The 57,671-nt window shown below is 72.7% G+C and carries 42 protein-coding genes, 1 tRNA gene and 1 pseudogene (1 of these 44 cut by a window edge); 16 read left to right on the top strand and 28 right to left on the bottom strand.

What is annotated here, in order from left to right:
* Positions 1–184 precede the first annotated feature (184 nt).
* Entirely contained in the window at positions 185–451 is a 267-nt protein-coding gene (locus WME90_RS45865) for a hypothetical protein (RefSeq protein ID WP_437278428.1), read from the top strand.
* Positions 452–469: 18 nt separating this feature from the next.
* Here WME90_RS45865 and WME90_RS45860 read toward each other — a convergent pair whose 3' ends face one another.
* On the bottom strand, positions 470–1,291 hold the full coding sequence (locus WME90_RS45860) for a thioredoxin family protein (protein ID WP_437278427.1): 822 nt from the start codon (positions 1,289–1,291) through the stop codon (positions 470–472).
* Between the two features lie 454 nt (positions 1,292–1,745).
* On the opposite strand from WME90_RS45860, the gene WME90_RS45855 reads away from it, so the two are divergent.
* Positions 1,746–2,012: a hypothetical protein gene (locus tag WME90_RS45855; protein WP_437283771.1), complete on the top strand. Its 267-nt coding sequence runs from the start codon at positions 1,746–1,748 to the stop codon at positions 2,010–2,012.
* Between the two features lie 652 nt (positions 2,013–2,664).
* Here the strand turns inward: WME90_RS45855 and WME90_RS45850 are convergent.
* The 7 genes and pseudogenes from WME90_RS45850 to WME90_RS45820 form a co-directional block, all read right to left on the bottom strand.
* Positions 2,665–2,958, bottom strand: a pseudogene (locus tag WME90_RS45850) (PEGA domain-containing protein); the annotation flags it as partial.
* Positions 2,959–3,920: 962 nt separating this feature from the next.
* Positions 3,921–4,002, bottom strand: a tRNA-Leu gene (locus WME90_RS45845).
* Between the two features lie 250 nt (positions 4,003–4,252).
* Positions 4,253–5,482, bottom strand: coding sequence for an ATP-binding response regulator (locus WME90_RS45840; protein ID WP_437278426.1), 1,230 nt, complete (start codon positions 5,480–5,482; stop codon positions 4,253–4,255).
* Between the two features lie 57 nt (positions 5,483–5,539).
* Positions 5,540–7,312 (bottom strand): carboxypeptidase-like regulatory domain-containing protein, encoded by a 1,773-nt coding sequence (locus WME90_RS45835; RefSeq protein WP_437278425.1) that lies wholly within the window; start codon positions 7,310–7,312, stop codon positions 5,540–5,542.
* A 483-nt stretch (positions 7,313–7,795) separates the two neighbouring features.
* Positions 7,796–15,619: a tetratricopeptide repeat protein gene (locus tag WME90_RS45830; RefSeq protein WP_437278424.1), complete on the bottom strand. Its 7,824-nt coding sequence runs from the start codon at positions 15,617–15,619 to the stop codon at positions 7,796–7,798.
* Between the two features lie 278 nt (positions 15,620–15,897).
* Positions 15,898–17,757, bottom strand: coding sequence for a S49 family peptidase (locus WME90_RS45825; protein ID WP_437278423.1), 1,860 nt, complete (start codon positions 17,755–17,757; stop codon positions 15,898–15,900).
* Positions 17,750–19,918, bottom strand: a complete 2,169-nt coding sequence (locus WME90_RS45820) for a zinc-ribbon domain-containing protein (RefSeq protein WP_437278422.1) — start codon at positions 19,916–19,918, stop codon at positions 17,750–17,752. The genes WME90_RS45825 and WME90_RS45820 overlap by 8 nt, the downstream gene beginning before the upstream one ends.
* Positions 19,919–20,378: 460 nt before the next feature.
* On the opposite strand from WME90_RS45820, the gene WME90_RS45815 reads away from it, so the two are divergent.
* The 3 genes from WME90_RS45815 (at position 20,379) to WME90_RS45805 (ending at position 22,730) form a co-directional block, all read left to right on the top strand.
* Positions 20,379–21,497, top strand: a complete 1,119-nt coding sequence (locus WME90_RS45815) for a hypothetical protein (RefSeq protein ID WP_437278421.1) — start codon at positions 20,379–20,381, stop codon at positions 21,495–21,497.
* Positions 21,498–21,687: 190 nt separating this feature from the next.
* On the top strand, positions 21,688–22,026 hold the full coding sequence (locus WME90_RS45810) for a YtxH domain-containing protein (RefSeq protein WP_437278420.1): 339 nt from the start codon (positions 21,688–21,690) through the stop codon (positions 22,024–22,026).
* Between the two features lie 293 nt (positions 22,027–22,319).
* Positions 22,320–22,730, top strand: a complete 411-nt coding sequence (locus WME90_RS45805; protein ID WP_437278419.1) for a hypothetical protein — start codon at positions 22,320–22,322, stop codon at positions 22,728–22,730.
* A 247-nt stretch (positions 22,731–22,977) separates the two neighbouring features.
* On the opposite strand, the gene WME90_RS45800 is transcribed toward WME90_RS45805, so the two are convergent.
* From WME90_RS45800 to WME90_RS45785, 4 genes are all read right to left on the bottom strand, one after another.
* Positions 22,978–23,289 (bottom strand): hypothetical protein, encoded by a 312-nt coding sequence (locus WME90_RS45800; protein WP_437278418.1) that lies wholly within the window; start codon positions 23,287–23,289, stop codon positions 22,978–22,980.
* A gap of 10 nt (positions 23,290–23,299) precedes the next feature.
* Positions 23,300–23,509, bottom strand: coding sequence for a hypothetical protein (locus WME90_RS45795; protein WP_437278417.1), 210 nt, complete (start codon positions 23,507–23,509; stop codon positions 23,300–23,302).
* A gap of 286 nt (positions 23,510–23,795) precedes the next feature.
* A complete protein-coding gene (locus tag WME90_RS45790) occupies positions 23,796–24,515 on the bottom strand; it encodes an HAD family hydrolase (RefSeq protein ID WP_437278416.1) in 720 nt (239 codons plus the stop codon).
* A gap of 3 nt (positions 24,516–24,518) precedes the next feature.
* Positions 24,519–26,297, bottom strand: a complete 1,779-nt coding sequence (locus WME90_RS45785) for an AMP-dependent synthetase/ligase (protein ID WP_437278415.1) — start codon at positions 26,295–26,297, stop codon at positions 24,519–24,521.
* Positions 26,298–26,663: 366 nt separating this feature from the next.
* Here WME90_RS45785 and WME90_RS45780 point away from each other — a divergent pair, with 366 nt between their 5' ends.
* Positions 26,664–28,631, top strand: coding sequence for a serine/threonine protein kinase (locus WME90_RS45780; protein ID WP_437278414.1), 1,968 nt, complete (start codon positions 26,664–26,666; stop codon positions 28,629–28,631).
* 23 nt (positions 28,632–28,654) lie between these two features.
* Here the strand turns inward: WME90_RS45780 and WME90_RS45775 are convergent, their stop codons facing one another.
* The 4 genes from WME90_RS45775 to WME90_RS45760 all read right to left on the bottom strand — a co-directional run bounded on the left by WME90_RS45775 (position 28,655) and on the right by WME90_RS45760 (position 31,082).
* Positions 28,655–29,350 carry a hypothetical protein gene (locus tag WME90_RS45775; RefSeq protein ID WP_437278413.1) on the bottom strand — a complete coding sequence of 232 codons (696 nt, stop codon included), beginning with the start codon at positions 29,348–29,350 and terminating at the stop codon, positions 28,655–28,657.
* A 115-nt stretch (positions 29,351–29,465) separates the two neighbouring features.
* A complete protein-coding gene (locus WME90_RS45770) occupies positions 29,466–29,825 on the bottom strand; it encodes a YXWGXW repeat-containing protein (protein ID WP_437278412.1) in 360 nt (119 codons plus the stop codon).
* Positions 29,822–30,784: a prepilin peptidase gene (locus WME90_RS45765; RefSeq protein ID WP_437283749.1), complete on the bottom strand. Its 963-nt coding sequence runs from the start codon at positions 30,782–30,784 to the stop codon at positions 29,822–29,824. The genes WME90_RS45770 and WME90_RS45765 overlap by 4 nt, the downstream gene beginning before the upstream one ends.
* Before the next feature lie 10 nt (positions 30,785–30,794).
* Positions 30,795–31,082, bottom strand: coding sequence for a hypothetical protein (locus WME90_RS45760; protein WP_437278411.1), 288 nt, complete (start codon positions 31,080–31,082; stop codon positions 30,795–30,797).
* 63 nt (positions 31,083–31,145) lie between these two features.
* Between WME90_RS45760 and WME90_RS45755 the strand changes: the two genes are divergently transcribed.
* The gene (locus WME90_RS45755; protein ID WP_437278410.1) at positions 31,146–32,432 is read left to right on the top strand and encodes a formylglycine-generating enzyme family protein; all 1,287 of its coding nucleotides are present in this window, start codon (positions 31,146–31,148) and stop codon (positions 32,430–32,432) included.
* A gap of 42 nt (positions 32,433–32,474) precedes the next feature.
* Here WME90_RS45755 and WME90_RS45750 read toward each other — a convergent pair whose 3' ends face one another.
* From WME90_RS45750 to WME90_RS45730, 5 genes are all read right to left on the bottom strand, one after another.
* Positions 32,475–32,924 (bottom strand): YbjN domain-containing protein, encoded by a 450-nt coding sequence (locus WME90_RS45750; RefSeq protein ID WP_437278409.1) that lies wholly within the window; start codon positions 32,922–32,924, stop codon positions 32,475–32,477.
* A 77-nt stretch (positions 32,925–33,001) separates the two neighbouring features.
* Complete coding sequence (locus tag WME90_RS45745; protein ID WP_437278408.1) at positions 33,002–34,276, bottom strand: hypothetical protein; 1,275 nt, start codon at positions 34,274–34,276, stop codon at positions 33,002–33,004.
* Complete coding sequence (locus tag WME90_RS45740) at positions 34,273–35,337, bottom strand: alpha/beta fold hydrolase (protein ID WP_437278407.1); 1,065 nt, start codon at positions 35,335–35,337, stop codon at positions 34,273–34,275. Before WME90_RS45740 ends, WME90_RS45745 begins: the two co-directional genes overlap by 4 nt.
* Before the next feature lie 42 nt (positions 35,338–35,379).
* Positions 35,380–35,610 carry a TIGR04563 family protein gene (locus WME90_RS45735; protein ID WP_012241296.1) on the bottom strand — a complete coding sequence of 77 codons (231 nt, stop codon included), beginning with the start codon at positions 35,608–35,610 and terminating at the stop codon, positions 35,380–35,382.
* Between the two features lie 134 nt (positions 35,611–35,744).
* Positions 35,745–37,727: an aconitase family protein gene (locus WME90_RS45730; RefSeq protein ID WP_437278406.1), complete on the bottom strand. Its 1,983-nt coding sequence runs from the start codon at positions 37,725–37,727 to the stop codon at positions 35,745–35,747.
* A gap of 228 nt (positions 37,728–37,955) precedes the next feature.
* Between WME90_RS45730 and WME90_RS45725 the strand changes: the two genes are divergently transcribed.
* From WME90_RS45725 to WME90_RS45710, 4 genes are all read left to right on the top strand, one after another.
* Positions 37,956–39,305 (top strand): protoporphyrinogen/coproporphyrinogen oxidase, encoded by a 1,350-nt coding sequence (locus WME90_RS45725; RefSeq protein WP_437278405.1) that lies wholly within the window; start codon positions 37,956–37,958, stop codon positions 39,303–39,305.
* Positions 39,302–40,045 carry a glycosyltransferase gene (locus tag WME90_RS45720; RefSeq protein WP_437278404.1) on the top strand — a complete coding sequence of 248 codons (744 nt, stop codon included), beginning with the start codon at positions 39,302–39,304 and terminating at the stop codon, positions 40,043–40,045. Before WME90_RS45725 ends, WME90_RS45720 begins: the two co-directional genes overlap by 4 nt.
* Before the next feature lie 84 nt (positions 40,046–40,129).
* Positions 40,130–41,911, top strand: a complete 1,782-nt coding sequence (locus WME90_RS45715; protein ID WP_437278403.1) for a glycerol-3-phosphate dehydrogenase/oxidase — start codon at positions 40,130–40,132, stop codon at positions 41,909–41,911.
* A complete protein-coding gene (locus WME90_RS45710; RefSeq protein WP_437278402.1) occupies positions 41,890–43,137 on the top strand; it encodes an FAD-binding protein in 1,248 nt (415 codons plus the stop codon). Before WME90_RS45715 ends, WME90_RS45710 begins: the two co-directional genes overlap by 22 nt.
* A 52-nt stretch (positions 43,138–43,189) precedes the next feature.
* Here WME90_RS45710 and WME90_RS45705 read toward each other — a convergent pair whose 3' ends face one another.
* Complete coding sequence (locus WME90_RS45705) at positions 43,190–44,527, bottom strand: S41 family peptidase (RefSeq protein ID WP_437278401.1); 1,338 nt, start codon at positions 44,525–44,527, stop codon at positions 43,190–43,192.
* Positions 44,528–44,908: 381 nt separating this feature from the next.
* On the opposite strand from WME90_RS45705, the gene WME90_RS45700 reads away from it, so the two are divergent.
* The 4 genes from WME90_RS45700 to rpsT all read left to right on the top strand — a co-directional run bounded on the left by WME90_RS45700 (position 44,909) and on the right by rpsT (position 47,596).
* Positions 44,909–45,496 carry an RNA polymerase sigma factor gene (locus WME90_RS45700; protein ID WP_272096404.1) on the top strand — a complete coding sequence of 196 codons (588 nt, stop codon included), beginning with the start codon at positions 44,909–44,911 and terminating at the stop codon, positions 45,494–45,496.
* Complete coding sequence (locus WME90_RS45695; RefSeq protein WP_437278400.1) at positions 45,493–47,025, top strand: hypothetical protein; 1,533 nt, start codon at positions 45,493–45,495, stop codon at positions 47,023–47,025. The genes WME90_RS45700 and WME90_RS45695 overlap by 4 nt, the downstream gene beginning before the upstream one ends.
* An 84-nt stretch (positions 47,026–47,109) precedes the next feature.
* Positions 47,110–47,298, top strand: coding sequence for a hypothetical protein (locus WME90_RS45690; protein ID WP_437278399.1), 189 nt, complete (start codon positions 47,110–47,112; stop codon positions 47,296–47,298).
* A gap of 13 nt (positions 47,299–47,311) precedes the next feature.
* The gene (gene rpsT, locus WME90_RS45685; protein ID WP_437278398.1) at positions 47,312–47,596 is read left to right on the top strand and encodes a 30S ribosomal protein S20; all 285 of its coding nucleotides are present in this window, start codon (positions 47,312–47,314) and stop codon (positions 47,594–47,596) included.
* 280 nt (positions 47,597–47,876) lie between these two features.
* On the opposite strand, the gene polA is transcribed toward rpsT, so the two are convergent.
* The 6 genes from polA to WME90_RS45655 form a co-directional block, all read right to left on the bottom strand.
* A complete protein-coding gene (polA, locus tag WME90_RS45680) occupies positions 47,877–50,579 on the bottom strand; it encodes a DNA polymerase I (protein WP_437278397.1) in 2,703 nt (900 codons plus the stop codon).
* Between the two features lie 33 nt (positions 50,580–50,612).
* Positions 50,613–51,959: a carboxypeptidase regulatory-like domain-containing protein gene (locus WME90_RS45675; protein ID WP_437278396.1), complete on the bottom strand. Its 1,347-nt coding sequence runs from the start codon at positions 51,957–51,959 to the stop codon at positions 50,613–50,615.
* A gap of 16 nt (positions 51,960–51,975) precedes the next feature.
* A complete protein-coding gene (locus WME90_RS45670; protein WP_437278395.1) occupies positions 51,976–52,182 on the bottom strand; it encodes a hypothetical protein in 207 nt (68 codons plus the stop codon).
* A gap of 84 nt (positions 52,183–52,266) precedes the next feature.
* Positions 52,267–54,198, bottom strand: a complete 1,932-nt coding sequence (locus WME90_RS45665; RefSeq protein WP_437278394.1) for a S8 family serine peptidase — start codon at positions 54,196–54,198, stop codon at positions 52,267–52,269.
* 467 nt (positions 54,199–54,665) lie between these two features.
* Entirely contained in the window at positions 54,666–56,204 is a 1,539-nt protein-coding gene (locus tag WME90_RS45660) for an aminopeptidase P family protein (RefSeq protein ID WP_437278393.1), read from the bottom strand.
* Positions 56,205–56,298: 94 nt separating this feature from the next.
* On the bottom strand, positions 56,299–57,039 hold the full coding sequence (locus WME90_RS45655) for an SDR family oxidoreductase (protein WP_437278392.1): 741 nt from the start codon (positions 57,037–57,039) through the stop codon (positions 56,299–56,301).
* Between the two features lie 105 nt (positions 57,040–57,144).
* Here WME90_RS45655 and WME90_RS45650 point away from each other — a divergent pair, with 105 nt between their 5' ends.
* Positions 57,145–57,671, top strand: partial view of a hypothetical protein gene (locus WME90_RS45650; protein WP_437278391.1) — the 5' portion only. The gene runs 322 nt beyond the window's last position; 527 of the gene's 849 nt are visible here — the first part of the coding sequence; the start codon lies at positions 57,145–57,147; the stop codon falls past the right edge of the window.

The following is a 57,671-nucleotide window of genomic DNA, read 5'->3' as shown; positions in this document are numbered from 1 at the left end:
AGCGCTGCATCGCCCCGGTCGCTTCACGCTTCGGCGGCATCGCCGCTTGCTCCGAACCAGCGAGCTCATGTACCATGCGAGTCGGGGGTGTCGCTGGGGACCGCGGGGCACGGGGCCACGGCACATCGAGCGCTGTCAAAAGCAGGCCGACACCGCTTCAGATGCCCAAAGCATGGAGGCTGCCATGAGAAAGCTGCTTGACATCACAACGTTCCTCTGTGCTCTCGCTATCCCTTGGGCAGGCTGCGCCGCACCGTGCCCTCTAGCACCGGAGAAGGGTTGCGACTGGCACGATCCTAACAACGAGTGCCGCTACGTCTGCGAGGACGGAGAGCAGGCAGATGATCACGGCGATGAAGACGGAGCGAAGGAGCCTGATGCGCCGTCAAACGAAGGCGATCAGCCGGGAGGCCTGCCATCCGACGAGGATGTCGATGCGGGCGATGAATGAAGAGCTGACGAGCGCGAATTACTCGTTGTCGGGGGCAGGAACTTGGCCCCCCTGGGTCGGATGCCCGCTCCAGGACGAGCTCTGGTCCGGCAGCGCATCACGAATCCATTTTAGCAGCTCCTGATAGGTGCGATACTTACCGAGCCGCGCCACCTCATTTCCATCCTTCAGAAGGACCAGCGTCGGGAAGGTCGTGAGGTCAAACCTCTCGATCAGCTCCTGGTGCCGATCGGCGGTCAACCTCGCGACCCGGATCGCTCCTCGATGATCACGCGCGAGCTTCTCCAGCTCGGGCGCCATGAGTTTGCAAGGTGCGCACCAGTGGGTCGAGAAATCCACCAGAACGAGCCCGCGACTGGTTTCAGCGTCGAAATTCGACTGCGTGAGGATCGAGACGTGATGCTCCTCTCTCGCCTTGCGGGGTCCTGCGCCGGTCAGACCACGAACACACTCCAGGAGACCTTCAAAATAGTACCTCCGCAAGTAGATCGCCGGAAACAGCTCCTCTGGCGTCCCTGTCTGCAACAGAGCATAGTATTTCCTGTCCGCGGCCTTCTTCTCCTGCTTCCCCACGATGAGCCCAAAGGCCAGCATCCTGGACATCACCTCGCTATCGCCGTCATTGCAACGATCGACCGGATGGCCGGGGGCCGCGGACCGGAAAGGAGCGTAAATCTCGGCCTCAAGCAGATCGAGCCGGTGCAGTTCCGCTTCAAGCTGCACCTCTCCGACCACCTCGGCGCTCGCTGAGGGATCGGGCTGCCCATGCCGAGCACGCGTGCCAGCAGAGCCGCAGCCTGGCACCGCCAGGAGCGAGAGCGCGAGTGCCGCTGCTTTCATGGCGCTCAGCCTACGCCTTGCCCTGCTCAAAAACGAGAGAGAAAGCCTGGTGACGCGTGCCCCCCGGATCGAGCGGTTGCCGGCCGACGGGGAGCAACGGCCGCGATGCCTTGTTGCTCCGCGCCGACGGGCTGTTCCGGGCCGTGGCGCTCGGGGCGGGACGGCGGGCTATGGCCGCTTCGGATCGGGCTCACCGGAGGCAGCGGCGCGTCGACCTTCTTCTTCGCCCGGCGCGCGGACTCGGCCCGGCGCCGCCGGCCATGCGCGCTGGTCACCTCACGCACGATGTCCGACCGGCCCCGGAAGGCGAACCGCACCGCCGATGTGCCGAGGGGGTTGTTCCTGGGCCGCGGCGACGTCCGCGAGCATCTTCGCAGAGGCGGTCGGCTTCGACACACAACCCCTCCTGCCGCACCGGGCAAGCGTTGCGCAACGGCGCAATCCGTTGCGGCTCATGGCACTGCGTTGCGCTTCCCTCGTCTCCGCTTCCTCTCCATCTTGCACGGCCGCGCCGAGACATGGGCTCATCTCACGCCGGCACACCCAGAAGATCGAGAGCCACGCCGATCCGGAGATCCCGGGGAGCGAGGCGCTGGCCGCATTCCTGCTGGCGCCCTACGTCGAGATGGTCGACGACCTCGCGCGGTCCCGTCGAAGGGCCCCCGCCAGGAAGCCCGAAGCCGTCCCGGCGCCCTCGCCCGGGGCGGTCGACACGCCGTGAACCCGTCCGGGTGATCGGCCTCGTCCACGCGGGAGATGGGTGGCACCCGTCTCCCGGTGGACGCGCCTCCACAAAAAGATGGGTAGCACCCGTCTCCTGGTGGACGTGCCCCCAACAAAAGATGGGTGCCACCCGTCTCCCGGTGGACGTGCCTCCACAAAAAGACGGGTGGCACCCGTCTCCGCGGTGGACATGCCTTCACAAAAGGTGGGTTGCACCCGTCTCCTGGTGGACGTGCCATCCAACAAAAGATGGGTGCCACCCGTCTCCCGGTGGACATGCCAACGAGACGGTGGAAGCGTCGGAGGACGGCGCCGCCCGCTACGACCCGCAGCCTGGCGTCGAGAGGCCACTCCTCGACGACGGCGCGGCTCGATGAGCCCGCGCTCCAGGTCGCGGTGGGAGAGTTCGGCCGCGCCGCGGGCGTCGAATCGTTCGGCCATGGCGAGAGCCTCTGTGCGCCAAACAGCCCGACCGCGCTACGGCAGCGTCGTGTCCTCCACGGTAAGGCAATGCCGTCGAACGGTCCGGGCGGAGCCGGTTGGACCAGGGGCTTGGCAGGGGCCTTGACAACGGCCTTCTTGCGGATCGGGGGCCGGGTCGAAGCCCGAGGGGCGGGCGCCGGCGCCTCCTTGGGCTTCTCGACGAACCGGAGCACGACCTGGACCGCCTTCCCCTTCTCCACCTGGACGGTTTGCTCGACATCGAGGAACCCGGGGAGCGTGGCCTTGATCGTGTGGGTGCCGGGCTCGACGTACAGGTAGCCGGTCGTCGATGCGTCCTTGTCCCGAACCTCCCCGCCGACCGTGACCAGCGCGCCCGGATGGCTCAAGTCGATGTCGATCTGGCCCACCTCGCGCCGCGCTCTCTCGAGGCCGTCCGTGTACCGGCGCCGCTGCTCCGCTGTTCCTGCGCCGGGATCGTTGAGGCATCGGTCGATGGCCATGGCGGCGTCGACGTGCCGCCGGAGGGCGAGCAGCGCCATTCCCCACTCGCAACGGGCCCTACCGCCGGCGCCGAGCCTGTACGCGAGGTAATAGGCCTCTTCTGCCCGCGCCCACCTCCCCTGGTCGCGGGCGACGTCTCCCAGGCGGATCAGCTCCTGGAGTTCGATGTCGGGCACGCGCTCGGCCTTCGCTGGAGTCCCGCCATCGTTGAGCCGAGGTGGGTCGGCACGGCCTGGTTGCGCGAAAGCCATGCTTGCAGTGAGAAACGACAGCGCCGTCACGCACGATCGCGTGATCCGCGCTCGCGACAAGCACTCTCGCAAGATGCCAATCCGCACGGTTCATCTCGCGCCATCGAGGGAGAGCTGCCGCCCTGCTGGCTTACCCAGCACGGCGTCGTCTCATTTGTCACCCATAGCACCCTCTCGTGGCACGGCGGTCAAGCGTCCGTCGCCCCATCGCGCGCCGCCTTCTCCGAGAGAGCATTCCGATCGAGCGCCCCCAATTCTCAGTGCGAGTAGCGAAATCGACCGTGGCGACCTCGTCTCCGAGGTCAACCGCCAGGTTGAGGCCTTTGCACGCCGCCCGCGCACTCGCGTCTCATCCGCCCCGAACAGGCGTTCGGCCTTGGCGCGCGCTCCCGGAGCTCCACTCCCCACACGGCGCGCGCTGCCCGCGTGCGTCGCCGTGCCTCTAGCTGGACACAGACGACCGCTCAGCGGTGCGAGACCTGGGCCGACGGCTCGCTGATTCAGGCCGAGGACGCTAGCTGGACACAGACGACCGCTCAGCGGTGCGAGGGCAAGCCGTCGAGATTCAGACGCGATCTCCAGAACCGAGCGGCCTCGTCACGCCACCAAGGACGGCGCCGCTGGTACCACACACGGGCTGACCGAAACTGCGCTCGGCCAGGTGCACACAAGGAGTGGAGAACGATGCGTCGAGAGAGAGAAACAGGGAGTGCGAAGGGGGGGACTTGAACCCCCACGGTGTTACCCGCTAGCACCTCAAGCTAGTGCGTCTGCCAATTCCGCCACCTTCGCGAGCGCGGTTGCGGGACGGAACCTACCCAGCTGGCCGGGGAAGTCAAGCTAATCCTCACAACGTCGTCACACGACGCAGCGCCCGCGCCGCTCAGCCCGGTGTGGCGGCCTCGGCTGATCGCCGGATGCCTCGGCTTCGCCGCGCCAGCGCCGCGCCACCGGAGCGCGTCCGCGCCGGGCGACCAGGAGCGCTCACGACGAGCGCGCCCCACCCGCGGTGCGCCGCAGCACCCCCTCCCCCGAGGGCGCTTCAGCGGACGAGCGCCTCGACGATCTCGCGGATCTCGAACGGCTTGCGCACCCAGGACACGCCGGAGTTCGCGGGGAGAGGGTCGGCGCCGGCGCTGCCAGAGATGACCACGAGCCGCACGTCCGGGTTGGCCCTGCGCACGGCGGAGACGGTGCCGAGAACGTCCTGCTCGATCGGGGAGATGTCGAGCAGCGCAGCCTGGAACGGCCCGGAGGCGAGAGCTCCCGGGAGCTCGACCGCGCTCTGGACGCTGACGATGCTCGCGCCACGAGCGGTGAGCGCCGTATCGAGCAGATCCACCACCGCCTCGTCGTCCTCGACCACCAGGATCCTGACGCCCTCGAGGACCGTCCCGGGCAGCGGCGACGTCATGCTCCGCGGCGCAGGCGGCGCTCCCTCGGCTCCTGCTTCGCCGATCGGGACGTCGGCGGGCGAGGTGTCCTCGATCGGCCAGCGCAGCTCGAAGCGAGCGCCCTCCTCCGAAGGCACGAGCGAGAGCGCGCCGCCGGCAGCGCTGGCGAGCGCTGCGGAGTGCCGGAGACCGATGCCCGCTCCGCCAGGCCGCGTCGAGACGCCGGAGCTCAGCAGCGTCGCTCGGCGCGACGGCGGGACGCCGGGGCCCTGGTCCGCGACACCGACGACGACCGCGGCGCCGTGCAGCCTGGCATCGACGCGGACGGTCGACCCACGGGGCGAAAGCGCCACGGCGTTGAGCAGCAGGTTCGTCAAGATCTGCACGACCGCAGCGCCGTTGCTCACGCAGGTCCGCGCGACCGCGGGATCGATCGCCGCGCGCAGCGCTATCGCCGAGCGGCGCGCCTCGGGCTCGAGCCCGGTCACGGCGTCGTCGATGACGTCGGCGAGCGGGCGCGCCGCCTCCTCCAGCGGCCTCGACGCGACCTCGCTGTCGCCGGCCGGACGCCCCTCGGCCCCGATGGCCCGCCGGATCAGGCGGCGAGCGTCGCGCGCGCGGGAGGCGGCGACGCCGAGCGCACGGCCCAGCTCGGGGCCTTGCTCGCCCTGTGCGCGCTCGATGCAGCCCACGATCACCGTGAGCGCGTTGGAGACCTCGTGCAGCGCGACCGCGAGCTCCTGTGCCGACGGAAGTGAGGCCCCGCTCGCGCGCTCCTCTTCGGCGCGCTGTCCCAGATCGCCGTGCAGAGGAGGCGCGAGGGTCAGGCCATCCTCGGTTGAAGGCTCCGATGTCCCACCGCGCGTCGACTGCGCCACGGGCGTTAGCCTATCTCGCTCCGCGCTGAGCTGGTACCGCCCTTTTTCGCTCCGACTTCACCGAGACGTCGATGGGGGGAGCGGCAGCACATAGGAGCCATCGGCCGCCGACCGGGTCTCGCCGATCTGGATGCCCCTCGTGACCGGCTCCTGCGCGTTCCCGCTCTCGGTCGCGCTCCCGATCGGGAGCCAGGCCACGATCGCGGCGTCGCCGAGCCGGGCGCCGGACGCGTCGCGGACGACGCCTTGGAGGACGGCCGGGTACGACATGGCGAGATCGAGGTCGGCGACCGCGGCATCCATCGCTGAGACCGTAAGGCGCGGCCGGACGAGCCACGGGTAGGCGGAGCCCGGGGTCGGGCGGACCGAGAAGTCGAACTCGCCGGGGTCGACGCCCATCGAGAACGCGCCGTTGCGGAGGACCCCGGACGCCTGCCGGGGCAGCAGCGGCTCGGGCCTCAGCACCTGGCCCAGGTAGGCCGTGACCTGGCTACGGGAAGGGACCGCGAACACGCTCGCGCCATCCATCAACTCGCCCGCGGGCCCCTGGACGCGGCCGCGCAGCGTCCCGGCCTCGGGGATGACGACCGACTGACCGCAGTAGCAGTCGTCGCCCGCGGCGAACTTGAGCGGCTGCTTGGCGGTCGCCTTGGTGGTGTCGTTGATCGGCTGCGCGAAGAGGACGTACTCGCCCGGCGGAAGGTCGACACGGAAGAGGCCGTTCGCGTCCGTCTCGGTGTCCAGCTTGTAGGCGGCGGTCGGCGCCCTGTCGATGTTGGCGCTCTGGATGCGGACGGCGGAGAGCACCGGGTTGCCGTTCGCGTCGTGTGTTTGACCTTCGACGCGGCGCGCCGCCGCGTCGAGCTGGAGGAGCGATAGATCCAGGTTCCCTGTGGAGCCCTGGAGCGCGACCGCTGCGAGATCCCAGAAGACCGTGGGCCGCGGCTCTCCGTCCTTCGGACGCAGCCGGATGAGCGGAATCCTTTTCGCGTCGGTCCAGTAGTACTTCACGCTGAACGCGACCTGCGTCGCGGTCGCCGGCGGGCCCGGCTCGGCTTGTTCGAGGAGGCCGACCTGGGAGAGGGCGCTGCCGGTCTGCCGGTCGACGAGATCGAGCTTCCAGCCGTCGACGCGCATGCCCTCCGGCACCTGCAAGCTGCCCTGGAGCACGGCGGGCGGCTCAGCGTTGATGCCGAGCGTCCACTGCTCGGGGACCGCCTGGTTCGGCAGGAAGATCGGCGGAGGGATGTCGTCCTGGCAGTCGGCGTTCGCCTGCGGCATCAGCGAGATGCGGTAGTCGCCTGCAGGGATCGCGAGCTGGAACCTCTGGCCGTCACCCTTTGGCTCCGAGAGCGTCGAGTAGCTCTGGGTGGGCAGGCCCTGGATGGGCGCGATGCGCCGGAACTCGACCTTCAGGGGGAACTGCCCGCCGGTGAAGCGGTCCTCGCAATAGGAACCGCCGAGGCGCACCGTGGCGTCCACGCGCGCGGGAACGGGGATCGTGAGATCGAGGGAGTGCACCTGCCCGCCAGGGTCGAGCGGGGGGAAGCCCTTCCCTGCGTCGATGGCGAGGAGATGGGAGACCTCCGCACCCAGCTCGGGCGAGGCGTGCGGCCGGATCTCGAGGATGAGCCCATCGAGGTCCGCGCTGGTCGAGACGCACGCGCGTTGGCCGTTGACATCGGCGCAGGTCGCCCCAGGGCCACACTCGACCGACCTGTCGCAGGCGTTCATGGGGGCGGACTCCGCCATCTCGAGGGGAATGCTGCAGGCCACCGAGGCCGGTAGGCAGGCGAGCAGCGCAGCGCACCCGAGGAGTCGCGCGCTCACCGCGCCCTCCTCGCCGAGGGCGCGGCACGCCCGGCGCGGAGGGCGAGCCGCCCGCGTCGCAGTGCGGTGGGAGCGCGCTGGGGCTCCGCAGAGACGCTGGCGACCGACAGCCGCCGAGCTGATGAGAGCGAGGCTCGGTGCCCGAATGGGTCCGCACCCGAGCAGGCGCAGGGGAAAATCACCCCAGGGCGAGAAGGCGATGTTCGTGCCAAAGGCCGGACCGCGTTCCGGGCAGCGCGTGGCGTGCATCCGCTCGGCGGGGCGCCGCGCAACCGGCGGCGACGCTGTGACAGCGCTGTCCTGTCGAGACGAATGCACCGATGCGGCCACCCCGCAATCATCGCGACCCGGAGAAGCACGGGCGTGCCCACGGGAGCCTCCAGGTGGGACAGGGTACGACAGGGCTCCGGTCGGCGCTGCGGGGACGCCAGGTCTTCAGGGAGCATGACGCCACCGACGTCCATGCGGTGGGTGCCGCGACGCCTACGTGCCTGCACGGAAGCGCGAGCCGCCCGTATCGACCCGCCGGAGTGAAGGCACGGTACCAGGCTGCCATCGCGCTTCGGCGTACTCCATCCGCGTCGCGAGGCGTACGAGATCGGCGATCTCGGGGACCGCCGCGCAGGCCGCGGCGAGCCCTTCCGGGTCGGAGAGCGGCACCGCCAGCTCCAGACCCCGCTCCTTGATGGTGGCGCGCACGGCCGTGGCGATGTTGCCCGAGGCGAAGAGGCCAGCGCGGCGCATCGCGGTGCGGGTCGTCTTGATCGCCCCCTCGTAGGTGATCTTGTTGGCGCTGTCGCAGATCTCGCGGAGGCGACGCTCTGCGCGCGGGGGGATGAGCTGCCAGAGGTTCTGCTCGAGCCGCACGACGGCCGGGTTGCCGCGGGCGCTGTGCGCCGTGGCCTCCAGAGGACCGAACGCGGCGACGATGGCGGCGAGCAGCGTCCGCAGCTCATCCTCGGAGCTGGTGTTCACCAGGACGTGGTCGGGCATGGCGCCAGCGAGCTGAGCGCCGAGCAGGTAACGCAGCTCCGGGGTGTCCTCGCGGACGTCGCCGCGCAGCAGCAGGGCCGGCGGGTTGACGCGGATGACCTGCCCCTCCGGCGGCGACGGCGCGGTCGAGGGCGCGCGCTGGTGGAAGAGCGCGGTGCGCAAGAGGCCCAAGTGAGCGGCCATGACGCCGTAGATCTCCCCGAGGAGGGTGGGCGACGTCGGCTGGATCCGCTCGGAGGCGACGAGCCCCGCCTGGCCTGCGTCGCGGCGGTAGAGGCCCGTCTCCCAGACGATCGCGAGCGCCTCGTTGACCGGCGATTCCAGGTCGCGGAAGAGCAGCGCGCTCACGAGCTCCGGCGCGTCGCGCTGCGCGGCGAGGGGCGGGGGCGTGACGACGCCATCGCCGGGCCGGTCGGACGGCTCGTCGCCGTCGAAGGCGCGCAGCACGTGCTCGATGGCGCGGGCGTAGGTCATGTTCTTGTCGGCGATCGCGGCCGCCTGGAGGCGCTCGAGCGTGCCCCGGTCGCCGAGGCGCAGGTGGGCCTGCATCCGTCGGACCGCCAGCGCCTCGCGAGAGCGATCGTCGCGCGGAGCGAAGCTCTTTATGAGCCGCTCGCCAGCGTCGTACGAGCCCGCGGCGAGCTCGCGGAAGAGCGCGGCCTCCTCGAAGCTCTCGGCAGCGGACGGCGACCACGCCGTCACGAGCCGCGTCGCAGAGGAGGGCGGCTGGATCGACACCGGGGCAGAGGCCGGCGGCCCGGCGTGCTGCGCAGCGACGCTGGAGCGGTCCGACGCGGCGCCGCCGCGCGCGGGGCCGCTCCCCGAAGCGCTCGGCGCAGCGCTCGGGGACGGCGCCTGCGGGGCCGCGGTGATCGCCGTTCCATCGAGCAGATCGTCGTCCGACAGCTCGGGAGAGGTGGGCTGAGACGCGTCGCCGGCGATCAGCGACTCGTCGAGCGGGTCGTTGAGCTCGACGAGATCGATGTGCGGGTTGCTCGAGGCCGGAGCGCTCGTGCTGGACGGCGCGCGGCTGCTCGCGGGCCCGACGCCGCTCGACGGCGCTCGGCTGCTCGCTGGCCCGGCGCCGCTCGACGGCGCTCGGCTGCTCGCGGGCCCGACGCCGCTCGACGGCGCGCGGCTGCTGGCGGGCCCGGCGGCGCTCGACGGCGCTCGGCTGCTCGCTGGCCCGGCGCCGCTCGACGGCGCTCGGCTGCTCGCTGGCCCGGCGCCGCTCGACGCCGACGCCGCGCTGGGCGGCGCCTCAGGTGCTGCCTGGGCCAGCTCCGCGGCGGCTCCCCGGAGCGCCGCAGCCTGGGAAACTTCGTCGGGGGGCAGCGTCGCCCGCTCGCTGGCGAGCTCGGCGTTCAGCTCTGCGATCTTCAGCCCGAGCGAGCGATCCGAGCCCGCGAGCACCGTGGCCTGCGAGAGGATCTGCGCTGCGCGATCCGGATCGCTCGGCGCATGCAGACGCGCGAGCTGCATCAGGGCGCGCGCGCGGTCGATCCCCGAGCTCTGGGCGGCGAGCTCTTCGAGCGCCTTCCGGGCGGCCTCGGGCTCGCCTCGAGCCGCCGTGAGCTCCAGCTGGCGACGCAGCGCGAGCGTGCGCGTCTCCGGCTCCGCCGCGGCCTCCTCGAGCAGGCGCGCGGCCGCCTCGAGATCGCCGGCGTTCTGAGCGGTCTCGGCGGCGGCGAGCGCGACCCGACCGCGCGCGCGCATGCCCTGGAGATCGCCGCCGAGCGCGCGATCGAACAGCGGAAGGGCGGCCGAGAAGTTCCGCTTCATGGCCAGGCGCTCCGCCATGCCGAGCGCGACCAGCGTGCTCGGGCCGACCTCGGCGTGGCGCCGGGTCAGCTCCCGCATGCCGGCGCCGTGGCCCTGGATGACATCGAGCGTCTCGGCGAGCAGGAACGCGTGCAGGTCGACGTGCGCCGGGCGAAGGCGCGGCGCGATGCGGCCGAGCTCCTCCACCGCGGCCTGCGCGTCGCGCGGCGTCCCCGTCCCGCGGAGGCGATACTCGATGCGGCGCGCCTCGAGGACGGCGTCGGGAGACTCCGGGGCGAGCTTCACGGCGCGGCGAGCGCGCTCGAGGGCCGTGGCGTCGTCGCCGAGCATCGAGGTGGCGCGCGCCGCCTCGACGAGCAGCTGCGCGCGCCGCTCGGGCGCGTCGCGCGACGCGCTGGCGAGCTGATCGAGCGCCGCGGCGAGCGCGTGGCCATCCCCCTCCCGTCGGGCGATCTCGACGCGGAGCTCGATCACGGCCTCGCGTGGCGCGATGCGAGCGACGCTCTCCAGGGTGTCCTTCGCGGACTCGACATCCCCGCCGCCGAGGTAGCTGCTGCACGCGCGGAGGCTGTACTCGGCCCGCTCGTCGGTGGTCGTGGCGAGATCGCCCAGCCGGCACCAGAGCGGGGCCGCGCGGAGCGGCGTCCCGAGCCGCTCGTGGATGTCCGCGAGGAACCTCAGCGCGCTCACGTCGTCCGGCGACGCCGCGAGCAGGGCCTCCAGCTCGGCGCACGCCTCGTCGAGGAGGCCGAGGCGCTGCTCGAGGAGGGCAGCGCGCCGGAGCCGCAGCGCGCGCCGCGTGTCAGGCAGCGGCGCCGTCTCGATGCGCCGCGCGAGGAGGGCGGCGACCGCGGCGTGATCGCCGCGGTCGCTCGCGTCCTGCTCGACGACCTCGACGGCGTGCATGTCGGTGAGATCCAGCCGGGCGATCGCCTCGTAGAGCGCCACGGCGGCGCCGCGATCGCCGAGCTCCTGGGCGAGCGGCGCGAGCTCGCGAAGCACGAGCAGCCGCTCCTCGTCGCCGGTCAAGATGCCTTGGAGGCGCGTGAGCACGTCGAAGAGCCGCTGGCGATCGTCGGTGCTCCGGGCGAGCCGGATGAGCTCGTCGAGGTGCGCCCTGTCGAACGGAGTCTTCTGGGCCGCCTCCAGGAGGAGCTCCACCGCGCCGTGGACATCGCCGCTGGCGGCGAGGATGCCGGCGAGCTCGCGCGTCAGCCCGAGGCGGACGGCATCCGGCAGGTCGATGCGCGCGAGCTCGGACTGGACGAGCGCCTCGAGATCGCCGCTGCGATGTTCGGCCGCGTACAGCCGGCGGAGCCGGGTGACGACCTCGGTGCGCGCCTCGCTATGGAGCTGGCCGCCGGCGAGCGCCCGTTCCAGGGCGACGGTGGCCTCGGCGCGCTGGCCCTCGCGCTCGTGCTTGTCGGCGAGGTGCAGCAGCGCCTCGAGGCGCCGCGCGACCGGCAAGGCGTCGTCCAGCGAGCGCTTCAGCGCCTCGTCTCCGCTGGCCTCGACCGCGGCCTCCGCCTCGTACGCGAGCGCGTCGTCCTCCGGCGCCCGCCGGGCCGCCTCCACGAGCAGCGCCGCCGCGACCGGCGGCACGCTCAGGGCGTCGGCGAGCTTGCTCGCCCACCTGAGCAGACCGGGACCGACGCTCGAGTGCGGCCTCATCGCGGCGGCGTACACCGCGGCGACGAGGTGCGACGCCGGCTCGGTCTGCCGCGCGAGCTCGCCGACGATGTCGAGGAGCGTCTGGAACTCGTCGACGTCGCCATCGGCGAGCATCGCGCGCTCGATCGCGGCGAGCGCGAGCGCGGGCGAGTCGAGGACCTCGACGGCGATGCGCGCCATCGCGAGCCCCGCGCGGGCGCCCTCGGGGCCGTCGAGCTTCGCGATGCTCGCCTTGACCGCGCGGTCGAAGCGGATGGCCTCGACCTCCGGCTGCCCCGTGCACGCGACGAGATCGCGGATGGCCGCGCCGACGTCCTCGACGAGCGCCGGATCCGGGCGCACGACCATCGCGCGGAGCAGGATGTCGAGGCGCAGCCGGAGGCCCTCCTCCGTGCGGCCCGTGAGGGCCGCGGCGCGCTTCAACCACGCGTTGCGGGACGCCGGATCGGCCATCGCCGCCACCCGCTCGAGCGCGCGCACGGCGTCCGACGGCTCGCCGACGTGCTCGGCGAGCCGGGCGAGCAGCACGTACGAGGTGCCCTCGGTGGGGACCGCCTCGAAGCTGGCCACGGCGTGCGAGAGCGCGAGCTCGAAGGCGCCGCGCCGCTCCAGCTGCCGCGCCGCGCGGTAATGGGCGGCGCGGCGGCCATAGCAGCCGAGGGCCGCGTCGGCGAGCAGCCGGTAGGTCTTGTCGAGGACGACGACGCCGCCGTCCGCATCCGCCGATTTCTCGACGAGCGCGACGGCGTCGGCGCGGAGGGGATCGAGCTCGATCGCGCTCGCCGCCGCGGAGAGCGCGCGCTCGGGCAGGCCGTGCTCGTGCGCGAGGTTGGCGGCCTCGATCAGCAGGTTGGCGCGCCTGCGTCGCTCGGGCCCGACGTCGCCCGACCACCTGTTCTCCTCCGCGGCGGGCTGCGCCCCCGTCTCGCCGCGCGCCTCGGCGGCGCGCGCGACGATCGCGTCGATCGCCGCCTCGACGCCCGCGAACTCGCACATGTCCCGCGCGTAGCGCTCGGTCCCGCCGGTCGGCGCGAGCTCGCTCGCGCGGAAGAACGCCTCCTCGGCGCCCCGGTGATCCTCGGCCAGGTCCCAGCGCAGGCTGCCGAGCTCGCGCCACGCGATCGCGGCCTCCCCCGCCGCGTCGGCGCCCAGCGCGGTGAACGCCCGGGCCTTCGCCGCGGCCAGCGCGATGGCGCCGTCGGAGCTGAGCCCCTTCGCGTCGAGCAGCGACGACTCGAGGCGCTGGATCCGCGCGAGGACCTCGTGAGGGTCCGCCTGCACCGCCGCGGCGCGCGCGAGCTCCTGCGCCGCCCCGTCCGGATCGCCGCCGTCGAGGCGGCAATCGGCGAGCATGAACATGAGCTCGGGGGCGTGCGGCGCCGTGATCTCGACGGCCAGCCACCGCTCGAGCACGGTCACCGCGAGGTGAGGGTCCCCGGCGCGGCGCGCGAGCTCCAGCAGCCGCTCGCGCAAGAGCGGGTTCTGCGGGCCGAAGACGTCGAGCGAGCGCCTCGCGAGCGCCGTGCCGCGGCTGGGATCGAGGTCGTAGAGGGCGAGCAGCGCGCTCGCCAGCGCGGCCGCCATCTCGCCGAGCGGCTTGGGCTGCGCCAGGATCCACGCGAGCGCGTCCGAGAGCCGGGCCGCGTCGCCGGCGGCCGCGGCGCGGCGGATGAGCTCCGCGGTCGCCTGGGGGCACCCGGGCCGCAGCGCGAGCCAGCGCTGGGTCCACGCGAGCGCGAGCGGCAGCTCGCCGAGCGCCTCGAGCGCCCTCGCGAGGCCATCGCAGAGGGCGCCGCGCGGGAACACGGCGGTGATGGAGCGCTCGATCGCGGCCGCCACCGCCCGGTCGACCTCGAACGGAGGCGGCTCGCCGGCCTCCGCGGCGGCGGCGAGCTCTGCCGTCAGGATGGAGGCGAGCGTGGCGACGGCGCGGGCGCACGACGGATCGGCCTCGCAGGCGAGCAGCGCGACCTCGCGCGAGAGCGCCGCCGCGCGGGCGTGCTGCGTCCGCTGGTAGAGCGACGCGGCGATCGAGAGCAGCACCGCGCGCAGCGCGGGCCAGACCGGCGCTGCGAGCTGCACGAGCGCGTCGGCGCGCTCCCGCAGGCGCCCGGTCCGCGTGGCCAGCACGAGCGCCGCGCTGGCCGCGCCGCGGTGCCCCGGGGCCTCGCCGAGCAGCGGCGACACCTCGTCGAGGGCGCGGGCGTCGTGGCCCTGCCGCCGGGCGATCGCCGACAGGAGGAGCCTCGCGCGCACCAGCTCGACCCGCGTCAGCGAGGCCGCGCGGATCGCCTCGGATCTCGCGGACCGCGCGCCCTCGGCCTCCGGCCGCGCCGCCTCGGCCAGCCGCGCGCGCAGCAGGGCGTCGAGGGCGGCGCCGCCCCCGGTCCGCCGGCTCAGCCGATCGAGCGCCAGCAGGCAGCCGCGGTCGGTCGGCAGCGCCCGCGAGAGCCCCACGAGCGCCTCCTCGTAGGCGGCGCGCTCCTTCGGGCGGCCGCGGTAGATCACGACGAGCCGGCGGAGCGCGTCGATCCGCCCCTCGGCGGTGTCGGCGCCGCGGAGCGCGCGCTGCGCCGCGGCGAGCGCCTCGTCTTGAGCCTTGAGCCGCTCCGCGATCCGCTGGAGCCCCGCCGCCGCGAGCTCCGGGTCGCCGCCGGCGCCCCTCAGCGTCTCGAGCGCCCAGTGCGCGAGGCCGGGGTCGCCGATCTTCTCCTCCGCGAGGCGCGCGAGCTCCGACAGCGCGTCGATCCGCCCCGCCGCGTCCTCCGTCGCCCTCGCGTCCGAGCCCTCGCCGATGCGGATGAGCGCCTCGACGAGGGGCGCCATGTCGTGCAGGGTCGCCGCGTGCTCGCGCAGCGCGGAGCGCGCCGCCGCGCTGCCGGAGTCGCTCGCAGCGGCCTCGATCCAGGCCTCCACGGCGCGGTCGGGGCTCGCGAGCGGGCCCGCGTGGAGCCGCGCCAGCGCCACGTACGCCTCGGCCCTCGACGCCCCGATCCGCTGCTCCGCCCGGAGCTCGATCCGCGCGGCGACGAGCTCGTAGAGCCCCGCCTGCTCGAGCACCTCGTCGATCGCGCGGACGGCGTCGCCGTCGATCGCCCCGTCGAGGCCCGCGTCGAGCACGCACCCGACGGCGCGCGCCCAGTCGCCCTCGTTCCTCGCGCCCTGGAGCCGGTGGCCGTGCACTTCCATCGCGCGTCGCAGAGAGGAGGGGCCAGGGGCCTCGCCGCGAGACGCCCGCGCCGCGAGCGCGTCGGCGTGCGTCCGGAGCACCTCGTCGGCGGCGCCCTGCCGGCTGCGCAGGAACAGCGCGGCGGCCATGGCCTTGGCGGCGGCGTCGTCGTGAGGCGCGATCTCGAAGGCGCGCAGGCGATCCTCGAACGCCGCCTCCCGCTCCCGCGCGGATTCGCGCCGCTTGGCCGCCTCCAGGTACGCCTTTGCCGCGGCCGCGGGGAACACCTCGTCCGACGCCCATGCCGCGATCGTGCCCAGCAGCTCGCTCGCCATCGCGTCGTCCGGGGCGAGCTCGCTCGCCTCTTCCAGCGCGTCGACCGCGCCCGCGACGTCGCTGGCGCGCGCGAGGAGCACCGCGATCTTCACCAGCATCCGCGCCGTCGCGCCGGGCGGCTGCGCGTCGTCACGGAGGCCGCGGAGCGCCGCCGCGGCCAGGGCTGGCTCGCCCAGCCCGGCCAGCCAGCCGGCGAGCTCGCTCCTCATCGCCGGGTCGTCGCCCAGCGACAGCGCCCGACGGGCCAGCGCCGTCGCCTGGTCGAGCTCGACGCCGCGCGCGGCGAGGATCCTCGCGAGGGCGAGGGTGGCCTCGCGTTCCCCTTGCACGTCGCCGGCGGCGCGGCGCTCGTCCACCCGCGCGCGCCAGTAGGCGTGTTCAGCCCGCGGGCCCCGATGGCGCGAGATCGGCGCGATCGCTCGGCTCCCTGCGAGGACCAGCTGCCCCGCAGAGGCGGGCCCGGCAGGCTCCATCAGCTCCGGCGAATGCGGCGGCCTCCGCGCGCCCGACGCTGATGCTGCCCGATCCGGAGGTGAAGAGCTCATTTCGGGGATCCGCTTCGGGTGTGCTGAACCCGCTCAGCCTACCAGAACGACCGAGGTACAAGGCCAATCTTCAGGTGCAAACGCGCGCTTTACCGGAGCGTCACCGCGAACGGTAACACCGTGAGCGCCCTCTCTCCCGCCAGGAGAGGCGCCATGGAAGCAGCGAAGGTCCCGACCTCGGGCGCGACGGCGAGCCACTCGGGCAGGAGGGCGCCCACCATCGCCTCCCGCGCGCGCTCCTTGAACGCCGCGCGGTCCGGTGCGACCGCGCTGCCCTGGTCGGCTTCGTCGCCGGTGGCCAGGAGCTCCAGCAAGCCGCCGGCGTCCTGCTCGATCTCGACCGGCGCATCCGCCGGCAGCTCCGCCAGCTCGCGCGCGAGCGTTATCGCTCGCTCCAGACCGCCGAGCTCATCGACGAGCGAGCGCCCGGCGGCCTCGGCCCCGCCGAAGACGCGCCCCTCCGCCGAGGGCGCGATCGTCTCCAGCGGAAGGCTCCGGCCCACCGTGATGCGCTTCAAGAACAGGTCGTAGACCGCCTCCATGGAGGCGAGCACGCGGGCGCGTGTGGGCTCGTCCCAGGGTGTGAGCGCTGACATGTACGCGGCGCGCGCTGCCCGCTGAGGATCCGGGTTGGCCGAGACCGTCTCCGCGTTGATCCCGATGTCCGCAAGCGCCTTCCCGACGGCGAACTTGCCGCCCACGACGCCTATCGAGCCGATGATGCTCGTCGACTCGGCGACGATCTTGGTGCCGGCGCAGGCGAGGTAATAGCCGCCGCTCGCCGCCATCCCCCCGATCGAGACGACCAGCGGCTTCTTCTCCCGCAGCCGCATCAGCTTCTGCCAGAGCAGGTCCGAGGCCAGCGCCGATCCGCCGGGCGAGTCGATCCGGAGCACGACCGCCTTCGTGCTCGGATCCTGGGTGAGGCGCGTGATCGTCCGCCCGAGCTCGCGCTCGCCGATCCCATCCGACGAGCCGATGGGCATGCCCCTGGCGCTCATGGTGATGCCGCCGATCGCCGGGACGACCGTCACGTGCGGCGTCCCCAGCGCGCTCGCCCCGGAGACCGAGCGGAACACGTCCACGAGGCTCCGGGAGATGCTCTGATCGCGATCGACGCCGCCGAACCGCGGCACGGAGCGCTCCGTGCCAGCGAGCTTCTTCGCATCCTCGATCGCGGACTCGAGGTCGCCGATCTCGTCCACGAGCCCCCTCGCCTTCGCGTCCTCGGGAGCGTACGGGCCGTCCTCGACGGCCTCGCGGAGCTGCTCCTTGCCGCGCCCCTCCACGATGGCCGACAGCCACGCCCCACGGACCCCGCCGAGCGCGGACTCGAGCGATCGGCGCGCCTCGGGGCTCGCCCCTTCCCGCGTGAACGGCTCGCTCGCGCCCTTGAACTTGCCCACCTGGAGGAAGTCGACGTCCACGTTGAGCTTGTCGAGGAGCCCCTTCGCGAACACCAGCTGCGCCGCGATCCCCACCGTGTCGACCTGCCCGGCCGGGCTGACCCAGAGCTTGCTGCAGGCGACGGCCGCCAGCAGCATCGTCGCGTTGTTGTACTCGTCCGCGTGGCACACGACCGGTCGCCCCGCCGCGCGGACATCGCCGAGGATCCGGCCGATCTCGTGGGCCCGCGCGAACGCGAGGCGCGCGCTCCCGAGCCGCACGAGGAACCCCTTCGCGTTCCCGGCCTTGGAGAGCGACCGCAACGACTGCACGAGCTGCACGTGCGTCCGGCCGCTGGGCGGACCGAAGATCGACGCGGACGCGCTCTCGGGGAGCCCGCGCGAGAGATCGATCTCGATGACCGCCGGCTCGTCGAGGCCCCCCGCGGGAGGCGCCGGCAGCGCCGCCGCCCGCTCTCTCCCGGTGCACCCTGCCGTCGATGCCGCCACGGCGAGGGCGCCGACGCCGATCCACCGCACCCCTCGAGCTCGGCGCTTACTCATGCTTCATTCCAGGCAGGTCGGAGGTGTCGATCGGCGGCGCCGTCGCGCGCGGCGCGGCGGTCGGCGGCGGATGCACGCCGGGGAGATCGCTCGTATCGATCGTGCCGCCCGGGGCGACGTAATCGTCGGGCACGCGGCCGTCTTCCGGCTCAGGCGCGCGGCGACCGCGCCCGGGCGCGGTCGACGGGCTCGCAGGAGGAGCGCTCGGCGCCGTCGACGGGCTCGCAGGAGGAGCGCTCGGCGCCGTCGACGGGCTCGCAGGAGGAGCGCTCGTCGGAGGGCTCTCCGCGCGCGCGCTCGGCGTCGGCGCGGCGCCGCTGCCCGGCTCGCCCTGCGCCTTCTCGATCCGGTCGATGAAGGCCCGGAGCGGGCGCGCGAGCAGGTGTGGCCGGCTGGTGGCGAGCAGGCGCTCGTTCTCGGCGCGCGCGGCCGCGAGATCACCGGACCTCGCGAGCGCAAACACGAGGAGCGCCCTCGCCCGCCCGGGGCTCTGCTCGATGCTCGCCGCCGTCTTGAGCCGCTCGATGACCGCGGCCCAGCTCGGATGAGCCTCCGCGAGATCGAGCGCGGCCAGCGTCAGCGCGCTCTCCGGCTGCGCGCTCTCGGCCGAGATCGCGCCGACGAGCTTCCGCGCCGAGGCGAGATCGCCCTGCATGCGGAGCAGATCGATCGCCGCGCGGTTCACCTCGGCGTTCGCCGGCGCGACGCGCCGCGCGTGGTCGACGGCCTTGCGGGCGCGCTCGACCGCGACCTCGAGCTCGTGCTTCACCGTGTCGAGATCCGCGTCCCCTGCGGCGAGCAGCTGTAGCCGCAGCCACCGCATGTCCGCGTTCACCGTCTCGACCCGGGCCAGCGCCGCCGCGACGCGCGGGTCGTCCTCGGCGAACGCGCTCGCCTGGACGAGCTTGTCTCTCGCCGTCTCCGTGTCTCCCTCCGCCAGGCTGCGCTCGCCCTCGGCGAGCAGCGCCGAGACGCGATCGTCGCTCGTCGCCGGCCGGGTCTGGACGGCCGGCTTGAGGTACTTCGGCCCGAGGGTCGCCGCGCTCACCACCATCAGGCCGACGACGATGAGGCCGACGACCCACCGAGCGATCCCTGTCCTGCGCGTGGGCAGCGAGGTGATCCCCGCATCCCCGTCCCCCTCGTCGACGTAGGAGGGGCGCCCCTCGGGATCCGCCGGTTCTATCGGCGGCCCCGACGCCATGGCCCGCCGCGGCGCGTGATCCTCGCCCGCCGCGCGCGGCGCCCCGCGCCTCGCCATGGGGGCTTCTTCTCCTCCGTGGCTGTCGGCCTGCGCGGCGGCGCGCTCGATGCGCTGCGGCGGGACGCTGTTCGGGATCCGCAGCGGAACGACCCCGGCGGCCCTCCCCTGCCCTTCACCGCCGGCGTCCGCGGGCCCGGGCCTGATGCTGCCTTGGCGCACATCGGCGACCCCGGCGCCGCGGAGGGTGCGCGGCTCCTGGCGGCGCGCGGGGTGCCCGTCCGGCAGCGGCGGCGCCTCTTCCGGCGGCACCACGACGCCGGGCAGCGCGCTCGGCTTCGTCATCGCCCGCGGGGGAGCGCTCGCCTCGGGCTCGTAGGCCGCGGTCCCCCCCCCGCGGCGCGGCGAGGGGCGCTCCTTGGCCGACTGGACCTCCCGCACGTCCCGAACGATCGTCTCGGCGTCGTGGATGGACTCGGGGTCGATCTCTGCGTCGCTCTCCGCCCGCGGGAGCGGGATCGCGACCGAGCCATCGGTCTGCACCGGCGCTGGACCGCCGAGCCCCGGTGGGGTCAGCGACCTCGATCGGCCAGGCAGCGGCGAAGGCCCGCCGATGCCCAGCGCGGTCCCGGCCATCACGATGCCGCCCGGCCCCTTGAAGAACGGCTCCAGCTCCGCGATCGACCCGAGCCGCCGCGGCCTCGCATTGCCGCGCGAGATCACGTCGTCGCGGGTGATCTGGCCCTGGGAGATCGCCGCCTGGAGCTCCCGGAGCATCTTGAACTCGATCTCCCGGCCGCCGAGCGTGCGCACCACCCACTTCTCGGGGAGCGCACCGTCGGTGCGGCGGACCTTGAACTGGTAGCCGCAGTTCGTGCACTTGACCGACGTTCCGCGCTCCGACACGAGCGCGTCGTCGAACTCGTACTCGGTGCTGCAACGCTCGCAGGTGACATCCATCTGCTCGACCGGTCCCCGTGTGCTCGCGAACGGCTGGCCCCCCAGGCGCGAGCCTGCCGGGGTTCCTCGTTCGGAGGTAGCCGCCCGGAACTCGGCGGAACGGTAGCACGGGTTCCCCTGCGCGCCCCAAGCGGTCCGCGCCGCGCCGCGCAGCCCTCCGCTTCCCCTAGGTCTTCCGCGGCTCTCCGCGGCCCTTCACGGTCTTCCGCGGCCCTCCGCGGATCCGCGGTGGCCGCGACGCGGCCTCCACGAGGCGCGGCGCTGGGGGGCCGCCGCGCGCGGCGGCCACATGCCGACGTGAACGCCGCTTCACGGCGAGCGCGCGAGCGGCCGAAATAGGCCGCGCCTGGCCGGGCTTGTACGGGGCATGTCGCTTGCTACGCTCGTCCGGTCGCGACCGTCACGCGCGAGGGCGCGGCTCCTCGACGCCGGGCGGCCGAATGCTTTCGGGAGACGGTGAATGAAGCGACTTACTCTGCTGGGTCTCGCGAGCGTGCTGGCGCCCCTCCTCGCGGGTTGCCCCATCTACGATGACGCCGACAGCCACTTCTGTGACGCAGAAGACTGCGCGCCCGGCACCTCGATCGGCTGTAACGAGCCGACCGACTGCGGGATCAACGAGACCTGCGGCGAAGACAACGAATGCCACACCGGCGACTGCACGACCTGGGGGTGCAGCCGCGGCTTCGAGTGCGTCATCGCCGACGACCACACCGCCGCCTGCGTCGAGAGCGGCTCCTCAGGAGAGGGGAGCGGCGGCGGGCCCGCCACCGACGTCGTGTACTGCGGCAACCCGGACGACTGCGCCGCTGGCGAGACCTGCGCGCCGGATGGCACGTGTCAGCCCGGCAGCTGCGACGAGGTCCTTCCGAGCGGCGAGCCCCTCGGGTGCATCCACGGCTATGTCTGCGAGGGCGACGAGGCCGCTGCGACCTGCGTGCCGGCGACCCCGGCCGCGTGCGGCGCCGACGCCGACTGCGCCCGCCTCGGCGCTGACTACCTCTGCGTAAGCGGCATCTGCACCGCGCCGCAGGACCAGTGCTTCGATCAGACGCAGTGTCCGGTCAACGACAAGTGCGTCGAGGGCAAATGCACGCCGGCCTGCGACGAGGACGCGGACTGCCCCAGCAGCTACCGTTGCGACACGACCCTCGGCATCTGCTCCCACCCTGCGCAGCCCTGCGTCATCACCGACGACTGCGGCGGCCCCTCTGCCGTCTGCGTCGACGGCGCCTGTGTCCCGAGGAGCGACGGCGCCGCCTGCCCCGAGGGCGACGTCTGGGTCGAGAACGGCTGCATCCCGAATCAGTCGAGCAACTTCGTGTGCGGCGAGGATGGGGCGCAGGACGTCTGCGCGCCTGGATCGATCTGTCTGCACCACAGCTGCTACATCTCGTGCGACCAGCCGAACCCGAACGCCTGCGACAACCAGTCGCCTTCGCTGAACGAGTGCAGGACCGTGGCGACGTTCTCCGGCGAGCATCCGGTCTGCGGGTCGAGCGAGAACCTCGGCGGCGAGTGCGATCCCGAGACGCCCTGCAGCGAAGGCAAGATCTGCATCGACGGCTTCTGCCGGTAACGCCGCGGCGCTCCTCCGCCGCGCTCGCGCCTCGGCGCAGGGGCGTCCCCGGCCCTGCTCCCTCCGTGCGCAATATGCCCTTGGCATGCGCGCTGCCTCACGTCCCGCCGGTCACTGTTCCAGCCACGTGAATCGACGCTGAGGGATACGCGACACGCGCCCCCACGCGATGCGAACCGACGGAGCCACAATGAAGGCAGACGATCTCGTCAATTACATGGCCGACATGTTCCCCTACAAGAGAAGGAGCTCACTCGACTGGATCGTTCCCGTTTCGGTCGGGCTCGGCCTCGGCGTCGCCATCGGCGTCGGGGTCGGCGTCCTGGTCGCGCCGACGACGGGTGACGAGGCTCGCCGCCGGCTGCGCGACAGCACAAGCCGGCTGCGTGAGCGCGCGGGCCACCTGCGCGAGCACGCGGAGAGGGCCAAGGATCGCGCCCTGGGCGCCGCGCAGCGGACCCAGGATCAGATCCAGGAGAAGCTCCAGGAGACCACCGGCTCGTACACCAACGAGCTCAACGCCCGCTGAGCCAACTTCAGGGGGCGCGAAGGCGCCGCTCCGCCCACGCGCGGAGCGGCGCCTTCCATCATTTCCCGGGATGCTTGCAGGCAGCCGAGCGACATCTGCGCAGCCGGAGCGGCACAAGCGATGCTTTTCCGAGAGCGGATGGATTGAACGAGACACCTCGCGAACCGCGGCACAGGGGCACTCGTCGAATGATGTATTACCGGACGCTCACTGCATTCTTTCCAGGTCGCACTGAAGCCGCGGGCGCACTTGGCCGCCTCCTCGCCCTGGGCGTCTCGGCCGAGGACATCAGCATGGTGCCCAAGCAGCACTCCCGTCTGGACGAGATCGAGCTCACCATCCACAGCAAAGCGTCCGAAGGGGCCGCCCTGGGCGCTGTGATCGGAGGGCTCCTCGGGGGCGCGCTCGCCGCGATCTCGGCTGGAGGCGCGCTGATCATTCCGCGGCTCGACGCGTTTTTGGCGGGGCCGCTCGTCGCGTGCCTCGCTGGAGCGGGCGCCGCCGGCGCGGCCGGCACCCTGCTCGGCGCCGTCCTCGGCGCGCGCCTTCCCGAGTACGAGGCGCGCCGGCTCGATGACGGCAGCGCCGGCGCCGGCGCGGTGCTCTCCGTGCGGTGCCTGCCCGACGTTTCTCGCAGCGTCGAAGAGGTGCTGAGCGAGAGCGGCGGTCGCCGCATCCGCAAGACCTACAGCCGCAGAGCTTGAAGGACGCGCGCCTGGCGCGTCATCGCCTGGCCACCTGGCAAGCAAGCGGCGAAGCGACGACGAGCAGACGAGCGGCGCCCATGGAGCGGCGCGCGCTCCACGTGTGGACGCGGCCGGGACGCGCCGTCGACGCGTGTGCTGACAGCGCTTCCGCGCCGCGGGCGCAGGTCGGTGGAGGCGTGCGCACCCCGGCGCGGCAGCGGCGCAGATCGCGCCCCCTGCGCCCGCGCCGCGGGTCGGCGGTGAATCAGGGCGACGATCCGAGATGGCTCTGGGTTCGCGTCTGCTCGTCGAAGAAGAGCTCGACCGCCTGGGCAAAGGCGCCCCTGACGTAGCCGCGCGTCGCGAGCAACCCGACCCTGCTGAGCATGCGCGGCGTCAGGCCCCCGCCGAGCAGGAACCCGAGCCCAGCCGCTGCGGCGAGCGCCACGTGCGGGTTGTCCCGCGCGAACGCCGACACGGCCCGCGTGACCTCCGCCGCGTCGAGGCGGCTGAGCGCATCGTTCACCCGTTCCCGCGCGTCGCTTTCCCGCTCCGCCTCGACCTCGCGTGCCGTCATGGTGGCCTCCTCAACCCAGCCGGGTAACGACCCGTCCGATCAGGTATCCCACGGCGGCCACCGCGCACAGCGTGGCCAGGGGGCGCTCTTGCACGAGCGAGATGAGCCGCTCGTCCGCGCGGCGGACCTCGCCGAAGAGGCGAGGGACAGCGGCGGGACCCGTCGCGTGCCGCTCCCGGCGTCCGGACTCTTGTTCGATGTCTGCATCGTTGGCGATCATCGTGAGCCGGTCTCCAGCAACGCCCGAACCACCGCGCGACGTGCATCGGCTGCACGATTCGGAGACCGACCCGCCGGCGCGGGGCGGCGGGGCGAGGAGAGCCAGGGGAGAAGCGCGCGCGGCGAGCGCGCGGCGGGGCGCCTTCCGGGACGTTCGTGCTCACGCACGGAGAGCGCGCCGAGGGAGCGCCGCCCGCTTGGACCGCGCGTGAGCGCCGCTCTTGCGGGCCACGCCCGCCAGGTGACGCGCTCGTGGAGATCGCGCCGGCCGCGCGGCGGCGCGGAGCCTACGGCGAGAAGCGGACGCCGAACGCCCGGAGGGCGCGGCGCAGCGCGTCCGCGCCGTCGCACACCGCCACGCGCTCGGCCTGGGGCACCTGCGCGGCCCTCGTCGGGTCGCCCTTGAACCAGACGGCCCGCATTCCCGCCGCGAGAGCGCCGCCGACGTCAGCGGCAAAGGAATCACCGACGTGGATCACCGCGGCGAGCGGCGCGCCGAGGCGCTCGGCCGTCCACGCGAAGATCTCCCCGCCCGGCTTCTCGAACCCGAGCCGCCCCGAGTCCGCCACCGCCACGAAATGCGCCGACCAGCCGAGCTCTTCGATCAGCTCCTCGAGCCGGCCCTCCGAGTTCGACAGCACCGCGACCGGCACGCCGGCCTGCTTGAGCTCGATCACGACGTCGATCATCCCCGCGATCGGCCGGCGCCAGAGGTTCTTCCGGGGTTGCTCTGTCCAGAGCCAGTCGACCGCCGCGTCGAGCGCGCCGGCCTCGACGCCGCCCGCCTCGAGCAGGCGGCGCATCATGATCTTCCACGGGTGCCCGCTCACCCCCCGCTGGATCGCCTCGTTGTACGCGCGCCAGCCCTCGTCCACCGCCCCGTCGAGCTGCTCCCGAGTCACGGAGATACCCCGCTCGGCGAGGCGGGCGGAGAGCAGCCCGGTGTCGAGCTCCACCAAGGTCTGGCCGAAGTCGAAGGAGACGGCTGTCGCAGGCTCGTTGCGCATGGATTACTCCGCGTACATCGCCTCGATTTCGCGCGCAAAATTCTGGCTCACATTGCGCCGCTTGATCTTGAGCGTCGGCGTCAGCTCGCCATCCTCGATGGTGAAGCCACGCGGCAGGATCGAGAACCTCTTGATCGTCTCGACCTGCGCGAGCTGGCCGTTCACCTCGTCGACGGCCCCCTGCACAACCTCCCTGATCTCGGGCGACGCGTGCGAGAGGTCGCCGCCGAGCCCGCGCTCGGCCGCGAAGCGCTTCACGGCGTCGGGGGCCAGCACGAGCAGGGCCGTGAGGAACTTGCGCCCATCGCCGACGACCACCGCCTCGGCGATGAGGTCGTGGCCCTTGAGCGCCTCCTCGATGTTCTTGGGAGAGATGTTCTTTCCACCGGCCGTGATGAGGATCTCCTTCTTCCGCCCGGTGATGTAGAGGAACCCCTCCTCGTCGAACCTGCCGAGATCCCCCGAGCGGAGCCAGCCGTCGACAAGGGCCTGCGCGGTCGCCTCCGGCTCCTTGTAGTAGCCGAGGAACACCGTCTCTCCCTTCACGAGGATCTCGCCGTCGTCCGCGATCCTCACGTCCATGCCCGGCACCACCGGCCCGACGGATCCGAGCTTCGTCCTGCCCGACACGTTGTAGCTCGTCGGGCCGGTCACCTCGGACTGGCCGTAGACCTCGGTGATCAGGATGTCGAGCGACGCGAAGAAATCGAGGACGTCCTTCGCGATGGGGGCCGCGCCGCTGCTGCACGCGTGCGCCCGACCGAGCCCCACGGCCGCCTTCACCTTGGCGTAGACCAGCTTGTCGAAGACGCGGTGCTGCATCGCGAGCAGCGGCCCCGGCTGCTCGCCCCGGGCGCGGAGCTCGCTGTGCTGAAGCCCGACGCGCCTCGCCTGCTCGAGCGTGAACCTCTGCAGGCCCTTCGCGCTGGAGAGCTTCGCGTCGATCCCGGCCCGCAGCTTCTCCCAGACGCGCGGGACCCCGAAGAAGACGGTCGGCCGCACCTCCCTGAGGTTGTCGGCGAGCGCCGCCATCGACTCGGCGAAGTACACGGCCGAGCCGATCGAGGCCGGGATGTGGAGGGTGAACATCTGCTCGGCGATGTGCGACAGCGGCAGATAGGACAGCGCGACATCCCGGGACGAGCACGGGATGATGCGCGCCGCCATGTCCGCCGAGCGCGTGAGGTTCTCGTGGCTCAGCATGACCCCCTTCGGCGGCCCGACCGTCCCGGAGGTGTAGAGCAGCGTCGCGAGGCTGCCCGATTCGAGCGCGTCGATCCGCTGCTCGATCAGCTCGTCCGAGATGCGGTTGCCCCGCGCGAGGAACTCGTCCCAGGTCAGGACCCGCGGATCGCCCGCCGGCTCCGCGCCCCGCATCAGCACCACCCACGAGAGCTGCGGCAGCCGATCCCACTGGCTCAGCACCTTCTCGAGCTGGGCCCTGTCCTCGACCAGCACCACCTTCGACCCCGCATGGTGCACGACGTGGCGCACCTCCTCGGGCGAGCACGTCGTGTAGATGCCCGCGGGAGCGCCCCCGATCGCCATGCAGGCCATGTGGAGCACCACCCACTCGGGCCGGTTGAAGCCGAGGAGGCTCACCGTGGCGCCTGGCTCGAGGTCGAGCGCGAGGAGCGCCTTGCCGGCGCGCCGCACCTCGCCCGCGTACTCCCGGAAGCTGGTCATCCTCCAGAAGCCCCCCTCCTTGACGTAGTGGGCTGGAGCCTCGGGACGCACCTTCGCCTGGCTCAACAGGCGCCGCGGAATCGAGTCACAGGGCATCGGGCTACCTCGTTCACGAGAGATGGTGCGCAAGCACAGGCGAATTTTCCTGCACCCTGCCGCGGTTCAGGACCGCCTGGGGAGTGATGCTTCTCACAGTAGCAGCAGACGCCGCAGCGCTCTGCGCGTGAAACGTTACCGCCGAGCGGTTCTGTCCGGTGGCGTTCCGAGCGCGGGCCCGGCAGGTCGCACGCTCGCGCGCGCCCTGGTGCGGACCGAGGGCGCGGTGGTTATCGCTGCGGTTACGGGCTGGACGCCGGCTCGCCGTCATGGGCGAGCCGATCGACATCCGCCCGCCGCTGAGCAAGCGCTTGCCCGCGCTGCCGTCAGCTTGACTGCGCGTCGTTGGATCAGGACCATTCGGCAGTGAGCGAGCGCAAAGGGACGATCGAAGAGGCTGACTGGGCGGCGGACTCCGCCCGCAGCAACGAGCTCGCCGCCTCGGGCCCGCCGGCGCGCGTGCAGGCCGCGCTCGACGGCGGGACCCTGGTGTCCAGGCAGCTGCCCGTCCCGGCGCCCGAGCCCCCGCCGACCGTCGCGGTGCGGCGCGCAGACCGCGACGCGACGACGATCGCCGGCCGGGATCCGCCGCCGGACATGCCGCCGTCGCCGTCGGACCGGCACGCGCGGAGCTTCGGCAAGTACCGGTTCATCGCGACGCTCGGGCACGGGGGCATGGCCGACGTCCACCTGGCGGTCGCGGTGGGGCCGGCGGGCTTCAGCAAGCTGCAGGTCATCAAGCGCCTCCGGCCCAACATCGCCGACGAGCCCGAGTTCCGGGACATGCTGCTCGACGAGGCCCGCCTCGCCGCCCGCCTGAACCACCGCAACGTGGTGCAGACCAACGAGGTCGGCCTCGCGGACGGCGAGTACTTCATCGCCATGGAGTACCTCGACGGGCAGCCGCTGAGCCGGGTGATCTCCCGCGCGCGGGAGCAGGGTCGGGTGATCCCGTTCGCCATCCAGTTCTGGATCCTCAGCGAGGTGCTGGCCGGCCTCCACTACGCCCACGAGCTCGTCGACTACGACGGGACGCCGCTCAACGTCGTTCACCGCGACATCAGCCCCCACAACATCTTCGTCACCTACGACGGGCAGGTGAAGATCGTCGACTTCGGGATCGCGCTCGCCGCGCACCGCCTCGTCGAGACGCAGACCGGCACGATGAAGGGCAAGGTCGCGTACATGGCGCCGGAGCAGGCGTTCTCGCACTCTTCCCAGATCGATCGGCGCGCCGACGTCTTCTCGGCCGGCGTCATCCTCTGGGAGATGCTCGCCGGCCGCCGCCTCTGGCGTGGGCTCTCGGATCCGCAGATCATCTCGCGCCTGATGCGGGACATCCCGGACCTGCGGTCCGCGCGCCCCGAGGTGCCCCTCGAGCTCGCGCGCATCTGCGCTCAGGCGCTCGCCCACTCGCCCGACAAGCGCTATCCGACGGCCGCCGCCTTCCGCGCGGACCTCGATCGCTACGCGGAGCGCCTGGAAGAGCAGGTGACGGCCGAGCAGCTCGGCGCGCTCATGCGAGAGCTGTTCGCCGGCGAGCGCTCCGAGATCCGGGCGATCATCGATCGCCAGCTCAAGCAGCTGCAGGAGCACGGCCCCGAGGCGGGGAGCGCAGGGCTCGCCGGCCGCGCGCAGAAGCTGCCGTCGCTGCCAGGGCGCGAGTCGGACTCGTATCCTCCTGCGCAGGAGGAGGGGGCGGCCACGGGCTCTTCGCCGTCGGCGCCCACGCGTGCTCTCCACCGCTCGAGCCCTCCGCAAGCGACGCTCCACGCCGTCGTGCGGACCGAGCCGGCCACGGCCGCTCAGCCCGCGCCGGCGCCGCGGCGCTCCCGGTTGCCGCTCGTCGCCTTCGCGGCGGTCCTCGCGCTGGTCGGCGCCGCGACGCTGTACCTGAAGCTGCGCGATCCGGTCGAGCAGAGCCTGCGCGTGACCGCGCCCCCGGCCGACAGCGCGCCGCCGGCGCCGCCCCGCGCCGAGCCCTCGGCGTCGGCAGCCGAGAGCGCTCCGCGCGGGGGGACCGACGCGTCGCTGCTCCGCGCGTCGATCAAGGCGAGCCCCGCCAGCGCGAAGATCTTCGTCGACGGCGTGGAGCTCCCCTCGAACCCGTTCGACGGCAAGCTCATCAAGGACGGCGCGGCGCACCGGATCGAGGTCTCCGCGCCAGGCCACGCCGCGCAGCGACGGATGCTCGTGTTCGATCGGGACATCGAGCTCGAGGTGACGCTCGCGCAGAGAGGGCCGGCCCCCGCGGCCACGGCGAACTCGAAGGTCGTCGCGCCCCGCGTCGAGGCGGATCCCACCGTCCCGCCACCGAAGCCCGATCCCTACTGACGCGCTCGATCCGCGGGCAACCGTTACAGATCTCGGTAACCGATCGGCGGCTCGACGAGCTTCGCCGCCTTGGCGACCCCGCGGAACACGTAGTCGGAGTAGCTGTAAGGACCGTCCGACCACACGAGAAAGTCGTCCGCGAGCACCCCGTTGGGCGCTCCCTCGCAGAGCTCCGGCGCCGCCATGACGGGGCCTTCGTTGTAGATCGGCGCCGACGCGTTGACCTCCTCCTCGGCCTCCTCCATGGCTGCCAGCGCGCCGGCGTGCCGGTCGGCGTCGAGCTCGTCGACGGGGTAAAGCTCCCAGTCGAGCAGCACGAGCTCCGGGTGCGGGGGCTCGTTCGGGGCCGACGCGAAGGGGGCGTGGGTGGCCTCGGGGAGGGCGGTCCGCGCGAGCGCCTCGAGCAGGCGGCTCCGGTAGCGCAGCGCCGCGTCGTCCGGGGTCCAGAAGGCCGTGAGGACCGCGATCACCTCCTCGGTCTTCGCCTCGCGCCACAGCGAAGGGTCACGCGAGCCGAGCTCGAGCGCGCGCTGCTTCTGGAGGCGCGCCTGGAAGGCCGACGCGTACGGCGCGAACTCCGGCAGCTCGGCCAGGGCGTGATCGACGGACCAGTGGATCCGATGATCGACCTCGCGCACGTACCGGTGCTTGCCGAGGGCGCGGAGGAGTCGTGCGATTTCGTCGGGTGTGCGCGCTGCGAACGACCAGGCAAGCATCATGGGGCAAGGCTCATCGATCCGTGCAGAGGATGGCACGCCGAGCTGGCTCGCCGATGCCGGTCGGACGGCGGCACCTCGGCACGGGTGGATTCCCATCGCTCGGCCGCGGTGTCGATCACTTCTTGCCGGGGAGGTGCCAGACCCCGGCGAACCACACAAGGGATCCGTCTGCGCGGCGCACGGTGACGGCAGGCGCGAAGTACGCGCCCGGCGGGACGGCCTCCCATCGTCCCTGCTGCCACGCCCAGCGGCGGCTCCGCCACTGCCACTCGCCGTCGATCCACACATCGCCCGGCCGCTGAGGAGGCGAGATGATCTCGACCCGCGCAGGCGGCGGAGGGAACGGCACGACCACCGTGGGCTCGCTCGGCAAGTGAGGGCCCCTCGGAGGCAGCGGGAGCGAGCTGCCGCAGCCCGCGAGCGCGAGGAGCGCAGCGAGCGGGATCCCGAGCGCGCGGCGCAGAGCGGCGTTCATCCTGCGTCGATCCAGGAGAGGTACGCGTCCAGGACGTCGCGGCCGACGAGCAAGCACTCCAGCGTCGCAAGCGCGAGGAACGGGCCGAACGCCATGCGGGCCTGACCGAAGCCTTCGCGAGGCTCCTCCGCGAGCGGATCTTGCGCCAGCTCTTCCTCGGCGGCGGCACGCTCTTCGGGGGACATGGCCGCGAGCTCGGCGCGGATCTGCTCCCGCTCGAGGCGCACCGCCTCGGGCTCCTCGATGCTCCCGCGCAGGAGCAGCACGGCGATCGCCACGATCGAGCCCTGGATGGCGCCGGCGCCGAGGACGAAGAGGGCGCCCCCCCAGCCGAACCACGCGCCCGCCAGCATGAGGAGCTTGGCGTCGCCGAGGCCCATGCCGACGCGGCCGCCGCGGATCCGCGGGTAGAGCACGACGAACGGGAGCCAGACGATGCCGAAGCCGACCGCCGCGCCGAGGAGGGCGTCCAGGAAGCCCATCGAGCGCAGCGACGCGGTCGCGACGCCGAGCACCGCGCCGCCGATGGTGATCGAGTCGGGGATGAACATGTGCTCGAGGTCGATGAACGTCGCAGCGAGCAGCCCGAGCGCGAGCGCCAGCCCGGCGGTGTACGTGGCGAGCGCGTGGAGGGCCGGCGTCGTCCCGGGGAGCCGGAGGATGATGACCTCGACGATCGCGAGCGAGAGCAAACCGCCCGCCGCCTCCACCAGGGGATACCGCGGCGACACGGGCGCGCCGCAGCAGCGAGCGCGGCCGCGGAGCAGCAGGTAGCTGAGGACGGGGATGTTGTCGTAGGCGCGGATCGGCGCGCCGCACGCCGGGCAACAGGAGCCCGGAGAGACGACGCTGAGCTCGCGCGGGACGCGGTGGATGACGACGTTGAGGAAGCTGCCCCAGAGCAGGCCGAAGCAGACCGCGAAGGCGCGCAGGAACCACGGAGGGAAGTCGGCGAGCATCACCTGGGGCTCATGTCCTCGGGCTCGACGCGGCGAGCCGGAGCATCATCGTGAGCGCCTGCTCGAGCTCCGCGATCGTGGGTTGCACGGGGCTCTCGGCGAGCGCCGCCTTGAGGTCGACGAGGCGGCCGCCGAGCTCCTGGTAGTGACGGCGCACGCCCTCGGTCGGCGCCTCGGCGACCCACCGCCGCACGATCTCGCGCAGCTCGTCGAGATCGCTGCCGGCGAGGAGCTGCGCCATCTGCGAGGCCATCGGATCCGGTGCGCCGCTCACGCCCTGCCCCATCCCCGCCAGCATAGCGCGGGCACTTTGACGGGCGAGGGGTCCTGCGACATAAGGCGAGGCGCTTTCGAGGAAACCGTGCCGACGAGGACGCCTGCCGTTGCCCTGATCCTGCTGACCGCCGGCATCGCCGGAGGGGCCGGCTGCAACCGCGCGGAGCAGCAACAGCCCGGGGAGAAGCGCGCGGGCGGAGGCGCCCCGCAGGCGCCCGCGCCGCGAGGGAAGGTGCTCGAGGCGGCCGAGAACGAGTCGCCCGCAGCGAGCGCGACGCCGCGGGCCGGCGCCGCGGCGGCCGGTCCCGCGCGCATCGAGATCCCCGCGGGAAAGCTCGTCGCGGGGAGCACGCCCGGGGACAAGGGGCGCGATCCGACGCTCGAGCCGGCGTTGCTCGACGTCGAGCTGGGCGGATTCACCGTCGATCGCAACCTGTACCCGAACGATCCCGCGCAGGCTCCGCTCACCGGGGTGACGCGGGCGCGCGCCTCGGAGCTCTGCCAGCAGGCCGGCGGGAGGCTGTGCACCGAGCTCGAGTGGGAGCGCGCGTGCAAGGGCCCCGAGGAGACGCCCTACGCGGGCGGAGCGGCGTGGGATCCGGCGTGCGCCAAGGCGCCGGCGTCGTGCGCGTCGGGGTTCGGCGTCGTCGGCATGGGGGCCGCGCTGCGCGAGTGGACGGCGAGCGACGTCGCGCCGATCGAGAACCTCCAGCCGAAGGCCGCCGCCGTGCGCGGGGCGACGGCGAGCGCGAGCGCCGTGGATCACCGGTGCGCGCGCCGCGCGGCCGTCGATCCGGCGGTGTCGGGCGACGACATCGGCTTCCGGTGCTGCCACGGCGCGCCGAACGCGGCGTCGATCCCGTCGCCGCAGTGGCAGCAGACGTTCCGGCGCGCGGAGATCGGGCCGCAGCAGATCGCGGAGCTGCTCGCGTCGGTGCCGCAGCTCCGCGACCTCGGCGGCAAGATCTCCTTCTTCAAGGAGCCCGACGACGTGAACGCCGTGCTCCAGCGGGGCCGCACGCGGCTCTCGCCGAGCGGCGCTCCTGCCAGCCAGCCCGAGGCGAGCCCGCCCCCGAACACCACGCTCACGACATCTCCCCTGCTCTGGAACCCGGTGCCGGGCGAGGAGGTGCTCGTCGTGACGGGAAAGGCCGACGACGACGCGTTCATCGTCGCGTTCCTGAAGCTCCCCGGAGACCGCTACCGTATCGCGTCGTCGCTGCTGCTCAAGGACGACCCGGGGCCGCTCGCGCTCGGGTTCAACGGCTACGTGCGGCGGCGGCTCGCGTGGGCGACCTGCTGGGACTGCCGCGGCGAGTCGGGCAACGTCACCTACCGGGACGACAACCGCGTGGTGATCACGCAGAAGTGACGCTTCGGCAGCGCAGGCCGGACACCGACACGCTCCGGCGCCTCAGGTGTCGTCGCCGAGCAAGGCGTGCCGGTAGGCCGTCCCGTACTCGATGATCCGCTCGACCGCGTCGACGAACTCCGAGCGGTCGAGCGACTCGGTGGGCAGCTCGGCGCACAGCAGGATCTCGTTCCGATCGTCGAGGGCGAACTTGGCGACGCGCATGTCGCGGTTGGCCTCGAGCAGGTGACGGAGCAGGCCGAGCACCTGACCGGTGTTTTCGGCTAGGACCGGCACCGCCGCGCCGCCCTGGGCGTGGCGCTGCGTGTCGAGCAGATCGAGCACGCCGAACATCGAGAGCACGACCCAGTTCTCGGTGCACTGGACGTAGAACGGAGGGAGCTCGACGACCCCTTCCTCGCGCGGACGGATGCGCAGGGTCGACGGCTTCGTCAGCTCGGCGGTGTAGCCGATCTCCTCCGTCCAGCGCTGCAGGGTCGCCACGTCGATCACGGGATAACGTGATCGCCCTGCCGCCGCCGGAGATCAAGATGCGGCGCGCGGGAGGCCCCCTCGCTGAGGAGGACCGCTCAGAGGCTGAGGACGGCGTCCTCTCCCCGGTCGGCCAGCTTCGCCGCGATCAGGCTGAGCAGCGCTTGCCTCCGCTCCTCGAGCTCGACGAGCGCGCGCGGCGGCACCAGCTCCTCCTCGATGCCGCCGGGGCGGAGCGCCGCGGCGGCCTGCTCGGGGCCGAAGCGCGCGAGCGCGTCGCGGAGGGCCCGGGGGAACCGCACCGCCTCCACGAGGCGCTCGAGCTGCCGATCGAGCTCGTGCGCCTTCACGTGCAGCGGGAAGGCGCTCCCGTTGGCCTCCACGCTCAGCGCTCCCGCGTTCACGTCGATGACGATCTCCTTCCGGAGCCCGTTGCCCGCTAGGTAATCGAGCGCCAGCACCTCCAGGTAGTCGCGGAGGATCGCCGCGCGCTCGCCCCGCACGGGCGAGGGCGACCGAGCCCAGCGCGCCCACACGTCGAGCTCGGGCGCGTCGTCGAAGCGCACGGAGCGCCGGCGAGACGAGAGCCACCGAGGACCGGGCGGACCGGGAGCGGGCGCCAGGACCAGCGCGTCGACCGTCCCGTCGTTCATGACGGCGAAGCGGCGCAGCAGCTTGCGCCCGTTGGGTTCCCGGCCGATGAGCGCCGCGAGCTCGCCGATCCCGATGCGCCGCGCCGCCGCGGCGGGCACGACATGCGCGCCGAGCGCTCTCGCCAAGCGATAGAACGCGAGCGGGCGCCGGAACGCGAGCGGGGCCTTCTTTTGCGCCGGCGCGAGCTTCACCTTCACATCGCGCGGGGCTGCTCCTTCCTCGGCCGCTCCGATCGAGAGCGTCGCCTCGAACCTGCCGTCCGCCAGCTTGCCCGTGAACCGCAGCGCGCGCAGCGGCGAGCGCTGGAGGACGCGCGCGACGCGTGCGTCCCCCGCGGTCCCGGCGCTCGACACGGGAGTCGAACGCGGCTCGACCGGCGAACGCGGCTCGACCGGCGAACGCGGCTCGACCGGCGAACGCGGCTCGACCGGCGAACGCGGCTCGGCTGCCGAGCGTGCCTGGGGCGCGCCGATCGCGGGCCGAATCCCGTCATCGGCCAGCGCAGCGATCGCGTCGACAGACCCGTCGCTGCGCTCGGACGATGGCCGCGCGCACGCGGCCGCGAGCAGCGCCGCCGCGACGAGCACGCGCCGCGCCGCCGCGACGAGCACGCGCCGCGCCGCCGCGACGAGCACGCGCTGCGCCCCCCCGCCGTCGAGGCGCCGCAGCGGCCAGCGCGCCGCTCTGGAGGCGCGCTGGTCCCGCGCGCGCCGGATCATCCGTCCTTCGAGAGCCCGGCCGGATGGTCCGGCGAGGACCCTCCCTCGGCTGGGCGCTGCGACGACGCGTCCTCGGCCGGCGATCTCGAGCGCCCTTCATCGGTCGGCGCCTGCGGGGCGGATGCGCGCGCGCTCGCCCCGAGCGACGCGCCGCCCACGACACGCTCGAGCAGGAACTGCTCCACGCGCTCGATGACCATCTTCTTGCGCTCCAGCGGGACGACGTGCGTTCCGCCGCTCACCATCATCAGCTCTCCGCGCGGCAACGCCGCCGCCATCTCCTCGGCGAGGCGAGGCGGGGTGAACGTGTCGCGATCGCCGGCGATCACGAGCGCGGGCACGTCGATCTGCGGGAGCAGATCGAGCGTCGAGTGCTCGCCGGCGCTGCGCAGCATGTGGAGGAACATCGAGAAATCGATGTCGACCATGTGGCGCATGTACGGCAGCAGATCCGCCGGGGTGACCGCGCTCGCGTCGACCTCGCGGGTCAGCAACGCGATCCGCAGCGCCATCGGCGCGGGCACGCGGCTCCAGATCGCGCGCGCGATGTGCGGGTACGCGTCCACCTGCTCGATCAGGCGCGGCAAGAGCTGCGCGAGCACGTCCGTTCCCTTGAAATGGTGCGTGATCCTGCCGGACGAGCCGCAGATCAGCACGAGCCCGCGCACCCCCTCGCGGTGGGTCCGCAGGTGCTCCAGCACGACCTGGCAGCCCATCGAGTGCCCGAAGAGCACCACCGGGCCATCGCCGATCGACGCGCGCACCGCGGCCAGATCGCTCGCATGGTCGCGCAGCTCGACCGCCTGCGGATCACCAGGCAAGCTGCTTCGACCGTGGCCGCGATAGTTCCAGTGGGCGACGTTGACCGTACGGGCAAGGTCGTCCCACAGGTACTTCCAGATGAAGCCGTCGCACGCGATGCCGTCGCAGAGCACCGCGGTGAGGCGTCCCGAGCCCGCCCCGACCCCGCTGGCCAAGCTTCCGCTGCCGCCGGGACCTTCCCGGTAGCGGACATAGATCCGCGTACCGTCCTTCCCGGCGGCGAAAAGCTCTCGACCCATCGATCCCCGAGCGACGCGGCTTACGCGAGGCTCGCGGCGATGTTAGTCGCCGCTGTCCTCGTCGTCAGCCACGTCATTGACACTCGGAAGCTTTTTGATGTCTATCCGCGCCAGCTTCCACGCGCGCTGCACAACCCAAGAAAGCGAGCGATCGAGCCGCGCCGCTTCCTCCTTGATTTCCTGCAGCATCGACTCCGGAAAGTAGAGGCTCTGCTTCCGCTTGTCCGTCTTCGAGGCTTCGTTGTTTTTCGCCAGCGTGTCCTTGTCGGTCATACGCTCTTGGGGCTCCTCCCGATCCGCCACAGAAGAGCACCTTAGCGTACGGTGCACTTCCGTGGAAAGCATTCGTTTTTCCATCATGCCGATTGCGGCCACTATGTGTGTATTACCGCGATAGGCGCTCTGCGTCATGATTCCGGGAATGCGATCTTCCCCGCAATCGCGCTCGCCGCGACGATGAGGGGACTGGCCAGGTAGACCTGGCCGGGCCCGCTTCGCCCCGGGAAGTTCCGGTTGATGGCCGAGACGGTGACCTGCTCCTTGCGGTCGGATACACCGGGACCGGCCTTGATGCACGCGCCGCAGGAGGGGTCGACGAGCTCAGCGCCCGCCTTCTCGAAGATCTCGAGGTAGCCCTTGGCCTCAGCGTAGCGGCGAATGTCCTGCGAGCCGAACTGGATGTAAAGGTGCACGCCGTCGGCGACGCGCTTGCCCTGCTCGAGCGCCCGGCGCAGCACGGACGCGTACATGTCCATGTCGGCCTTCTTGCCGCCCGTGCACGAGCCTCCGTACGCGATGTCGATCTTCACCGGACCGCCGGCGACCTCGTTGAGCGACCGGAGCGGCACGCCGTTCCGCGGATCGCCGGGCGTCGCGACCATCGGCTCGACGGACGCGAGATCGACGTCGAACGTCGCCATGTACTCCGCGCCGGGATCGGCGCGCACGATGCGCGCGCGCACGTCCTCCGCGGCGAGCCCGCGCTGCTCGACGAGGTAGCGCACGATCTCCTCGTCGGCCTCGATGATCCCGGTGAAGCCGCCCGCCTCGACCGCCATGTTGGTGAGCGTCGCCCGCTCGTCGAGGCCCATGGCGCGGACGCCATCTCCCGCGAACTCGAGCACCTTGCCGATGCCCTGGCCCGTCTTCCAGAACGGCTGCGAGAGCAGGAACAGCATCACGTCCTTCGCGGTGACGCCCGACCCGAGCCGCCCGGTCAGGTTGAAGCGCACCGACTGCGGCACCGCGATGCGGACGTCGCGCGTGAGCCACGCGTTCGCCATGTCCGTCGAGCCGACGCCGAACGCGAAGCACCCGAGCGCCCCCGCCATGCAGGTGTGCGAGTCGGTCCCGGCCACGATCTGCCCTGGCAGCGCGAGCTCCTCGATCACCTTGTTGTGGCAGATGGCCTCCGAGCCCACGGTCCTGCCGTCGCGCTCGACCTCGCCGTACAGCTTGATCCCGTGCCTCTCTGTAAAGGCTCGCTGCACCGTCGCGAGCGAGGCCGCCTGCTCCCGCAGGCCGAGCCGGAGGTGCGCCTCCGGCATGACGCGATCGAGGAACGTAAGGTGATCCCGGAAGGCGAAGACGCTCTCCGGCTCGGTCACGGCCGCCTCCGGACCGAGGCCCGCGCGGAAGAGCGACTCGGCCATCGGCGTGACGTACTCGTGCGAGAAGCGCACGTCGATGCGGGCGAAGAGCGCGTCGCCAGGCTTCACCGCGGCGGCGCCGATCTTCCCCGCCCGGGCGTCCACGATCGCGTGCGCCGCGATGATCTTCTCGCACAGCGTCATCGGCCGAGGCGGCGTGGCGAGCGTGGGCGGCGCGACCTCGCCGGCCATCCGCGCCTTGTTGTAGGCGAAGAGGCCGCCGTACTCGACGACGTCGGCGCTGATCGGGTCGAGCCCGCGGGTGAACTCGCCGATCGGGATCTCCTCGCCCCGCGCGATCCGGTCGAGGAGCGAGAAGTCGGTCGTCGTGAGCAGCCCGATGTTCTGGCAGTTCTGCCCGTAGATCTTCTCGATGCTGCGCGCGACGACGATCTGGATCCCCGCCTCGCGCTCCGAGTACGGCGCCGTCTCGCGCGAGCTGCCGCACCCCTTCGAGCGCCCGCTGACGATGACGCCGAAGCCGCCGTCCTTGATGGCGTCGCGCTCGATGAGCCCACCGCGCAGGCCGACCAGGCAGTACCGGGCGAGCGTCTCATCGTAGTAGTAACAGACCCACCCCGGCGTGAGCTCGTCGGTGGAGATGTTGTCGATCAGCGCGTGTCGCTCGGGATCGAAGCGCAGCTCGCCGCCCGCCAGCTGCTGCTTCAAGAGCGCCGGGTCCTCGGTCAGGTAGAGGGTCCTCCCGGTGACTTGAACGAACTTCCGTCGGGGGATCGGCATCTGCACCTCGGACGCCCCGGTGCGCGCGGGGCGCGCTGGGACCTCTCCACACCTAGTCGCTCTGGGCGGAGGCGCCAACGGCGGTCTTTGCCGATGCGCGCGGAGCTCCGCGCGCCTTACGTCGAAGGCAGGAAATCCAACATGAGCGAGGGGGCGCCTGGACGGCAGCGTGCCTTGACGACGCACCGGGGAGGTGGTGTCTTCGCGGCCGCGGCCGGGCCGCGAGCGATGACCCGACCCACGATCTCCAGCGTTCCCGTCGCGATCCTCGGCGCCGGCCTGACAGGCATGGCGGCGGCGTATCACCTGGGGCGGGCCGGCGTGCCGCACCGCGTGTTCGAGCGCCTGCCGCGCCCGGGCGGCCACGCGATCACGCTCGAGGACGACGGCTTCCGCTTCGATCGGACAGGGCACCTCCTCCACCTGCGCGACCCTGCGACCCGGGAGCTCGCGCTGCGCTGGCTGGGCCCCGACCCGCTCGAGATCGAGCGGCGTTCGATGATCTGGTCGAACGGCACGTACACCCGCTATCCGTTCCAGGCGAACACCTTCGGCCTGCCGCCCGCGGTGGCCTACGAGTGCCTCCACGGCTTCATCGAGGCGCGCTTCGCCAAGGACAGACCCGAGCCGAGGAACTTCGAGGAGTTCTGTCTGGCGCACTTCGGCGAGGGGATCAGCCGCCACTTCATGATCCCCTACAACAGCCGCCTCTGGGGGGTACACCCGAGCGAGATCACCGCCGACTGGTGCTCCCGCTTCGTCCCGATACCGAAGCTGGAGGACGTGCTCGCCGGAGCGGTCGGGCTGAACGACCGGGAGCTCGGCTACAACGCGAGGTTCCTCTACCCGCGGCTCGGCATCGGGCAGCTGACGAACGGGCTCGCGCGGGCGCTCACCGAGCAGCGGCCGCGGGACGCGAGCGCGCCGGCGATCGAGCTCGGCCGCGCTCCCAAGGCGATCGACTGGCGCGCGCGCGAGCTCGTGTTCGACGACGAGGTCGTCCGGTATGACGTGCTCGTCTCGTCCGCGCCGTTGCCCGCGCTCGTCAGGCTCCTCTCGGACGCGCCTCGCTCCGTCGGCGAGGCGGCTTCCCGGCTGCGCTGCACGCATCTCTACTACCTCGACGTGGCGCTCGACACGCCGTGCGGGCAGCCGCTGCACTGGGTGTACGTCCCGGAGGCGAAGTACCCCTTCTACCGCGTGGGCTGCTACTCGAACTTCTCCGCTGCGATGGCCCCGCCAGGCAAGGCGGGCCTCTATGTCGAGCTCGCTGACCGCGCCGAGCCCGATCTCGCGGCGCTGCTCCCCCGCGTCGCCGAAGGCCTCGTCGAGATGGGCCTCATCCCGGCCCCGAGCGCCGTCCGCTTCGCCCGCCTGCGCCGCATCGACCACGCGTACGTCGTGTTCGATCACAGCTACTTCGGCTCGCTGGAGGCGGTGCGACCGTTCCTCGAGGGCCAGCGCATCCTCTCATGCGGGCGCTACGGCGGCTGGAACTACTCCTCGATGGAAGACGCGCTCCACTTCGGGCGCGACGCGGCGCACCGAGCGCAGGCGCTCCTCGGAGGCGCGCCGTGAGCACGGCCGAGCTCGATTGCGTGGATGCGGGCGAATCGCCCGAGATCTCCATCGTCATCCCCGTTTACAACGAGGAGGCGATCCTCCACGCCGCCGTCGTGGATCTGCGCGAGCGGCTCTCGCCGCTCGGCTGGCGCTGGGAGCTCGTGCTCGCCGAGAACGGCTCGATCGACGGGACGCTCGGCATCGCCGGCGAGCTCGAGCGCAAGTACCCGGAGGTGCGGCACTTCTCGATCGGCGAGCCGAACTACGGGGCCGCGCTCCGGGCGGGCATCGAGCGGGCGCGCGGGCGCTTCGTGCTCTGCGACGAGATCGATCTCTGCGACGTCGATTTCCACCGCCGCGCCATCGCGATGCTGCGGGCAGGCGGCGTCGACATGGTGATCGGCTCCAAGCTCATCCAGGGGGCGCGCGACGATCGCCCGTGGGCGCGGCACGCGGCGAGCCAGGTGTACAATGGGCTCCTCCGCGCGACGCTGGGCTTCCGTGGGACGGACACGCACGGGCTCAAGGCGTTCCTGCGCGAGCCGCTCCTCGGGGTCGTGCGCGACTGCGTCGTGGACAAGGATGTCTTCGCCAGCGAGCTCGTCATCCGCGCCTACCGCGCCGGCCTGCGGATCGACGAGATCCCCGTCCGCGTGCTGGAGAAGCGGCGCCCCTCGATCAACCTCACCCGGCGCGTCCCGAACGTGCTGCGCAGCCTCGCGAAGCTGACCTGGGCCATCCGGGTCCGCGGCTGACGACCGGCCCTTCCAGCATTCGCGACGCCACGCGCGAGGCCGGGCCCGCTCGTGGAAAAATTCTGGCATGCTATACGCCCGCAGGTGACGACCCTCCTTTCGAGCGCCGCAAGACCGGCTCGTCGCGCCGACACCGACGTGGACGTCGTGATCATCGGCGGCGGCGTGAACGGCGTGGGGGTCGCGCGGGACGCGTCGCAGCGGGGCCTGAGGGTCGCCCTCTTCGAGCGCAACGATCTCGCGTTCGGCGCGAGCGGCAACTCGAGCGGCATGATCCACGGCGGGCTCAGGTACCTGACCAGCGATCCGCAGGTGACCGAGAAATCGTGCCGCGACTCGGGCCACATCCAGGCGATCGCGCCGCACCTGCTCTTCCGGATCCCCTTCCTCGTCCCGTTCGAGAACGCGCGGCACGGGCGCCTCCTCTACCCGCTCGCGGACGCCTTCTTCGAGGCCTACGACAACTACCAGCCGCTCAAGCGCGGCAAGCCGCACGCGCGCCTCTCGCCCGACGAGCTCCGCCAGCTCGAGCCGGGGCTGCACGGAGACCTCGTGGGCGGCTTCAGCTTCGACGAGTGGGGCATCGACGGCGCGCGGCTCTGCGTCGCCAACGCGGTCGACGCGATCGAGCGCGGGGCCAAGGTCTACGTGGGGCACACGGTCGAGCGGGTCGAGCGCCGCGAGGACACCGGCGAGGTCGTCGCCGTCCGTTACCGGGACCGCACGACGGGGGAAGGCGGGCGGCTCCGCACGAGCACGGTCGTGAACGCGACGGGCGCATGGTCGCCGATCACCGCGTCGCTCGCCGGCCTCCCCGCCGCGAGCTCGCGCGTGCGGCCCGGCAAGGGCGTGCACGTCGTGTTCGACCGGCGCCTCACCAATTACGCGATCATGGCGAGGACGATCGACGGCCGTCAGATCTTCCTCGAGCCGTGGGAGAACATGAGCGTCATCGGCACGACCGACGACGACTTCTACGGCGATCTCGACCAGGTCCGCGCGACGAGCGAGGAGGTCAGGTACCTGGTCCAGGGCATCGCCCGCGTGTTCCCGCAGATCCACGAGGCGCGCGCGATCGGCACGTTCGCGGGCGTGCGGCCCACGCTCTACGCGTACGGGCCCACCGAGGACGCCCTCTCGCGCGAACACCAGATCGTCGATCACGCGGCGCACGGCGCGCCGGGCCTCTACTCGATGATCGGCGGCAAGCTGGCCAGCTTCCGGCTCTTCGCCCAGGAGATGACCGACGTCCTCTCGCGGCGCTTCGATCTCGGCGCCCGCTGCGTGACGCACACGACCGCGCTGCCCGGCGGCGATCGCGCGGTGGACGCGCTCGCGCTCTCGCGGCGGATGGAGATCGACGCGGTGGCCGCCCGGCGGCTCGTGTACCGGCACGGCTCGCGCGCGCTCCGGATCGAGGAGCGCGTGCGCGAGCGGCCGCGCGAGGCCGCGACGGTGTGCCCGTGCGAGCCCGTGATCGAGGCCGAGGTGCGCTATGTCCTCCGGCACGAGCTCGCCCGGAGCGTCGCCGACGTCGCGCGCCGCACGCGCCTCGGCCTCGGCGCGTGCGGGGGCATGCGCTGCGCGGCGCGGTGCGGGCAGATCGTGGCGCAGGAGCTGTCGCTCCCGCCGCGCGACGGGATGCGGCAGGCGGCGGCGTTCCTCTCGCGGCAGGCGGTGACGCGCGCGGTCGCGCTCGGCCCGGAGCAGGCGCGGCAGGAGGCCCTCGCGATCGCCAGCGTCCGGTCGGAGCTCGGCGCGCCCGCGGACGACGAGGCCACGGCGCCGTGCGAGGATGCGGATCGGCGCTCGCAGCGCCCCGCGCGGGAGCCGGAGGAGAGGGCGTGGCGCGATCGATCCTCGTGATCGGCGCGGGCGTCGCCGGGCTCGCCGCCGCGTGGAGCGCGCGGCGGCGCGGGGCCCAGGTCGCGGTGATCTCCGCGGGCGTCGGCGAGACGGCGCTCGCGGGCGGCGCGGTGGACGACGTGCCGTGGGAGCAGGTCGAGCGGGCGTCGAGGCTGCTCGGCGGCGACCTGCCGGCGAGCGATCTCGCGCCGGCGGCGAGGCAGTTCGCCGCGGAGCTCGGCCTGTGGGAGCTGCCGCAGGCGGCGGGCGTGCGCCTCGCGACCGTCGCGGGGCGGATCCGCCCCGCCCGCGGCAGGGATCGCGCGCTGCTCGACCTCGGCCCGCTCCGCCGCACGCGCGTCCTCGTCCCTCGCGCGGCGCGCGCCGCGTGGGACGCGGACGCGCTCGCGCAGGCGCTCACGGACGAGCCGTTCGCCCGCGCGCGCGGGCTGCGTTTCCTGCCGATCGACGCGCCGATCCTGCGCTTCGACGACGAGCGGCACATCGCCGACGGCGACATCGCGGCCCGGCACGACGACCCAGCGCGGCTCTCCTGGCTCCTCGATCGGCTCCGCCAGGCGCTCGAGAGCGCGGGCGGCGCGGGGGCTATCCTGCTCGGCCCGTGGCTCGGCGCGAGCGCTCCGCGCGCCGAGGCGCTCGCGGCCCGCCTCGGCGTCCCGGTGGGCGAGGCGCTGATGGGCGCCGGCTCGCCGGCGGGGCTCCGCTTCGAGGCGGCGCGCGACGCGCTGCTCGCGACGATCGGGGCGACGCAGCGCCTCGGCCGCGTGCGCGCGGTGAGCGGGGGCTATCCAGGGCCGGGGGCGCCGGACGAAGGCGTCACGATCCTCGTCGAGGGGGAGGACGTGCCGCTCGCGGCGGACGCGGTGGTCCTGGCGATCGGCGGCCTCGCCGGCGGCGGGATCGCGTACGCGCCGCCCGCGAGCGGCGCCGGCGCCGATCTCGCGGCGCGCGGCGCCGTGCCGTTCGCGCTCTCGATCGCCGCGCCCGTCACGATGGGCGACCATCGCGGCGCGTTCGGTGTGGTGAGCTCCATGCAAGGCCCGGAGCTCGACGCCGTCGCGTGGCCCCGCGGCGAGCGCGTGGGCGCGCTGGAGGCGGTCGGGGTGCGGTGCGAGGGCGTCCGCGCCGCGCCCGGGATCCTGGCGGCCGGGTCGACCATCGCGGGGAGGGCGCGCACCGTGCTCGACGCGGTCACGACCGGGCTCCGCGCCGGCGCCGAGGCCTGACGCGCGCGTCGAGGGGCGTCCGGCGCGCGCGTCGGGCCTCGGCGCGCGCTCCTCAGCGCTGGCGGCTCGCCGGGATGGCGCGGAGCAGCTGCTGGTATCCGACGGCGAGCGCGAAGTCGCTCCCGCGGCTCGGATCGGAGGGGATGTCGCCCTCGGGACCTCCCGCCGCGGCCGTCTCGGCGCGCTTCTCCACGAGCACGGCCCGCGGCGAGCCGTCGCGGATCGACCCCTCGGCGGGGAGGTGCCCCTCGAGATCCTGCTCGCGGAGGATGACGGCCGGGACCTGCTGCGGTGGGCTCTCGATGACGATGTCCGGGCGGATGCCCTGCGCCTGGATCGAGCGCCCGTTCGGCGTGTAGTAGCGCATCGTCGTGAGCCTCACGCCGGCGCCGCCGGGCAGCTCGTAAATGGTCTGCACCGACCCCTTGCCGAACGTCGTGGCGCCGACGATCGACGCGCGCCCGCTGTCCTGCAGGGCGCCCGCGACGAGCTCGGCGGCGCTCGCGGAGTACTCGTTCACGAGCGCGACGACGGGCAGCGAGGCGAACGCGCCTCCGTCGTGCGCCCTCGCCTCGTCGACGACCTTGTTGCGCTGGCGCGTCGAGTAGATCGTCCCCGAGGAGAGGAACTCGTCGGCCAGGGCCTCGGCCTCGTTGACGAGGCCCCCGGGGTTGTTGCGCAGGTCCAGGATCACGCCGGAGAGCGGCACCTTGGATTCGGCGCGCAGCCTGGCCGCAGCGCGGAGCATCTCTTCATGGGTGCCGTCCTGGAACTGCTTCACGCGGACGTACGCGACGTCCCGGTCGAGGCGCTTCGCCGCGATGCTCGTGACGTGGATCTGCTCCCGCGTGAGGTCGAACGAGAGCGGGTCCGGCATGCCCTGGCGGCGGATCGTGAGCTTCACCCGGGAGCCGGGCGCCCCGCGCATGATCTTCACGAGCTTGTCGAGGCGCTCGCCGCGCACGGGGCGACCGTCGATCGCGATGATCTGATCGCCGGAGCGGATGCCTGCCCGCGCCGCCGGCGAGCCCTCGATCGGCGCGATCACGGTGATGTTGTCGTCCCTCGTGTCGACCTCGATGCCGACGCCGCCGAACGTCCCGCCCGTCTCTTCCTGGAACTGGGCGAACTCCGAGGAGTTCATGTACGCCGAGTGCGGGTCGAGCTCCGCGACCATTCCCTTGATGGCGCCGTCGATGATCTTGCCGCGCTGCGCCGGCTCGACGTAGTTGTTCTCCACGAGCACGAGCACGCGCGCGAGCTGCTCGAGCGGAGCGTAGGGGCTCTGCGCCTGTGTGCTCGCGCCCGCGAGGTGCGAAGTCGCCGCCCCTCCTGCGAAGGCCGCGGCGACGAGCCCCAGGGTGCGCATCCAGCTCGAGAAGCGTTGCATCCGCCGACCATAGCAGCGGCGCGGGCGGCGGCGCGGTGCGCTGGCGACGGCCGCGCTCGTCCACACGCCTGCGCGGCCCTGTAGGCCGGCGCGCCGTGGCGGCTCTCGGCCGTGCCAACGCGGGCATATCGGCCGCCGGTCGACGAGGCAACAGGGCGCCCAAGCTCCGGGCGCATGGTTTGTCCTAAGAGAAGTGTTCGGCTATCTTCGCGCGCCTGAACGTGGAACTTGCCTCCTCATCGCCCGGCTTCGCCTTCGCGAAGCGGGGCTCGCCGCGAGGGGCTTCTCTCGCCGAGACGGTCAGCGGCCGTCGCGGGGAGGTGTTCGCGGCTGCGCTGTCGTCCGTGCGCGGGAGACAACTCGCACCCCGAGGCGGCTAGGATGGCCAAACCCACCGATCGTGAGCTCGTCGATCAAGCCCGGAGCGGAGATGCCCAGGCGTTCGGGGTGCTGGTTCGTCGATATCAGAAGCGCATCTTCCGGCTGGCGTTCCACCTTGTCCGCTCGGGCGCGGAGGCAGAGGACGTGACGCAGGAGACCTTCGTCCGGGCCTACCAGGCGCTCGACCGGTTCGACGGCCGCAGCGAGCCCTTCACCTGGCTCTACCGGATCGCCGTGAACCTCTCCCTCAACATGATCCGGGCCCGCAAGCCGAGCAAGAACTCGACCCCCGCGGACGATCCGAGGATCGAGGCGCTGCTGCTCGAGACGCGCCCGAGCCACGGCGTCGATCCGGCCGCGTCGACCCAGCGGCGCGAGCTCGCGGCCGCGCTCTGCGACGGCATCGACACGCTCTCGGACACGCTTCGGACGACGCTCATCCTCGTGTGCATCGACGGCGTGCCCCACGAGGACGCGTCCAGAATCCTGGGTTGTCCAGAAGGAACAGTCGCCTGGCGCGTCCACGAGGCGCGCCGCAAGCTCCGTGCGTACCTCGCGGAGCGCGGTTTCGGAGGGGACGCCGAATGAACGTCACCAGCAAGCTCGACCTCGACGGGATGCTCAACGATTGGCCTGCCCCCGCGCCCTCGACGAACGACGAGGAGGTGTGGGAGGCGCGGGCAGCTCACATCGTCGAGGCCGCCCTCTCCCGGCGATCGGAGGACACCGCCACGGTGGCCGATCTCCTGGCTCCCCCCGACCTCACCGCAGCGCCAGGCGAGGAGCAGGCGGGGGACCTTCCGCGCGAAGCACGCGCATCAGGAGAACACAGCACCATGGCGGACGGATCACGAGCAGGCAGGGCCTCGAAGTCTGAAGCGAGCCTGTCGGGCGGAACGGCTTCACGGCCGCCCGAGAAGAGACGTCAGTCGCTGAAGGAGATCGCCGAGCGGGTCAGTCAGGCGCCGGGGCGCGCTGGCGGTGTGCCCGGGGTGAGCGGCTCTGCGCTCTCGACGCCGCTGCCGTCCGGGCGCGGCGCGCTGACCACGCCGCTGCCGCCCTCGGGGCGCAGCTCGGCGCCGCCGGGGCGTGTGTCCCCGCTGCCGGGGCGCGGCTCGCTCTCCGGCGGCGCGCGCGCGTCGTCGCCGTCTCTTCGGTCGACGGAGGGGACGTTCGAGGACTCCGGCGTCATCGATCTGAACCGGCTCAGCGCGTCGGTGCCTCCGGAGACGGCGGCCTCGGAGAAGGCGCAGCCCGACACGGCCGATCGGCTCGGGGACGAGAGGGCCGCAGCGGAGATGCCCGCGAGGATACGCCGCGCTCCGGCCGCGCCCGTCGCCCAGGCGCCAGCGAAAAAGCGATCTGGCGGTGTGATCGCCGGCGCGGCTATCGCAGCGCTGGGCCTGGCCGCGGCGGTCACGGTCATGGTGAAGACGACGGCTCCGCCGCAGCAGGAGATCGCGGCCACGGCGTCGCCCGCGCCGACCACCGTCGCGGCGCCCGCCGCGCCGCGTGACGACACGCGGATCGAGCCGGCGGCCCCGGTTGCCGCCGCGCCGGCGGAGAGCGTTGTCGTCGAGCAACCCGTCCATGCGGAGGAGAAGGTCGCCGCGGCGCCCAAGGCGCCAGCCGCCCCCGTCGCGCCTGCGCCGACGGCCGCCGAGGCACCGGCCGCGCCCGTCGTGTCGCCGAAGCCCGAGCAGGGAAAGATCGCGGCCGCGCCGGCAGCGGCGGGCAAGTCGGGGGACCTCCCTTCGGCGATGCAGGCAGCCGTGGGCGAGAACGGGGAGCGCCAGCCATCGGTGGTATCCGAGGCGCCGGTACCGGCGTCGGGTCCGCTCCGGCAGCAGAACATCCCCGAGCAGCCGTCGCAGGGCTCGGTCCAGGCCGCGCTCGGCTCGGTCATGGGCGGCGCGAAGGCGTGTGTTGCGGGCGCGGACGACGTGTCGCGCGCGCAGATCACGTTCTCGTCGACGGGCCAGGTGAGCAAGGTCAACGTCAGCGGGTGGGCGGCGTCGAACGGCCAGTCGAGCTGCGTGCAGTCCGCGCTCAAGGGCGCCAACGTGGGACCTTTCTCCAAGCCTTCCTTCTCGGTCAGCGCGACGATCCGGCCCTAACCCGAGCCTCATCCAGGCCTCACAAAGGGCAGCCCAAACCTCCCGGTTGACACGCCCCCCTCCGTGGGTAGAATTCGCGCCCCCATGGTTTCCGCGACTCAGCAAACACAGCGCATCCGTCGGCGCAAGGCGCGCACTGCGGGCACCCGCCGCAAGCGCTCCGAGCGCGCTCACGGCACCCCCAAGTTCCCGATCCATCCGGCGGGTTACGATCAGAACGCGCCGGACGCCCTGCGCGCTGCCACGCCCGCCGAGGCGCAGGCGAAGAAGTAGGAGAGCTTTTCTCATGGCCAATCACGCATCCGCCGACAAGCGCAACCGCCAGCGCATCACGAGGACCGAGCGCAATCGCGCCGCCAAGTCGGAGCTCCGCACGACCGTCAAGAAGGCGCGCACCGCGCTGAAGGGCGTCCCGCAAGAGTCCGCCGCGCAGGTGACCGCCGCCGTGAGCGCGCTCGATCGCGCCGCGTCGAAGGGGACGATCCCGGCCAAGCGCGCGTCGCGTGTGAAGAGCCGCCTCGCCCTCGCCCTTCACAAGGCGAGCGTCGCTGCCAAGACCGCCGCGAGCTGAGAACACCCCTTCCGCACGTACGCCCCGCTCACCGCAAGGTGCAGCGGGCGTCGTCGTTTTGTCCCCAGGCCCCCGCTGCCGCCCCTCGCTGCCGTTCCACCCTCGCCGTCACGGCCACGGAGAGCGCGGCTCCGCCCCCTCTCCCCCCGACGACGCCAGCGGGCGAGCACCCGCACAGGAGACGGGTCCAGATCGGCGTTTTCGGCGCGGAGGCGTACTCCTGTACGCCGAGCACCGAAAACGCCGAGATGGCCCCGTATCCGAAGCGGGTGCCCGCCCCTCAATGAGCGTCGGCCCAGGTGGGTCCGTGGCCGATGTCGACGACGAGCGGGACGTCGAGGGGGAAGACCGACTCCATCGCCTCGCGTACCTTCGCCTTGGCCTCGTCCACCGCGTCGGCCGGCACCTCGAACGCGAGCTCGTCGTGCACCGTGAGCACCATGCGCGCGCCGGGGACGACGGGGCGCGGGACGCGCACCATCGCGAGCTTCAGGAGATCCGCCGCCGTCCCCTGGATGGGGGTGTTCTGCGCGATGCGCTCCGCCTGAGCGCGGCGCATGCGGTCGCTGCTGCGCAGATCCGGGAGCAAGCGGCGCCGGCCGAGCAGCGTCCGCACCGACTCGGAGCGCTTCGCCTCCGCCATCGTCCCCTCCATGAACTCGTGCACGCCGCGGTAGCGCGCAAAGTACGCGTCGATGAAGCGCGCCGCCTCCGCGCGCGAGATGTCGAGCCGCTTGGCGAGCGCCGACTCGCCCATCCCGTAGATCACGCCGAAGTTGATCGTCTTGCTCCGGCGGCGCATCTCGTCGGTGACCCCTGCCTCGTCCACGCCGAAGATCTCCATCGCCGTGCGCACGTGCACGTCTTGCCCGGTGCGGAAGGCGTCGACGAGCACCGGATCCTTCGAGAGGTGCGCGAGGACGCGCAGCTCGATCTGGGAGTAGTCGGCGCTCACGATGACGCTCCCGGGCGGCGCGACGAACGCGCGCCGGATCATCCGGCCGAGCTCCGTGCGGATCGGGATGTTCTGCAGGTTCGGGTCCTGCGACGAGAGCCGACCGGTCGCGGCCACGGCCTGGCTCCAGCGCGTGTGGATCCGGCCCGTGCCCGGGTGCACGAGGCGCGGCAGCGCGTCGACGTACGTCCCCTTGAGCTTGGCGATGGCGCGGTGCTCCAGGACCACCCCGGGGAAGGGGTGATCCTCCGAGAGCGCCTCGAGCACGTCGGCGTCGGTCGAGCGGCCGGTCTTGGTCTTGCGCTGGGAGCGCAGCTTGAGCTCATCGAACAGGACCGCCTCGAGCTGCTTCGGCGACGCCAGGTTGATGTCGTGCCCCACGATCTCGCGCGCCTTCTGCTCCAGCGCGGCGAGCTCGGTCGTCATCTGCGCGCCGAGCTGCGCGAGCGCCTGCGGGTCGACAAGCACGCCCGTGAGCTCCATCTCCGCGAGCACGGCGGAGAGCGGAAGCTCGATCTGCACGAGCAGGTCCTCGAGCCGCTCCGTGCGGAGCCGCGGGCGCAGCCGGTCGGTGAGGGTGAGCGCGACGTCGGCGAACGCGGCCCCGTAGCTCGAGGCCTCGCCGAGCTCGATCTCGTCGAGGGCGCGCTGCGCCTGCCCGCGGCGCTTCGGGGCCACCTCGTCGAGGGTCTGCATCTTGGCGCCGAGCTCGCGCTCGGCGAGCTCGTGGATCTGGTTCTTCCCCTCGGGATCGAGCAGGTAGCTCGCGAGCATCGTGTCGAAGGCGACGCCCACGAGCCCGATGCGGTGCCGCAGGAGGATCACCTCGCAGAACTTGACGTCGTGACCGACCTTCGGGAGCTCGGGGTCGGCGAACAGCGGGCCCATCACCGCGTCGATGTCGCTCATCGAGAGCTGGGCCGGCGCGCCGAGGTACCGGTGGCCCAGCGGGACGTACACGGCTTGCCCCGGCTCGCAGGCGAGCGCGACGCCGCAGACGTGAGCGCTCATCGGCTCGCGGCTCGTCGCCAGCACGTCGAGGGCGAGGCGCCCCGCCGCGCGCGCCGACCTGGCGAAGCCCTCCAGCTCCTCACGCGTCGTGAGGACCCGGTAGGTCGCCGCGCGCGCGGTCGGCTCTGGCGCGCGGACCGCCTTCAGGAAGCGCGAGAAGCCGAGCTCCGTGAAGAGCTCCCGGAGCCTGCCGGTGTCCGCGCCGCCGTAGCGCAGCGTCTCGAGATCGAGCGATACGGGCGCGCCGCCGTCGAGCGTCACGAGCTTCTGCGAGAGGCGCGCGTCGGCCTCGTTCTGCTGGAGCGACTCCCGGATGCGAGGCTTCTTGACCTCGTCGAGGCGCTCGTAGATCGCCGACAGCGAGCCGAACTGCGCGAGCAGCTCGGCGGCCGTCTTCAAGCCCACGCCGGGGACGCCGGGGACGTTGTCCGAGCTGTCGCCGACGAGCGCGAGCAGATCGCGCACCTGCTCCGGCGGAACCCCGAACTTCGCGACGACCTCGGGGTGCCCGTAGACCTTGTCGCGCATCGCGTCCCAGAGCATCACCTGCTCGCCGTCGACGAGCTGCATGAGATCCTTGTCGCTCGACGCGATGACGACGCGCAGCCCGCGCTCCTTGGCCCGCGCGACGGCGACGGCGACGAGATCGTCCGCCTCGAGCCCCTCCTGGATGAAGATCGGGATGCGGTACGCCTCGACGATCTCCCGGCACCGGCTCATCTGCACGCCGAGGTCGGGCGGCGGCGGGGGCCGGTGCGCCTTGTAGCGAGGATCGAGATCGTCGCGGAACGTCTTGCCCGGCGAGTCCATCGCCACGCCCAGGTACGCGGGCTTCCGCTCGTCCACGAGCTTCGTGAGCATCGCGACGGTGCCGTACGTCGCGTGGGTCGGCTCGCCGCTCGGGCTCGAGAGGGGGCTGATCGCGTGGTAGGCGCGGAAGACGTAGCCGGACAGGTCGACGAGGTAGAGGACGTCCGGAGCTCCGGCCGGGGGAAGCGCGGTAGGGCGCGAGGACATGGACGCACCCTTAGCACCTCGGCGCGCGGCCGTTCACCGAACCACGACGTCGCGCCGGATCGTCATGTCGAGGGTGCGCCCCTCCCGCTCCACGCCGACGGTGACGACCGTCCCCGCCGGGCCGCGGAGGCGCTGGATGCAGTCGGCGAGCTCTAGCTCCGCCGTGGATCGACCGTCGATGCGGGCGATGACGTCGCCACCCATGAGCCCGGCGGACGCGGCGGGTCCTCCCTCGACGACGCCCGCGATGATCACGCGGCCCGAGGAGAGCGAGAGCATCGCGCCGATGCCCGTGAGCTCCTCGCGCGCCCCGCCGTCGTCCAGCTGGCGGAGCTCGACGTCGACGCGCGTCGACCGCGCGCCGCGCGCGTCGAGGCCGGACACGATCTTGGCCATGTACTGCTGGTGGCGCACGCGCACCGAGAACGGGCCGCTCGCCGGCACGCCTTCGAGCTCGTAGTCGCCGTTCGCGTCGGTGAGCGCGAGCGAGATCGCGTTCGCGCCCGACGAGGTCGCGGAGTCGAGCTCGATCTGGGCCTCGACGACCGGCGCGCGCGACGCGGCGTCGACGACCCTGCCCCTCAGCGTCGCGCCCTGCGGCAGCACGATCCGCACGCGCTCGGCGGCGCGGCCCGCCTGGACGTCGACGGCCCGGCTCCGCGCAGGCGGGCGTCCGTCCGAGCTCGCCGTCAGCACGTAGCGGCCCGGCGCGAGCGCATCCAACCGGAACGCGCCGCCCGGATCCGACACCTTGCGCGCGCGGCCGTTCACGTTCGCGTGTGCGCCGGACCCGGCCGGCGTGAACGACTCGATCGCCAGGAGATACGCCTCGATGGGCCTGCCCGATGGATCCACGACCTCGCCCACGATCGCGCCCGCGGCGAGCAGGCGAAGGACGTTGTCGCGGTCCGCGGCGACGCGCGTCGGCTCGGCGTCGCCGTACGGCTGCTGCGCCGCGGTGGCGGTGCAGCCGTCGGCCTCGTGCGGCAGCTCGAAGCGCCCGTCGGCGTCGGCGCCGGCCGATATGCCTGGCGGTTCGCGGCAGCTGACCACGGCGCCGGCGCTGGGGTGGCCCTCCGGATCGAGCACGACGCCGCGGACCGGCCCCACGCTCGCGGCCGTGACCTCGCGCGGCGGCGGTGGCGGCGTCGTCGTAGTCGGCGGCGTCGGCGGCGTCTCGACCTCGCGCGGCGCCGTGAGCTCCGGCTGCGGCGGTGGGGGGAGCAGCGCCGCGGCCGGCTCGCGCCGGGCTGGCATCACGGGGCCGGGGCGCGGCAGCAGCAACCAGCCGAGGAACGGCACGACGAGCAGCGCGACGGAGAGCAGCGCGGCGGAGAGCCAGGCCCTCCGCTGCGCGCCTGCCGTCCCGATGTCCGCCATGCCATCCTCCGCCGGTTCAGCGGCCGGCGTCGGCCTGGTCCGCGGACCCCTCGCCCGCGCCTTCAGGGCTCGCGTTCGGGTCGGCCGGACCGTCCGGCGACGCCTCGTCCGTGGGACCGAGCGCGGGCCCCCGGGGCTCGGCTGGCCACGGCGTCTCGCTGGAGGATCCGCCGCACGCTCCGAGGAGCAGCGTGAAAGGTAGGAGCAGGGTGCCGGGCCGCATTGCCGGCATCCTAGCTCGTTTTTGCAGGGTGGTCATGACGACCGGGCGCTCCACCCGGCCGCGAAGCGGGCGCTGCGGGAGCGCTCAGCGCGTGGACAGGTTCGTCCGGGCGATCCAGAGGCAGGCTGCGGCGTTGACCGCGCACCATACGACGAGGGCCATCCGGCCGAAGGGGCCGGCGGCCTCACCGAGCAGGACGACCGAGGTGAGGTAAGCCGCCGTGCCCACGGCGAAGCCCGCGATCGCTGGCCGGAGCCTCTTCACGCCGAAGAATATCGCGGTGAGGCCCGCCGGAACGAGCGCGTTGGCGAGCGGCAGCCAGCGGTGGACCGACGCGCCCATCAGCAGGTCGAGGTCGGCGATCGGCCGGGCCAGCACGTCGACGGCGAGATCCACGCGCGGCAAGAGCCACGGCGCGAAGAAGAACAGCCCCGGCCCTGCCGCCAGCGCCGGGAGGAGGAAGCTCGCCCTCCACGGGCTCGTGGCGCTCGCGTCCTTCTTGCGGGCGCGGCGCGCGACCCACATCGCGAGCACCAGCAGCGAGAGCAGCCGCACGACGATGTGGCTCTGCGTCACGCGCGCGACCGAGCTCGCGGCGTCGAGGACGCCGGCCCCGTAGAGGAGCTTGCCGCTGTCGGAGTCGTCGACGACGCGCGCGCCTGCGCGGATCGCGTCCTCGACCGCGCGCGGCTCCGACACGCCGAGGCTCACGAGCAGCGCCGCCGCGCCGGCCACGTGGGGCGCGGCCATCGAGGTGCCGCTGTACGCGGAGTAATTCTGGCAACTGTCGCGACCGCGGTTGCAGATGGTCTGCTGGGTGACGTTCACCCCGGGGGCCGCGACGTCGACGCCCTGGCCGCGCGAGGAGAACCTCGCGATCTTGTCGTTCGCGTCGGTGGCGCTCACGCCGATGACGCCATCGGACGCGCCCGGGAACTGCACGCGCCCGCCCGTGTTTCCGGCCGCCGCGACGACGACCGCGCCATGCGCGATCGCGTCGTCGATCGCGCTCTGGAGCACCTTGGAGTTGCGCGGGCCGCCGAGGCTCAGGTTGATGACGTGGGCGCCGTGCTCCGCGGCCCATCGGATGCCGTCGGCCACGTCGGCGGTCGTGCCCCAGCCGCTCTCGTTCAGCACCTTGACCGGCATCAGCCGCGCGTGGAACGCGAGCCCCGCGGCGCCGAGGCCGTTGTTTGTCGACTGCGCGATCGTGCCCGCGACGTGCGTGCCGTGTCCCTGGTCGTCGTTCGCGTGGGTCGTCTTTGTGATGAAGTTCCATCCCTCCACGCACTCGGTCGAGGCCAGGTCGGTCCCCTTCTTGAAGGGCCCGTAGTCCTCGCACGCGATGCCCGTGTCGACCACGGCGACGGTGACGCCGCGGCCGGAGGCGAAGTCCCACGCGCGCTCGGCGCCCACGCGCGCCATGTGCCACTGGTCCTTCAGCAGCGGGTCGTTCGCGACGAACGAAGCGCGCACCCAGGCGAGCGGCTCCGCCGCCTCGACCCGTGGATCGTGCGCGAGCCGCTCGAGCGTGGCGCTGACCGGCCCGTCCACCGTGGCGATCTGGATCCGGGTCTCGGAGGCGAGCGCCGTCGGGATCACGCGCAGCGAGAAGTCGCGCACGAGGTCCGCGAGCGACGCGTCGTCGAGGTCGTCGCGCGCGTCGACGACGATCTGCCCGGGGATGTCGTAGCTGGTCTCGTCGAGCTCGGAGGTCATGCCGTGCAGCGGCTCGCCCGCGGTCGCGACCGGCTCATGCAGGATGTTCAGGCCGTTCCGCGACGGGCCGACGTCGACGGGCAGCGCGGGATTGACGTAGTCGGGAAGGCGGGGCTCGAGCATCCCCGGCGAGCGCGCCGCGAGGACGGCCCCTGCGCCACGGCCGTTCCCGTCGTCGGCCACGGCCGTGCCCGACGCGGCGACCAGCGCGGTCGCGGCGAGCAGCGACGTCGCGAGCGCGCGTCCGGTTGGGAGATGAGCGGTCCCTGGCCAACGCTGAAGGCGAGACTTGTGCATGCGGGTCTCCTCATCGGCAGGGTAGCGCCGCCGCCCGCGAGCAGCCATCGCTCTGGCGTCTCGCACCGAGCCCGTTGCGTCCGTGCGCCAGCCCCCGCTCACATCTGTCGTCGTGTCCGGATGGCATCAACCGACATCCGCGACCGCGGACTTCCTGGAACCACAAGACACCGTCACAAGGCCGAGCTCGCCCGACCGGCCTCCCGAAGGAGCCGCCGGTGGCGGGTGGAGCCGCGCGGGAGGGCGGCGGGGGTGGGCCCCACAAACCCGAGCGCCGGCCCGCATCGGAGCGAGTCGCCCCCAGCCCCACCCCACCCTCATGTATGGCAATAGCCCCCCAAAAGGCGCGAGTTTGTGGGGGGACCCCCGCCGCCCTCCCGCGCGGCTCCACCCGCCACCGGCGGCCCCTGCCTCTCAGGGCGCCCTCCTGCGCGTTCCGTGGGCCGGTCCCCCGCCCGCCGTTCAGCTCACTTCGGCGTGGCCCAGAGTCCCGCCATCCACGCTTCGACGTCGCTCACGGAGCTTGGGATATCGCTCGACAGGTTCCGATGCCCCGTCTCCGTGACGAGGATGTCGTCCTCGATGCGCACCCCGATGCCGCGGTACCTGACCGGGACGGTCTCGTCGTCGAGCTGGAAATACAGGCCCGGCTCGACCGTGAGCACCATGCCCGGCTTGAGCTTGCCGAACTTGTAGACCTGCTGCCGCGCCTGCGCGCAGTCGTGCACGTCGAGGCCCAGCATGTGGCTCACGTTGTGGAGCGAATACCGGCGGTAGAGCTGCTTGTCGTCCTTGAGCGCCTCCTCGGCGGAGACATGGAGGATGCCGAGCCGCTCGAGCCCCCGGGCGAGCACCCGCATCGCCGTGCGGTTCGGCTCCATGAAGTCGTTGCCCGGCTTCACCTCGCGGATCGCCGCCTCCTGCGCCTCGAGCACGAGCTCGTAGATCTCGCGCTGCTCCTGGGAGAACTTCCCGTTGATCGGCAGGGTCCGGGTGATGTCGGCCGTGTAGAGCGCGTTGCCCTCGACGCCTGCGTCGACAAGGAGGAGCTTGCCCGGCTCGAGCGCGCCGTCGTTCCTCGTCCAGTGCAGGATGCACGCGTGGTGGCCCGACGCCGCGATGGTCCCGTAGCCGACGTCGTTGCCCTCGACCCGGGCGCGCAGGTTGAAGGTGCCCTCCACCTCTCGCTCGCTCCGCGCGCGTGGGAGCGCGCGGATGACGTCCTCGAAGCCCCGCTTCGTCGACGCGACGACCGCCTCGAGCTCCTGCACCTCGAGGGCGTCCTTGAGGAGGCGCATCTCCGAGAGCGCCTCGCCGAGCTGCTTGTCGCGATCGTGCTTGGCGAGGGCCTTGTCGACGCGCTCCGACATGCCGCGGAGCGCGCGGTGGGGGCGCGTCACCGTGCCGACGAGACCGCTCAGGTACGCGTCCAGCTCGGAGAGCCCGCGGCACTCGTCGACGCCGAAGTGCGCGCGGCTCTGCTCGACGCCGAGGCGAGGGCCCACCCAGAGCTCGCCCTTCGCGCGATCGGTGAAGAACGTCTTGTCGCTGCGCCCGGGGTTCGGCTCGACGAAGAGGATGTCCCGGTGCCCGCCCCCCTCCTGCGGCTGCAGCACGAGCACGCAGTCAGGCTCGAGGTTGCCCGTCAGGTAGAAGAAGTCCGAGCCCGGACGAAAGCGGTAGTGTGTGTCGTTGGCACGCACCTTCTCGTGCCCCGTCGGGATGATGAGCGTCTCCGCCGGGAAGAGCTTCGACAGGGCGCGGCGGCGGGCAGCGAACACGTCCGCGTGCGCGATCGGCCGAGGGAGCTCGCTGGACGCCGGCGCCCAGCGCTCCAGCATGAACGCGATCAGCGCCTCCGGCAGCGTCGAGTCGTGGCTCGCCGGCTTGGCCTCGGCGCCGGCAACCGCAGCCGCGGGCGCCTCGGCCGGGCCGCTGCCGGTGGGCGCGCTGTGGGCAGGATCTGCCGGGAGGGGGGCGGCGCTGGTCTCGGGCGTGTGGCTCATGAGGCCCGAACTATGGGTCGATCGGGCGCGGTCGTTCAAGGCAAAGCGCGCCCTTCACGCTCACGCGCATCGACCCGTGCGGGCAGGCAGCGCGTCACGCGACCGAGGCGCCGCCGTCGACGGCGAGGATCTGGCCGGTGACGAAGTCGTTTTCAGCAAGGAACACCACGGCGCGGGCGACGTCTTCCGCCTCGCCGATACGCTGGAGCGGGATCCTCTCGCGGATGCGAGCGAGCGTGGCCTCGTCGTAGGAGGACGGCGGCAGGACCGTCCCGGGTGCGACGCCGTTGACGCGCACGTCCGGCGCCAGCCCCACGGCGAGGCCGCGGACCAGGTGCGCGAGCGCGGCCTTCGATACGGAGTAAGGGATGTAATTCCTCCACGGGCGCTCGGCGCTCACGCAGACCACCGCGACGACGCTGCCGCGGCAGGCGCGGAGCGCCGGGGCGAGCTCGAGCGTGAGCAGGTACGGCGCGGTCGCGTTGAGCGCCATGGCGCGATCCCACGCGTCGGCGGAGAGCTCGGCCGGCGGGACCCGATCGAAGTTCGCCGCGTTGTGGACCAGGAGATCGAGCCGGCCGGACGACCAGTCGAGCACCGCGCGAGCGAGCGCGGCGACCGCCTCCCGGTCGTAGAGATCCGCCTGGAACGCGGCGGCGCGACGGCCGAGGGAGCGCGCCTCGTCGACGACGAGGTCCGCGCCGGCGCCGCTCGTGGCGTAGTGGACGGCCAGGTCGGCGCCGGCGGCCGCGAGCGCGCGGGCCGTCGCGGCGCCGAGGCGGGTGCCGGCGCCGGTCACGAGAGCGGTACGGCCGGTCAGGGGAGCATGGGGCATGGGAAGGTGTGTAGCCGATGGGAGGCCCCGCGCGTCGAGATGGCCGGCGCCGCGCGCCGCCGTTTTTTTCGCCCGCGCCACGCGCCATGGCACGCTGGCCCGGCTTTGCCGACGCCTCCGACACGCCGAGCAGCCGCACAGGAACGCTCCCTGGAGCCGCCGCGCCGCCTGCGCGCCCTCGCCGCGGCGCTGCTATTCGCGGCCGGATGTACGGATCGGCTCGAGGCCATCGATCTGCCCAGCATCGGCCTGCCGGGCCTCGATCCGCCTGGCACGAGCGCCCCCGCGGCGCCGGCGAGCGCCGCGCCGCGGGCCACGAGCGCGCCGCACGCCGCCGGGGCAGCGAGCGCGGCGCCGCGCGCCGCCGCGGCGGCGACCCGGTCCGAGTGCGACGAGCTGCCGTCGGAGGAGGAGGAGCGGCGCGCGCAGCTGCCGCCCCTGACGGCGCTCGGGAAGGCCGTGCCCACGGAGCCGTGGGCTCCGCCGCCGTACGAGGTGCTCCCGGGCGTGACGCTCCCTGCGAAGATCGCCGCGAAGCTCGAGCGGATCGACCAGGGGTACGCGCGGCGCACGCGTGAGCACCTCGTGATCACGAGCGGGACACGCGACGCGAACCGCCAGGCCAGGGCGAT

Source organism: Sorangium sp. So ce375 (assembly GCF_051473855.1).
GTDB lineage: Bacteria > Myxococcota_A > Polyangia > Polyangiales > Polyangiaceae > Sorangium.
This window is presented reverse-complemented; position numbering and strand designations above follow the sequence as displayed.

What these genes read in the sequence shown, in the direction of transcription:
- WME90_RS45865 (WP_437278428.1), top strand. Translation starts at nt 185, where the DNA reads ATGAGAAAGCTGCTTGACATCACAACGTTCCTCTGTGCTCTCGCTATC.
- WME90_RS45860 (WP_437278427.1), bottom strand. Translation starts at nt 1,291, where the DNA reads ATGAAAGCAGCGGCACTCGCGCTCTCGCTCCTGGCGGTGCCAGGCTGC.
- WME90_RS45855 (WP_437283771.1), top strand. Translation starts at nt 1,746, where the DNA reads ATGGCACTGCGTTGCGCTTCCCTCGTCTCCGCTTCCTCTCCATCTTGC.
- WME90_RS45825 (WP_437278423.1), bottom strand. Translation starts at nt 17,757, where the DNA reads ATGAGTAAGCGCCGAGCTCGAGGGGTGCGGTGGATCGGCGTCGGCGCC.
- WME90_RS45820 (WP_437278422.1), bottom strand. Translation starts at nt 19,918, where the DNA reads ATGGATGTCACCTGCGAGCGTTGCAGCACCGAGTACGAGTTCGACGAC.
- WME90_RS45815 (WP_437278421.1), top strand. Translation starts at nt 20,379, where the DNA reads ATGAAGCGACTTACTCTGCTGGGTCTCGCGAGCGTGCTGGCGCCCCTC.
- WME90_RS45810 (WP_437278420.1), top strand. Translation starts at nt 21,688, where the DNA reads ATGAAGGCAGACGATCTCGTCAATTACATGGCCGACATGTTCCCCTAC.
- WME90_RS45805 (WP_437278419.1), top strand. Translation starts at nt 22,320, where the DNA reads ATGGTGCCCAAGCAGCACTCCCGTCTGGACGAGATCGAGCTCACCATC.
- WME90_RS45800 (WP_437278418.1), bottom strand. Translation starts at nt 23,289, where the DNA reads ATGACGGCACGCGAGGTCGAGGCGGAGCGGGAAAGCGACGCGCGGGAA.
- WME90_RS45795 (WP_437278417.1), bottom strand. Translation starts at nt 23,509, where the DNA reads ATGATCGCCAACGATGCAGACATCGAACAAGAGTCCGGACGCCGGGAG.
- WME90_RS45790 (WP_437278416.1), bottom strand. Translation starts at nt 24,515, where the DNA reads ATGCGCAACGAGCCTGCGACAGCCGTCTCCTTCGACTTCGGCCAGACC.
- WME90_RS45785 (WP_437278415.1), bottom strand. Translation starts at nt 26,297, where the DNA reads ATGCCCTGTGACTCGATTCCGCGGCGCCTGTTGAGCCAGGCGAAGGTG.
- WME90_RS45775 (WP_437278413.1), bottom strand. Translation starts at nt 29,350, where the DNA reads ATGATGCTTGCCTGGTCGTTCGCAGCGCGCACACCCGACGAAATCGCA.
- WME90_RS45770 (WP_437278412.1), bottom strand. Translation starts at nt 29,825, where the DNA reads ATGAACGCCGCTCTGCGCCGCGCGCTCGGGATCCCGCTCGCTGCGCTC.
- WME90_RS45765 (WP_437283749.1), bottom strand. Translation starts at nt 30,784, where the DNA reads ATGCTCGCCGACTTCCCTCCGTGGTTCCTGCGCGCCTTCGCGGTCTGC.
- WME90_RS45760 (WP_437278411.1), bottom strand. Translation starts at nt 31,082, where the DNA reads ATGCTGGCGGGGATGGGGCAGGGCGTGAGCGGCGCACCGGATCCGATG.
- WME90_RS45745 (WP_437278408.1), bottom strand. Translation starts at nt 34,276, where the DNA reads ATGATCCGGCGCGCGCGGGACCAGCGCGCCTCCAGAGCGGCGCGCTGG.
- WME90_RS45740 (WP_437278407.1), bottom strand. Translation starts at nt 35,337, where the DNA reads ATGGGTCGAGAGCTTTTCGCCGCCGGGAAGGACGGTACGCGGATCTAT.
- WME90_RS45735 (WP_012241296.1), bottom strand. Translation starts at nt 35,610, where the DNA reads ATGACCGACAAGGACACGCTGGCGAAAAACAACGAAGCCTCGAAGACG.
- WME90_RS45730 (WP_437278406.1), bottom strand. Translation starts at nt 37,727, where the DNA reads ATGCCGATCCCCCGACGGAAGTTCGTTCAAGTCACCGGGAGGACCCTC.
- WME90_RS45725 (WP_437278405.1), top strand. Translation starts at nt 37,956, where the DNA reads ATGACCCGACCCACGATCTCCAGCGTTCCCGTCGCGATCCTCGGCGCC.
- WME90_RS45705 (WP_437278401.1), bottom strand. Translation starts at nt 44,527, where the DNA reads ATGCAACGCTTCTCGAGCTGGATGCGCACCCTGGGGCTCGTCGCCGCG.
- WME90_RS45700 (WP_272096404.1), top strand. Translation starts at nt 44,909, where the DNA reads ATGGCCAAACCCACCGATCGTGAGCTCGTCGATCAAGCCCGGAGCGGA.
- WME90_RS45695 (WP_437278400.1), top strand. Translation starts at nt 45,493, where the DNA reads ATGAACGTCACCAGCAAGCTCGACCTCGACGGGATGCTCAACGATTGG.
- WME90_RS45690 (WP_437278399.1), top strand. Translation starts at nt 47,110, where the DNA reads ATGGTTTCCGCGACTCAGCAAACACAGCGCATCCGTCGGCGCAAGGCG.
- rpsT (WP_437278398.1), top strand. Translation starts at nt 47,312, where the DNA reads ATGGCCAATCACGCATCCGCCGACAAGCGCAACCGCCAGCGCATCACG.
- polA (WP_437278397.1), bottom strand. Translation starts at nt 50,579, where the DNA reads ATGTCCTCGCGCCCTACCGCGCTTCCCCCGGCCGGAGCTCCGGACGTC.
- WME90_RS45675 (WP_437278396.1), bottom strand. Translation starts at nt 51,959, where the DNA reads ATGGCGGACATCGGGACGGCAGGCGCGCAGCGGAGGGCCTGGCTCTCC.
- WME90_RS45670 (WP_437278395.1), bottom strand. Translation starts at nt 52,182, where the DNA reads ATGCGGCCCGGCACCCTGCTCCTACCTTTCACGCTGCTCCTCGGAGCG.
- WME90_RS45665 (WP_437278394.1), bottom strand. Translation starts at nt 54,198, where the DNA reads ATGCACAAGTCTCGCCTTCAGCGTTGGCCAGGGACCGCTCATCTCCCA.
- WME90_RS45660 (WP_437278393.1), bottom strand. Translation starts at nt 56,204, where the DNA reads ATGAGCCACACGCCCGAGACCAGCGCCGCCCCCCTCCCGGCAGATCCT.
- WME90_RS45655 (WP_437278392.1), bottom strand. Translation starts at nt 57,039, where the DNA reads ATGCCCCATGCTCCCCTGACCGGCCGTACCGCTCTCGTGACCGGCGCC.